The sequence below is a fragment of the Ammoniphilus sp. CFH 90114 genome (genome assembly GCF_004123195.1).
In the GTDB taxonomy this organism is placed as follows: Bacteria; Bacillota; Bacilli; order Aneurinibacillales; family RAOX-1; genus YIM-78166.
This window is the reverse complement of sequence record NZ_SDLI01000006.1, coordinates 170252-227409: the sequence shown is the minus strand read 5'-3', so window position 1 is coordinate 227409 and position 57158 is coordinate 170252. Positions and strand designations below refer to the sequence as shown.

At 40.6% G+C, this 57158-nt stretch carries 63 protein-coding genes (1 of these 63 cut by a window edge); 47 read left to right on the top strand and 16 right to left on the bottom strand.

What is annotated here, in order from left to right; genetic code table 11:
• The 3 genes in view from EIZ39_RS15420 to EIZ39_RS15410 are tightly spaced (at most 24 nt apart) and all read left to right on the top strand, a layout consistent with a single transcriptional unit that may run on beyond the window.
• Positions 1-655, top strand: the 3' portion of a protein-coding gene (locus EIZ39_RS15420) for an ABC transporter substrate-binding protein (protein ID WP_240675825.1). The gene continues 191 nt to the left of window position 1, outside the view; the window shows 655 of its 846 coding nt (coding positions 192-846); the start codon falls outside the window, past its left edge; the stop codon is at positions 653-655.
• Between the two features lie 24 nt (positions 656-679).
• Positions 680-1354 (top strand): ABC transporter permease, encoded by a 675-nt coding sequence (locus EIZ39_RS15415; protein WP_205668567.1) that lies wholly within the window; start codon positions 680-682, stop codon positions 1352-1354.
• An 8-nt stretch (positions 1355-1362) separates the two neighbouring features.
• Complete coding sequence (locus EIZ39_RS15410) at positions 1363-2100, top strand: ABC transporter ATP-binding protein (protein ID WP_164985119.1); 738 nt, start codon at positions 1363-1365, stop codon at positions 2098-2100.
• Positions 2101-2138: 38 nt separating this feature from the next.
• On the opposite strand, the gene EIZ39_RS15405 is transcribed toward EIZ39_RS15410, so the two are convergent.
• Positions 2139-2810: a deoxynucleoside kinase gene (locus tag EIZ39_RS15405; protein WP_129200873.1), complete on the bottom strand. Its 672-nt coding sequence runs from the start codon at positions 2808-2810 to the stop codon at positions 2139-2141.
• Positions 2810-3469, bottom strand: coding sequence for a deoxynucleoside kinase (locus EIZ39_RS15400; protein ID WP_129200872.1), 660 nt, complete (start codon positions 3467-3469; stop codon positions 2810-2812). Before EIZ39_RS15400 ends, EIZ39_RS15405 begins: the two co-directional genes overlap by 1 nt.
• 141 nt (positions 3470-3610) lie before the next feature.
• On the opposite strand from EIZ39_RS15400, the gene EIZ39_RS15395 reads away from it, so the two are divergent.
• Both EIZ39_RS15395 and EIZ39_RS15390 read left to right on the top strand, forming a co-directional pair.
• Positions 3611-4588 carry a glutaminase gene (locus EIZ39_RS15395; RefSeq protein WP_305014121.1) on the top strand — a complete coding sequence of 326 codons (978 nt, stop codon included), beginning with the start codon at positions 3611-3613 and terminating at the stop codon, positions 4586-4588.
• Positions 4589-4617: 29 nt separating this feature from the next.
• Positions 4618-5292 carry an NAD(P)H-binding protein gene (locus EIZ39_RS15390; protein WP_240675824.1) on the top strand — a complete coding sequence of 225 codons (675 nt, stop codon included), beginning with the start codon at positions 4618-4620 and terminating at the stop codon, positions 5290-5292.
• Between the two features lie 257 nt (positions 5293-5549).
• Here EIZ39_RS15390 and EIZ39_RS26695 read toward each other — a convergent pair whose 3' ends face one another.
• Positions 5550-6458, bottom strand: coding sequence for an NlpC/P60 family protein (locus EIZ39_RS26695; protein WP_240675823.1), 909 nt, complete (start codon positions 6456-6458; stop codon positions 5550-5552).
• A gap of 230 nt (positions 6459-6688) precedes the next feature.
• On the opposite strand from EIZ39_RS26695, the gene EIZ39_RS15380 reads away from it, so the two are divergent.
• Positions 6689-7126, top strand: a complete 438-nt coding sequence (locus tag EIZ39_RS15380) for a hypothetical protein (RefSeq protein ID WP_129200868.1) — start codon at positions 6689-6691, stop codon at positions 7124-7126.
• Between the two features lie 47 nt (positions 7127-7173).
• On the opposite strand, the gene EIZ39_RS15375 is transcribed toward EIZ39_RS15380, so the two are convergent.
• Entirely contained in the window at positions 7174-7515 is a 342-nt protein-coding gene (locus tag EIZ39_RS15375; protein WP_129200867.1) for a hypothetical protein, read from the bottom strand.
• 215 nt (positions 7516-7730) lie between these two features.
• On the opposite strand from EIZ39_RS15375, the gene EIZ39_RS15370 reads away from it, so the two are divergent.
• From EIZ39_RS15370 to EIZ39_RS15345, 6 genes are all read left to right on the top strand, one after another.
• The gene (locus tag EIZ39_RS15370; protein WP_129200866.1) at positions 7731-7973 is read left to right on the top strand and encodes a hypothetical protein; all 243 of its coding nucleotides are present in this window, start codon (positions 7731-7733) and stop codon (positions 7971-7973) included.
• A gap of 183 nt (positions 7974-8156) precedes the next feature.
• Positions 8157-8990, top strand: coding sequence for a histidinol-phosphatase (locus EIZ39_RS15365; protein WP_129200865.1), 834 nt, complete (start codon positions 8157-8159; stop codon positions 8988-8990).
• A gap of 393 nt (positions 8991-9383) precedes the next feature.
• A complete protein-coding gene (locus EIZ39_RS15360; RefSeq protein ID WP_129200864.1) occupies positions 9384-9746 on the top strand; it encodes a Na-translocating system protein MpsC family protein in 363 nt (120 codons plus the stop codon).
• 158 nt (positions 9747-9904) lie between these two features.
• Entirely contained in the window at positions 9905-12262 is a 2358-nt protein-coding gene (locus EIZ39_RS15355; RefSeq protein ID WP_129200863.1) for an FdhF/YdeP family oxidoreductase, read from the top strand.
• A gap of 20 nt (positions 12263-12282) precedes the next feature.
• Positions 12283-13083, top strand: coding sequence for a formate dehydrogenase accessory sulfurtransferase FdhD (gene fdhD, locus EIZ39_RS15350; RefSeq protein WP_129200862.1), 801 nt, complete (start codon positions 12283-12285; stop codon positions 13081-13083).
• A gap of 151 nt (positions 13084-13234) precedes the next feature.
• Complete coding sequence (locus tag EIZ39_RS15345; RefSeq protein WP_129200861.1) at positions 13235-13501, top strand: hypothetical protein; 267 nt, start codon at positions 13235-13237, stop codon at positions 13499-13501.
• A 39-nt stretch (positions 13502-13540) separates the two neighbouring features.
• Here EIZ39_RS15345 and qoxD read toward each other — a convergent pair whose 3' ends face one another.
• From qoxD to qoxA, 4 genes are read right to left on the bottom strand one after another with little or no spacing between them, the layout of a single operon-like run.
• Complete coding sequence (gene qoxD / locus EIZ39_RS15340) at positions 13541-13840, bottom strand: cytochrome aa3 quinol oxidase subunit IV (RefSeq protein WP_129200860.1); 300 nt, start codon at positions 13838-13840, stop codon at positions 13541-13543.
• Positions 13841-14446: a cytochrome aa3 quinol oxidase subunit III gene (gene qoxC / locus EIZ39_RS15335; RefSeq protein ID WP_129200859.1), complete on the bottom strand. Its 606-nt coding sequence runs from the start codon at positions 14444-14446 to the stop codon at positions 13841-13843. It abuts the gene before it with no gap.
• Positions 14436-16421 (bottom strand): cytochrome aa3 quinol oxidase subunit I, encoded by a 1986-nt coding sequence (gene qoxB / locus EIZ39_RS15330; RefSeq protein ID WP_129200858.1) that lies wholly within the window; start codon positions 16419-16421, stop codon positions 14436-14438. Before qoxB ends, qoxC begins: the two co-directional genes overlap by 11 nt.
• Positions 16411-17367, bottom strand: a complete 957-nt coding sequence (gene qoxA / locus EIZ39_RS15325; protein WP_129200857.1) for a cytochrome aa3 quinol oxidase subunit II — start codon at positions 17365-17367, stop codon at positions 16411-16413. The genes qoxB and qoxA overlap by 11 nt, the downstream gene beginning before the upstream one ends.
• A gap of 361 nt (positions 17368-17728) precedes the next feature.
• Here qoxA and EIZ39_RS15320 point away from each other — a divergent pair, with 361 nt between their 5' ends.
• The 3 genes from EIZ39_RS15320 (at position 17729) to EIZ39_RS15310 (ending at position 19712) form a co-directional block, all read left to right on the top strand.
• On the top strand, positions 17729-18022 hold the full coding sequence (locus tag EIZ39_RS15320) for a hypothetical protein (RefSeq protein WP_129200856.1): 294 nt from the start codon (positions 17729-17731) through the stop codon (positions 18020-18022).
• 123 nt (positions 18023-18145) lie between these two features.
• A complete protein-coding gene (locus tag EIZ39_RS15315) occupies positions 18146-18589 on the top strand; it encodes an HAD domain-containing protein (protein WP_129200855.1) in 444 nt (147 codons plus the stop codon).
• A 676-nt stretch (positions 18590-19265) separates the two neighbouring features.
• Positions 19266-19712: a thiol-disulfide oxidoreductase DCC family protein gene (locus EIZ39_RS15310; RefSeq protein ID WP_129200854.1), complete on the top strand. Its 447-nt coding sequence runs from the start codon at positions 19266-19268 to the stop codon at positions 19710-19712.
• A 162-nt stretch (positions 19713-19874) separates the two neighbouring features.
• Here EIZ39_RS15310 and EIZ39_RS26690 read toward each other — a convergent pair whose 3' ends face one another.
• Positions 19875-20021 (bottom strand): hypothetical protein, encoded by a 147-nt coding sequence (locus EIZ39_RS26690; RefSeq protein WP_164985118.1) that lies wholly within the window; start codon positions 20019-20021, stop codon positions 19875-19877.
• Positions 20022-20235: 214 nt separating this feature from the next.
• Here EIZ39_RS26690 and EIZ39_RS15305 point away from each other — a divergent pair, with 214 nt between their 5' ends.
• Positions 20236-21402 carry a DUF2157 domain-containing protein gene (locus EIZ39_RS15305; RefSeq protein WP_164985117.1) on the top strand — a complete coding sequence of 389 codons (1167 nt, stop codon included), beginning with the start codon at positions 20236-20238 and terminating at the stop codon, positions 21400-21402.
• Positions 21399-22166, top strand: coding sequence for a GDYXXLXY domain-containing protein (locus EIZ39_RS15300; protein ID WP_129200852.1), 768 nt, complete (start codon positions 21399-21401; stop codon positions 22164-22166). Before EIZ39_RS15305 ends, EIZ39_RS15300 begins: the two co-directional genes overlap by 4 nt.
• Positions 22167-22200: 34 nt before the next feature.
• On the opposite strand, the gene EIZ39_RS15295 is transcribed toward EIZ39_RS15300, so the two are convergent.
• Positions 22201-22656 (bottom strand): DUF441 domain-containing protein, encoded by a 456-nt coding sequence (locus tag EIZ39_RS15295; RefSeq protein WP_129200851.1) that lies wholly within the window; start codon positions 22654-22656, stop codon positions 22201-22203.
• Positions 22657-22800: 144 nt separating this feature from the next.
• On the opposite strand from EIZ39_RS15295, the gene EIZ39_RS15290 reads away from it, so the two are divergent.
• Positions 22801-23376 (top strand): hypothetical protein, encoded by a 576-nt coding sequence (locus EIZ39_RS15290; protein ID WP_129200850.1) that lies wholly within the window; start codon positions 22801-22803, stop codon positions 23374-23376.
• Positions 23377-23392: 16 nt separating this feature from the next.
• On the opposite strand, the gene EIZ39_RS15285 is transcribed toward EIZ39_RS15290, so the two are convergent.
• Entirely contained in the window at positions 23393-23716 is a 324-nt protein-coding gene (locus EIZ39_RS15285; RefSeq protein ID WP_129200849.1) for a hypothetical protein, read from the bottom strand.
• Between the two features lie 226 nt (positions 23717-23942).
• A complete protein-coding gene (locus tag EIZ39_RS15280; RefSeq protein ID WP_129200848.1) occupies positions 23943-24185 on the bottom strand; it encodes a hypothetical protein in 243 nt (80 codons plus the stop codon).
• A gap of 142 nt (positions 24186-24327) precedes the next feature.
• Here EIZ39_RS15280 and EIZ39_RS15275 point away from each other — a divergent pair, with 142 nt between their 5' ends.
• From EIZ39_RS15275 to EIZ39_RS15240, 8 genes are all read left to right on the top strand, one after another.
• Positions 24328-25311: a Gfo/Idh/MocA family protein gene (locus EIZ39_RS15275; RefSeq protein WP_129200847.1), complete on the top strand. Its 984-nt coding sequence runs from the start codon at positions 24328-24330 to the stop codon at positions 25309-25311.
• 157 nt (positions 25312-25468) lie between these two features.
• Positions 25469-26527 carry a phosphodiester glycosidase family protein gene (locus EIZ39_RS15270; RefSeq protein WP_129200846.1) on the top strand — a complete coding sequence of 353 codons (1059 nt, stop codon included), beginning with the start codon at positions 25469-25471 and terminating at the stop codon, positions 26525-26527.
• 118 nt (positions 26528-26645) lie between these two features.
• Positions 26646-27722 carry a rod shape-determining protein gene (mreB, locus tag EIZ39_RS15265; RefSeq protein ID WP_129200845.1) on the top strand — a complete coding sequence of 359 codons (1077 nt, stop codon included), beginning with the start codon at positions 26646-26648 and terminating at the stop codon, positions 27720-27722.
• A gap of 152 nt (positions 27723-27874) precedes the next feature.
• The gene (locus tag EIZ39_RS15260; protein WP_129200844.1) at positions 27875-29566 is read left to right on the top strand and encodes a formate--tetrahydrofolate ligase; all 1692 of its coding nucleotides are present in this window, start codon (positions 27875-27877) and stop codon (positions 29564-29566) included.
• 147 nt (positions 29567-29713) lie between these two features.
• Entirely contained in the window at positions 29714-30151 is a 438-nt protein-coding gene (locus EIZ39_RS15255; RefSeq protein ID WP_129200843.1) for a YueI family protein, read from the top strand.
• A gap of 97 nt (positions 30152-30248) precedes the next feature.
• The gene (locus EIZ39_RS15250; RefSeq protein WP_129200842.1) at positions 30249-30959 is read left to right on the top strand and encodes a sporulation protein; all 711 of its coding nucleotides are present in this window, start codon (positions 30249-30251) and stop codon (positions 30957-30959) included.
• A gap of 285 nt (positions 30960-31244) precedes the next feature.
• Complete coding sequence (kynA, locus tag EIZ39_RS15245; protein ID WP_240675837.1) at positions 31245-32042, top strand: tryptophan 2,3-dioxygenase; 798 nt, start codon at positions 31245-31247, stop codon at positions 32040-32042.
• A 188-nt stretch (positions 32043-32230) separates the two neighbouring features.
• On the top strand, positions 32231-33541 hold the full coding sequence (locus tag EIZ39_RS15240; RefSeq protein WP_129200840.1) for an aminotransferase class I/II-fold pyridoxal phosphate-dependent enzyme: 1311 nt from the start codon (positions 32231-32233) through the stop codon (positions 33539-33541).
• Between the two features lie 53 nt (positions 33542-33594).
• On the opposite strand, the gene pflA is transcribed toward EIZ39_RS15240, so the two are convergent.
• Positions 33595-34335 carry a pyruvate formate-lyase-activating protein gene (pflA, locus tag EIZ39_RS15235; RefSeq protein ID WP_129200839.1) on the bottom strand — a complete coding sequence of 247 codons (741 nt, stop codon included), beginning with the start codon at positions 34333-34335 and terminating at the stop codon, positions 33595-33597.
• Positions 34336-34571: 236 nt separating this feature from the next.
• Here pflA and pdaA point away from each other — a divergent pair, with 236 nt between their 5' ends.
• The 21 genes from pdaA to EIZ39_RS15125 all read left to right on the top strand — a co-directional run bounded on the left by pdaA (position 34572) and on the right by EIZ39_RS15125 (position 55283).
• Entirely contained in the window at positions 34572-35327 is a 756-nt protein-coding gene (pdaA, locus tag EIZ39_RS15230; RefSeq protein WP_240675836.1) for a delta-lactam-biosynthetic de-N-acetylase, read from the top strand.
• 188 nt (positions 35328-35515) lie between these two features.
• Positions 35516-35968, top strand: a complete 453-nt coding sequence (locus EIZ39_RS15225) for an SRPBCC family protein (protein WP_129200837.1) — start codon at positions 35516-35518, stop codon at positions 35966-35968.
• A gap of 16 nt (positions 35969-35984) precedes the next feature.
• On the top strand, positions 35985-36503 hold the full coding sequence (locus EIZ39_RS15220) for a (2Fe-2S)-binding protein (RefSeq protein ID WP_129200836.1): 519 nt from the start codon (positions 35985-35987) through the stop codon (positions 36501-36503).
• A gap of 2 nt (positions 36504-36505) precedes the next feature.
• On the top strand, positions 36506-38860 hold the full coding sequence (locus tag EIZ39_RS15215; RefSeq protein ID WP_129200835.1) for a xanthine dehydrogenase family protein molybdopterin-binding subunit: 2355 nt from the start codon (positions 36506-36508) through the stop codon (positions 38858-38860).
• Positions 38850-39707: an FAD binding domain-containing protein gene (locus EIZ39_RS15210; RefSeq protein ID WP_129200834.1), complete on the top strand. Its 858-nt coding sequence runs from the start codon at positions 38850-38852 to the stop codon at positions 39705-39707. The genes EIZ39_RS15215 and EIZ39_RS15210 overlap by 11 nt, the downstream gene beginning before the upstream one ends.
• Before the next feature lie 72 nt (positions 39708-39779).
• A complete protein-coding gene (locus EIZ39_RS15205; RefSeq protein WP_129200833.1) occupies positions 39780-40913 on the top strand; it encodes an XdhC family protein in 1134 nt (377 codons plus the stop codon).
• On the top strand, positions 40910-41533 hold the full coding sequence (locus tag EIZ39_RS15200; RefSeq protein ID WP_129200832.1) for a nucleotidyltransferase family protein: 624 nt from the start codon (positions 40910-40912) through the stop codon (positions 41531-41533). The genes EIZ39_RS15205 and EIZ39_RS15200 overlap by 4 nt, the downstream gene beginning before the upstream one ends.
• Positions 41520-42389: a 5-oxoprolinase subunit B family protein gene (locus EIZ39_RS15195; protein WP_129200831.1), complete on the top strand. Its 870-nt coding sequence runs from the start codon at positions 41520-41522 to the stop codon at positions 42387-42389. Before EIZ39_RS15200 ends, EIZ39_RS15195 begins: the two co-directional genes overlap by 14 nt.
• Positions 42386-43360, top strand: a complete 975-nt coding sequence (locus EIZ39_RS15190; RefSeq protein WP_129200830.1) for a 5-oxoprolinase subunit C family protein — start codon at positions 42386-42388, stop codon at positions 43358-43360. Before EIZ39_RS15195 ends, EIZ39_RS15190 begins: the two co-directional genes overlap by 4 nt.
• Positions 43361-43374: 14 nt before the next feature.
• Entirely contained in the window at positions 43375-43620 is a 246-nt protein-coding gene (locus tag EIZ39_RS15185) for an acetyl-CoA carboxylase (RefSeq protein WP_129200829.1), read from the top strand.
• A gap of 21 nt (positions 43621-43641) precedes the next feature.
• Positions 43642-44994, top strand: coding sequence for an acetyl-CoA carboxylase biotin carboxylase subunit (locus tag EIZ39_RS15180; RefSeq protein WP_129200828.1), 1353 nt, complete (start codon positions 43642-43644; stop codon positions 44992-44994).
• Between the two features lie 2 nt (positions 44995-44996).
• Positions 44997-45770 (top strand): LamB/YcsF family protein, encoded by a 774-nt coding sequence (locus EIZ39_RS15175; protein WP_129200827.1) that lies wholly within the window; start codon positions 44997-44999, stop codon positions 45768-45770.
• A gap of 114 nt (positions 45771-45884) precedes the next feature.
• On the top strand, positions 45885-47951 hold the full coding sequence (locus EIZ39_RS15170) for a sigma 54-interacting transcriptional regulator (protein WP_129200826.1): 2067 nt from the start codon (positions 45885-45887) through the stop codon (positions 47949-47951).
• A gap of 22 nt (positions 47952-47973) precedes the next feature.
• Positions 47974-48858 (top strand): 5-oxoprolinase subunit B family protein, encoded by an 885-nt coding sequence (locus tag EIZ39_RS15165; RefSeq protein WP_129200825.1) that lies wholly within the window; start codon positions 47974-47976, stop codon positions 48856-48858.
• Position 48859: 1 nt separating this feature from the next.
• The gene (locus EIZ39_RS15160; RefSeq protein WP_129200824.1) at positions 48860-49837 is read left to right on the top strand and encodes a 5-oxoprolinase subunit C family protein; all 978 of its coding nucleotides are present in this window, start codon (positions 48860-48862) and stop codon (positions 49835-49837) included.
• A 175-nt stretch (positions 49838-50012) separates the two neighbouring features.
• Complete coding sequence (locus tag EIZ39_RS15155; RefSeq protein ID WP_164985116.1) at positions 50013-51128, top strand: glycosyltransferase family 4 protein; 1116 nt, start codon at positions 50013-50015, stop codon at positions 51126-51128.
• Positions 51129-51146: 18 nt separating this feature from the next.
• Positions 51147-52223, top strand: coding sequence for a glycosyltransferase (locus tag EIZ39_RS15150; protein ID WP_129200822.1), 1077 nt, complete (start codon positions 51147-51149; stop codon positions 52221-52223).
• 102 nt (positions 52224-52325) lie between these two features.
• Positions 52326-53693 carry a sensor histidine kinase gene (locus tag EIZ39_RS15145; RefSeq protein WP_129200821.1) on the top strand — a complete coding sequence of 456 codons (1368 nt, stop codon included), beginning with the start codon at positions 52326-52328 and terminating at the stop codon, positions 53691-53693.
• 23 nt (positions 53694-53716) lie between these two features.
• Complete coding sequence (locus tag EIZ39_RS15140) at positions 53717-54355, top strand: response regulator (RefSeq protein WP_129200820.1); 639 nt, start codon at positions 53717-53719, stop codon at positions 54353-54355.
• Between the two features lie 126 nt (positions 54356-54481).
• Positions 54482-55108 (top strand): peroxiredoxin, encoded by a 627-nt coding sequence (locus EIZ39_RS15130; RefSeq protein ID WP_255433971.1) that lies wholly within the window; start codon positions 54482-54484, stop codon positions 55106-55108.
• A complete protein-coding gene (locus EIZ39_RS15125) occupies positions 55098-55283 on the top strand; it encodes a hypothetical protein (RefSeq protein ID WP_129200817.1) in 186 nt (61 codons plus the stop codon). The genes EIZ39_RS15130 and EIZ39_RS15125 overlap by 11 nt, the downstream gene beginning before the upstream one ends.
• A 55-nt stretch (positions 55284-55338) precedes the next feature.
• Here EIZ39_RS15125 and EIZ39_RS15120 read toward each other — a convergent pair whose 3' ends face one another.
• The 3 genes from EIZ39_RS15120 to EIZ39_RS15115 form a co-directional block, all read right to left on the bottom strand.
• Positions 55339-55926, bottom strand: a complete 588-nt coding sequence (locus EIZ39_RS15120) for a YitT family protein (protein WP_129200816.1) — start codon at positions 55924-55926, stop codon at positions 55339-55341.
• 439 nt (positions 55927-56365) lie between these two features.
• Entirely contained in the window at positions 56366-56539 is a 174-nt protein-coding gene (locus tag EIZ39_RS26685; protein WP_164985115.1) for a hypothetical protein, read from the bottom strand.
• 36 nt (positions 56540-56575) lie between these two features.
• A complete protein-coding gene (locus EIZ39_RS15115; RefSeq protein WP_129200815.1) occupies positions 56576-56791 on the bottom strand; it encodes a YozQ family protein in 216 nt (71 codons plus the stop codon).
• Between the last annotated feature and the right edge of the window lie 367 nt (positions 56792-57158).

Here is a 57158-nt window from a genome sequence, read left to right as displayed (position 1 = left end):
GAAGAGATTCAATGTCAAAGTAAAAGTAATCGCTGTTGGTACAGGACAAGCTATTCAACTAGGTAAAGATAAGAACGCGGATGTCGTTCTAGTGCATTCTCGTAAAGCCGAAGATGAATTTGTTCGAGATGGGTTCGGGCATAAAGCACATGATGTCATGTACAACCAATTTTTAATCGTAGGACCTAAGAACGACCCAGCTAATATCAAGAGCGCGAAGTCAGCCGCTGATGCCTTTAAGAAAATTGCAGGATCAAACAGTAAATTTATCTCTCGCGGAGATGATTCCGGCACTCATAAGAAGGAACTGAGCATTTTAAGCAAAGCAGGAATTAAACCAGAAGGAAAATGGTATGTTTCTGCTGGACAAGGTATGGGAGAAACTCTTCGTATGGGAGAAGAGATGGGGGCATATGTTCTTACGGATGAGGCCACTTACTTAACCAACAAAACAGGTTTAATTAATCTCAGCCCAACTGATAAAGATTTATTCAACCCTTATGGAATCATTCAGGTGACGGGTACAAAGAAACCACATACAGCTAACGAATTGATTTGGTTTTTTATCAGTCCAGAAGGTCAATCCATGATTAATCAATTTGGAAGAAATCAATATGGGAAGAATCTTTTCGTACCAGATGCGAAGCGTAGATAATTTGAGGTGTTTATGTGGAATAGTATGATAGAGGTTTTTCAGAATCCAGATGTAATGGCAGTCATCATGCTATCTTTACAAGTTTCTACTAGTGCTGTTCTTATCGGGATGCTCATAGGCATTCCGATTGGTGCTATGATAGGGCTATATTCGTTTCCTGGCAGGAAGTTAGTGATATCCTTGATCTATACGATGATGGGGTTTCCTCCCGTTCTCATAGGCGTAGTAGTATATTTACTTCTTTCCAGGCAAGGAATACTAGGGGAGTGGGAACTTTTATTTACTCCAACAGCGATGATTATAGCTCAGATTGTTTTAGTCACCCCTATTATTACCGGACTTACATTATCAGCTGTATATGCGAAGGAAAAAATATTCTCAGAAACCGTTCAAACTCTAGGAGGAAATCGTTTTCATATAATATGGGAGCTAATCAAGGAGTCAAGAAAAGGAATATGGGCTTCTGTTGCTACCGCTTATGGCCGTGCTATTTCTGAAGTAGGTGCAGTCATGCTCGTCGGAGGAAACATTGAAGGACATACAAGAGTAATGACAACAGCTATCATATTGGAAACAAGAAAAGGTAATTTTGAAATCGGCTTGGTATTGGGACTCGTTCTTCTTTTCATCAGTTTTGTCATGAATAGTTTTCTCATGCTAGGCATGCTGCGGGGAATGCAAAACGGTGGGAAAGGGTGAGTATTTAAGTGTTAGCACAATTTCACCATGTTAACGTTATAATGGACAAAAAAACGATTTTATTCATTGAGGAACTTGATATTGAGAAAGGAAAACGCTACGCAGTTGTCGGGCCAAGTGGTTCGGGAAAAAGCACATTCCTTCGCCTCATTAATTTACTTCAAAATCCATCAAGCGGTCAGATGACTTTGTTTAATGAAACCTTAACGAAAAAGGGATACACAAGGAATCAAATGATAAGCATTCAACGTCAAATGGTCTATGTATCTCAAAAACCGGTCATGTTTGATCAAACCGTTGCGGACAACATTGCAATGGGGCTAAAGTATCGTGGAATAAATAAAAGTGAGATTGAAGATAGAGTTCAAGTTGGGTTAGAACAGGTTGGTTTATCGAATTATGGCAAGAGACGAGCAGTGACCCTCTCCGGGGGAGAGGCGCAACGAATAGCATTAGCTCGAGCTCTAGTTATCGAACCTAAGTTGCTCTTGCTTGATGAACCAACATCAAACTTAGATCCCAGCAATATTGAGATTATTGAGAATGTCGTCAATACCATTCATGCTCAATCAGCTGTTACCGTTCTTATGGTAACGCATAGCTTGCAACAAGCCAAAAGAATGGGAGACGAGATCATCTTTATCCATCAAGGAAGTGTGCATATGAAGCAAGAGAAAGAGCATTTCTTCCATTCACCACCTATTCCTGAGATGGCAGACTTCATTTCGGGGAAAATGATCTATTAAAAGAAAAAAAAATCCCCATTTCAGGGGATTTTTCTTTTTCAACTACGTTCACTGAGTTGCAGTGATTTTCCTTCTAAAGTTTGTTCAATCTGATCGATTACTCGATAGATAGCTGTTTCATCCTTGTGCAAATCATATTCGGCTACGTTCAAACGGAGTACCGGACATGCCTCGAATGAATTAATCCATTGCTCATATCGGTTATATAAACCTGTCCAGAAGCTATTAGATGTATTGATCTCCATTTGCCGACCTCGATGATAGATGCGCTCCATCACTTGATCGAAAGAACCTTCGAGATAAATCAATAAGTGTGGACTTGGAAAGTAGGGAGTTAGAGTCATCGCCTCAAAGAGTGAGGAATAGGTTTCGTAGTCCCGACTTGTCATGTTCCCTTCCTCGTATTGCATTCTGGCAAAGATGCCCACGTCCTCATAAATGGAGCGATCCTGTACATATCCATCTCCGGATTCAAACATCATCTTCTGTTGTTTATACCGCTCTGCTAAAAAGTAGATCTGTAGATGAAAGCTCCATCTCTCAAAATCCGCATAATAGTCTTCCAGATAAGGATTACCATCCACTTTTTCCATCGAAATTTTAAAATTTAATGTTTCTGCCAGCTTCATAGCAAGTGTGGATTTGCCCACACCGACTGTTCCAGCGACTGTGATTAAGGCATTGGAAGGAATGATTGAATTATATTTCATTATCGTTTCAACTCCAGATTGAGGGCTTTATCTAGTTGTTCGATTATCAAGCACAGATCTTCTTTTCTGCTGACAAAGTCAAGTGCGTCCCCGTTAAAATGCAACACGGTTGTTTCAGGGTGTTCACGCTGAAATTGTTCCATAAACAACTCATAACGACTGCATAAAGCTATAAGATATTGCGGGTCTATATCTTGTTCAAAGGATCTACCTCGTTGTGATATTCGACGAAGTAGGGTGTCTACGCTAGCATGAAGGTATATAATAAGATTAGGCTGAGGTAAATCAGAGGTTAAGATTTGATAAACTTGATCATATTTTTCGTATTGTTTTGCTTGTAAGGTACTCTGGGCGAAGATCCGATTCTTGAAGATGTGGTAGTCTGCAACAGCTCTTTTGCCTTGAGAGAGGATGGTTTGATTTAAATCTTCCAACTGCTTAATCCTATGAAATAAAAAGAACATCTCCGTTTGAAGAGACCACTCCTCCATATTCTCATAAAATAAACTCAAGAACGGGTTGTCTTCCACAATTTCGTTAAGTAAATGAAATTGATAATGCTCGGATATGTAACGGGCTAAGGAAGACTTCCCGACTCCTATGGGTCCTTCTACCGCAATGAATACGGGTGAACATTGATTTTTTTGATCCTGGTACATCGTTTGTCGATCCCTCCCATGCTGTCCGTTCCAAGTATAAACGTCCAAACGGGTGACTGGCAAGTGGAAAAGCGTATTCTTTATTAATAAAATAACCCTCACTTGGATAGTCATTCATTAAGATGGGGACTCTATAAAAAAATTGTTATTAGGGTAGTGGTATTTATGGAGTATAAAGAACAATTGGATACATGGGTTAAAGAGTTTCGAACTTATACCAAGGAAGGAAAAGTTGCAGATTATATTCCTGCTTTGAAAAAAGCCGATCCTTCCCACTTTGGGATATGTATTTTGGGTCCAGATGGTGTAAAGTGGGAATCAGGTGAATATGCTGTTCCGTTTACCATGCAAAGTATTTCAAAGATTATTAGTTTTATTTCTGCATGCATTTCGCTTGGAATAGAGGATGTCTTGAGGAAAGTTGATGTAGAACCAACAGGCGATGCTTTTGATTCCATTATTCGTCTAGAAGTTCATCGACAGGGTAAACCATTTAATCCAATGATTAATGCTGGAGCACTAACTGTTGCATCTATTCTTCCAGGGGAAACTCCTGATGAAAAATTTCAAATCATCCAAAATCTTATGGTAGAGATGCTCAGTCGACAACCTGTGATTAATATGGGAGTGTTCGAATCAGAATGGCGTACAGCCAACCGAAATCGAGCCTTAGCTTATTATCTTATGGAAACCGGCTATTTAGAGGCAGAAGTTGATGAAGCATTGGAGGTTTATTTAAAGCATTGTTCGATTGAAGTGACATTAGAGGATTTAGCTACGATAGGTCTTATTCTAGCTTATGACGGCTATCATCCCTTGCAAGGTAAAAGGATCTTTTCTAAGGAAATTGCTAGGCTAACGAAAGCTATAATGGTCACTTGTGGCATGTACAATGCTTCAGGAAGGTTTGCTGCATTCGTTGGTCTACCTGCAAAAAGCGGGGTATCTGGAGGGATCATGTGCTCTATGCCACCACGTCTCCGATCTAAGGAAATGCCTTTTCGTAACGGATGTGGGATTGGAATATACGGACCTGCAATTGATGAGTATGGAAATAGTGCTGCAGGCGTACAATTACTGAGGCAATTATCTGAGGAATGGGATTTTAACATCTTTTAGATGTACATATAGAGGAGAGAATAAGAATCATGAAAAAAGCCCTTATTATAGGTGCCACTGGATTGGTTGGGAAAGAAGTGCTAAACATTCTTTTAGAAGGGGATACTTACGAATCAATTACTATTTTAGTAAGGAAAAAACCATCTATTAGCCATGGAAAACTCGTTTGTATCGTATTGGATGATTTCAGCAATATGGAGCAACATAGCAAGTTATTTCAAGTAGATGATGTATATTGTTGTTTAGGTACCACAATAAAAAAAGCCAAAACCAAAGAAAATTTCAAACAGGTAGATTTTACCTATCCACTTATGGCCGCTCAGCTTGCTAAAGAATACGGAGTAAAGAGATTTCTTCTTGTATCTGCCATGGGGGCTGACTCACGTTCTTCCATCTTTTATAATCGGGTCAAAGGAGAATTAGAACTTGCTGTTCAACAAATACATTTACCCTCCTTTTTGATCTTTCGTCCTTCACTCTTACTTGGAGAACGTGCAGAACTTCGAGTGGGGGAACGAATGGCCAGCTTGGTTTTCGCATTTCTTCCTTTTTTATTCAAAGGAGCATTAATTAAATATCGTCCTATAGAAGGTAGAGATGTTGCAAGCATGATGGTCCGTATGGCTGAAACCTACTTACCGGGTACGCATATCTTTGAGAATGATCAAATGTATAAAATCTTGTCAAAGGGAACAAACAAATGAAAACAAGCGTATTAGTTGGTCTTACAGGCTGGGGAGACCACGATGACCTGTATCGTGATGGTGTTCCCGTCCAGAAGAAATTAAAACGATAGTTCCTGATGAACCACAAGCAGGGGCTGGCTCTGTCACAATTGTATTAAAAACGACTTCAAACCAGCTTACGATTGTCCACCGTTCCCTCAACCTCCTGAACAGTTGAAATTGTTTTAAAGAAGAGGGGAAAACAAAAAGCTAGTCTTTATTTTCCCCTCATGATCTTATTTTTTCAATGGACTTCCGCCAGCAATAAATCGATATTCCCAATGCCTACCCGCAATTGAATCGACGCGCACCCCACCTGATTCCTTCGAATAAGTATGTAGAACCTTACCGTCCCCCATATAGATGCCGGAGTGCCCTATACTATCACGATCTTTGGAGTAGTTAGATTTGGCCGTTCCTCGATAAGGCATGAATATCATAATATCTCCTTTTTCTAGGTCTCGCCAGTTGGTCTTAATTTTTGCTCCGGAATTCTTTAAGTAATGATATTGAGAAGTGGCTCCTCCTCGTCCCATATCTAAACCTACAGCATCAATATAGACTTGGCGAACAAACGCCGAACAGTCAAATGTTTTGGTACTACTGCGACTAGATCCATATTCATATGGTGTTCCTAGATATCTTAATCCTGCTTTAATGATCGCTTCTTGTGTATTTTTGGTAGATTTTGTAGTATCCGTTTTATTAGTGGACTCTTTAGTCGTTGCATAGCTTCTGAGTCCAACGAAGTTATTTTTTACTACAGCATCATTAGTAGATAATAGTTTTACGCTTCCATAGGGTTTATAGGCTATAGCGATCTTGTTGTTGCCCAAATAAACACCAGACGCTATTAGATTAGAACTACTGGATCCAAAAAATGCAACGTCCCCTTTTTTTAAGTTTGAAAGAGAAACTGGTGTTCCCTGCTTGTATAAAGTTGAAAGGTTATTGGAGGATAAGACCCCTGCCCCTTTAAGAGTGTATTGAATGAAATCTCCTGCAGAGTAATTTTTTAGGGAGTGTCCTATGTACTTTTGAGCGGAATCGGCAATTTGGCTTGACGTGGCAGCGTAGGTCGGTGTGAAAGAGGAAAATACGATCCCCCCTGCTAGCAATAGACTGAGAATTTTCGATTTTTTCATCGTTGTCGCTCCTTGGTTGTGAATTGAAAGTGTGTCGTGCCTGGGCATGTCCAACTTGTCTATTTAACATATTTTCTAGGTTTTAACTTCTTTTCTATTTGTTTTACAGTCTACCAAAGTTCATATTATGGATCAATTAATATGAAAAATTACCACTATTTACTAGGATAAGCTCCTTCTACTGGTTTAACGCATATAGTGTGTACATAGTTAAGTAAGGAGGAGACAGGTTGAGTAAAGTGTTGAACTATGTCTTATACAAAAACAAAACCTATGGTTTTCTTCTGCAAATACCGACTTGGTGGAAGCGACATGTATTTGTTGTAGAAGAGCACTGTATGAAAGAAGCGCAATTATGTATTAATTTTCATCTGAAGTATCGTAGACCCATAAAAGGAATTACACATACAAATATCTTTCAAATTGTCGTCTTTCGTAATAGTAAGAAACAGTGGATGAAAGATTATGGAGATTCTCCATTTATTTTTTTAAGAGCAAGGAATGGGTTGGTTTTTGCGGCCATTCATCCTGGAGAACCTCCAGAAGAGTTTCTAAATCCGGATGGCATGGATTATAATCGCAAGCTTCTCGAATTCAAACGTTTATCCAGGATGATAAATAAGGATTTGCCTGTCTTGTTAAAGAGCTTTCGGTTCATTCCTAATTGAAAATGCAACAAAAGTAAGGCTGCCCACTAGGAGCAGCCATATTTTTGTTATCTTCTTCTAAGGCAGCGTCTTAACTGTCTCTGGCAACGGACTAGGCGTCGTTGTAGGTTAATAATTCGTCTCTGCAAGCGAATAATTTGTTGATCTCGATTTGAGAGCTGTCGACGGCATTCCGCTAGATCGTTTTGTGCTTGAGTCAATTGAGTTCGACATTGATTAAGTTCATTCGTACGCTGAGTAAGTTCATTTGTACGTTGAGCTAGATCAGTTCGGCATTGTGATAGCTCAGTTGTACGTTGTGCCAATTGATTTCGACAAGCACGAAGCAAAAACGGACACGGTAATATAGGTGGAATCAATTGTTTTTTCTTTGGTTTCCTATTAGCCATCTAGTATTCCCTCCTTTCCCCTGATATAGATTTAATATATTCAAGTGAAGGTAGAGGAGCATGGGTTCTTGTCGATAGATATTAGTAGATTTTCAAACCAATTTAGGCTCACCATCGGGTAATATGCCTAGCGCGAGCCCTTGATTAGTTGAATATCCTGGTCTTGAAAAATCGAAAATTCATCGGTTTTGTAGAAGGTTAAAAGGAGGAAAGCTATGAGTAACTGTAACAGAGAAGGTACAAGACAATTTGGGACATTCCCAGCCTGGGGAGGATTTCCACCGCCTGTTCCACCAGGTTGGGGCTATCCACCACCATGGGGAGCTTATCCACCACCAACTTGGGGAGGGGGATTTTACCCTCGTCCACCATGGGGACCTCCATGGGGATCACCATGGGGAGTTCATCCAAGACCGCCATGGGGTAGACCACGTCCACCTTGGGGGGTATATAGATAACTGATTCGACACAATAAAAAGACTTTGCTAAGGCCTGGCCTTAGTTGTTCGGGCTCCTCTTTGGAGCCCTTATTAAACAGCAGTAATATGTAGGTATTTCTTAAGATTTAACAGAACTTATACATAAGAAAATAGGCTTCATTGCTATAATAGAAAAAGAATAGAAAAAGAGGTGAAGAGGTAATGACACAGATCATTAATCATGACTTAAAATTTGACTTACATACCCATCATGATCGTTGTGGGCACGCACGGGGAACTATTCGTGATTATATTGAAGCAGGTTTAAAAAAGGGACTTAATGTAATCGGAATATCTGATCATACTCCCTATTTCACAAGTGAGGAAGAGCAGCCTTACCCCCATATAGCTATGGGGAAAAGTCAGTTCCCTGAATATGTAAAAGAAGTTCTACGTTTAAAAGACGAGTACAGAGGGAAAATTGATGTTCTTCTTGGTGTAGAGTCAGACTTCTTCCCAGAGCATGTAGAGGTCTATAAACTGTATTATGATCGTTACCCTTTTGATTACATTATTGGTTCGGTCCATCACGTTGAGGGTATTAACATATTTAAGAAGGAACGTTGGGAAGGTCTAACGGAACAAGACAAAGTCCGTACTAAAGAAGCTTATTTTAACCTAATCGAACATTCAGCCCGAAGTGGGATGTATCAGATCCTCGGACACATTGATGCCATGAAGGGGTATTATCCCGCTTTCTCTTCTATCCAAACTGCTGCAGTGGAACAAACGCTGAAAGTGATTGGGGAGAATGAAATGGCCATAGAAATTAATACTTCGGGAAAAACAAAGGATGTGGGAGGTTGGTATCCAGCCGATGATATCCTTGAAATGGCTTTGAGATACGGAGTGAAAGTGACTTTTGGCTCTGATGCGCATGATCCAGAACGTGTAGGGGATGACTGGGAGCAAGTAGTGCAATCTCTTAAAGAAATTGGGTTTAAGGAATGGGTATACTTCAAAGAACGTAAAAGAGTAGTCGTCCCTCTATACTAATTAGAACGTAATAATTTCTATTATATTTACCGTTTAAAAATTACTATTGTCCACTTCGCTTTGTCGTGCTAATATACTATTAAATATGTCAAAAATGTGAATATCCAATTAGAGTTAGGTGAGGGACAGCGTTCCTGCCGCCCATCTAACCCTAACGAGAATCGTGGATGGATGAGTAGTAGTTTTACACAGCGCACCTGTGATTGAGCTACCGGCGCAGATCTTTTTCCGTTTACTTAGACGGTTGAAGTGGAGTGTCGGTTTTTAATTTGCCATCCAGGTATAAGAGGAAAGATAGTAGCTCAGCCACGTTGTTTATTCTGATTCCATTGAAAAACAGGCATAATAATGGTAATATGTCCGAAAAACATACGGATGAAGAGGTTGAAACGAATGAACTATGAAGCTGAATTTAGCAATCTCGTGCGCTCCTTCCGCAAACGACACATGGGGAAAGGACCAAGCCAAGTCCGAACAACATTTTGCAAGCACTGGGCCATCTGTGAGATGGAAGGGAATTTATCTCCGGTAGAGAAGTTTATCGCAACCGCAGAAGACGGAAAGCAAATGTTACGATCTGCACGAACAGAAATGGTCAAGGAAATGTATCGTAAACATCATCCGATTGAGATGGAAGAACTCCTCGGTTCGAAGTTCTTGGATTTATACGTCGATATTGATATAGAAAAGGATTATGGCATCTCCATATTCGTATTTGACCAGAACCTTGAGGACAAATTTCTTAAAATAAAGTAATTCATTCTATTAAAATAATTAAATAATCTGGTTGGACCTGAAGCAGCGACCCTGTCCAAGACTAACCGCCATACCTCGTTCACTGGGGCTATGTGCGGTTTTTTGTTTTTTTGGCAACTGATAAGCCTGCAACTACACTATATAAGGAGCGATAGGTAATGGGTAAAACAAAACATCAAGGCCCGATAAAAAAATCGAGTTTACCATCTCCTAAACACTGGGTAAGTCCCATACCTTTTGGACTCGGGAAGGTAAAACCAAAACATATTCGTGATTCTGTTAAGATTTTATGGGAAAATAAAGATAATTTAAGTTATGCAACGAATATCATTACAAAAGGCGTTTGTGATGGGTGTGCCTTAGGAGTGGCAGGTCTTTATGACCAAACCTTAACAGGGCCGCATATATGTACGACTAGATTAAATGTTCTTCGCTTAAATACGATGCCTGCAATCAAATCTGAGTTCCTTCACGCTGATATTGATGAACTTAGAACATATTCAAGTACGGAGCTTCGTAAACTAGGGCGTATTCCTTATCCCATGATACGAAGAAAAGGAGAAAGAAAGTTCTCAAGATTGTCGTGGGATGAAGCCATGGAAATGATTGCTGGAAAGATGAAGAAGTTAGATCCAAAACAATATGCCTTCTACTTAACTTCTCGTGGTATTACAAATGAGTCCTATTACGTTGCTGGAAAAGTATCTCGATTCTTAGGCACAAATAATATAGATAACGCTTCACGGATTTGTCACTCCCCAAGTAAAACTGCACTCAAGCGTTCTATAGGCGTTGGCGCTTCAACCGTCAATTATCAGGACTGGATTGGAACGGACGTTTTACTTTTTTGGGGAAGCGTTGCTTCCAATAGCTCACCTGTATCAACTAAATATATGTTGGAAGCAAAGAAAAAAGGGACAAAAATTATCGTAGTTAATCCTTATAAAGAACCAGCCATGGATGAATATTGGATTCCTTCCAATGTTGAATCAGCTCTTTTCGGTACAAAATTAGCGGATGATTTTTACCAGGTTAATATCGGCGGTGATATCGCCTTTATGCATGGAATTATGAAGCACTGGTTTGAGATGGAGGAAAAGAAATATGGTTCGGCTATCAATCATGAATTCGTTCAAAAGCACGTGAATGGCTATGAAGAATTAAAAACAAAAGTTAAAAAACAATCTTGGAATGACATTGTAGCCTCATCTGGCATCACACAGGAAAGAATAGTCAAGTTAGCCGAATTACTAGCGAATAGTAAGAATGCTGTTTTTGCATGGGCATTAGGATTAACGATGCATTCATTTGCTACAGATAACATCTCGCAAGTAGCTAACCTCGCTCTATTGCGTGGCTTCTTAGGACGTAAACATAGTGGTTTAATGCCATTCCGTGGTCATTCATCCGTACAGGGTAGTGGAGAGATGGGAGCAGATCCATTCGTACTTCCTGGTGGTGATTTTCACGGTGAAAATATTGAACGTATAGAAAAGCTATGGGGATTTGATCTTCCTAAATGGCAAGGTGATATAGTAGGGGTAACACTTGAGAATATTTTACTCCCGGAGAACCATGAACGTAAGGTTAAACTTTATTATTTGTCTGGAGGAAATTTCTTAGAAACCATGCCAGACCCTCACTTCGTGGAAAAAGCATTATCCCAATTAGAAATTCGGGTTCATCAGGATATTATCTTAAATACTTCTACACTCGTTGATGCGAAAGAGGCCGTTATCGTATTACCCGCTAAAACCAGATATGAACAAGTAGGAGGAGGTACTTCCACCTCAACTGAACGTATGGTGTATTTCTCCCCAGAAATAGAGGGGAACAGAAATAAAATTGAGGAAGCACGTGAAGAATGGAAGATCTACGTTGATCTGGCTAAACGTGTGAAACCAGAAACAGCTGACCTTGTACATTTTGAAGATGCTGATTCAATACGCAATGAAATTGCAAAGGCAAATCCTAACTACGACGGAATTCAACACTTGAAAAAACAAGGTGACGTGTTCCAGTGGGGTGGAGCTTGGTTATGTGAAGACGGAATATGTCCTACGTTCGATGGAAAGGCGAGTTTAATTCCAGTTGACATTCCGGATTTAAATAAAACAAATGAACAATTTTATATTACGACAAGGAGAGGCAAGCAGTTCAACTCCATGGTTTATAGTGAAACCGACCCATTTAACGGCGCAGAAAGATATGATGTGCTCATCAATAAAGAAGACGCTAACGAACTTAGCATTCAAGAGGGAGAGGCTATTGTCTTATACAATAAATATGGTGTGTTCCAAGGTCGTGCGAAATTAGCAGACATTGCGAAAGGGAACCTTGGAATATTCTTTCCAGAAGGGAATTTCCTACTTCCAAAGGGACGATATGAGAAGTTTGCTGGGATTCCTGATTATAATGTAGGCTGCCACCTCGAGAAGGCAGAACGTTATGTAGCGAGGAAAGATGTTGATTACTTGGAAAAGAGAGTAGAAGAATTAGAACAAGAAGTGAGCTAATGGAAGGGGTAAGGCATACCATGAATGAGTCTATTGCAAATCAGCAAAAAATCATCCGTTTTTACAATGAGGGTTTACATGAAATAGATGACGAAATTGCTGTTGAATTCCCGCTAACTATTGTAGTTGACGGGGAGGAGCTGGCCACCATGGTTTGTACCCCCACTCAGATTGAAGAACTTGTAGTAGGGTTTCTTGCTTCCGAGGGGCTCATTCGAGTCACCGATGAGATTCTCTCGATGTCCATTGATCGTAATCGTGGATTCGCTTATGTAGAGTTAAAAAACAAAAAAACCATTAACAAAGACTTCTATTCCAAGCGTTTCATCGGATCATGTTGCGGAAAATCTCGGCAGTTTTATCTTCATAATGATGCAAGAACAGCTAAGACCGTTATGAGCAAAACCAATATCAGCGTAGAACAATGTTTTTCTCTTATGAAACAGATGCAAGAACGCTCACTCGATTTCCAAAGGACAGGGGGTGTGCACAACGCCGCACTCTGCACCCCAAACGAACTCCTTATTGAAAGGTCAGATATTGGTAGACACAACGCTTTAGATAAAATATACGGATATTGTCTGCAAGAAAGAATTTCCTCTAAGGATAAGATCATCGTCTTTAGTGGACGTATCTCTTCTGAGGTATTACTTAAAGTGGCTAAGATAGGGATTGGTATTATATTATCCAAGTCAGCTCCAACGACGCTAGCTATAGAGCTCGCACAGGATCTTGGAATAACCGCAGTTGGATTTATTCGTGGATCAGCTTTAAATATCTATAGTCATCCGCAACGGATTGTAGATGCGAATATTCAATAGAAAACCGGAAGGGTCAATGTTTGACCTTATCCGGTTTTCTTATTGGAGCCTTAGAAAAATAAGCGAACCCGTAGGAAAATCAAATAAAACCCTAAAAAAGTTTGACAAATTTGTGAACAAAGATAAAATAAAGAGAAAGGAGATGAAAACATTGCGTGAACAACTGTTGAAACCGGTTCTAACTATAAAATTGTGGATGAATATGGGGATACTCTTCGGTTTTATTCTTATTCTTTGCCACTTCTTTGTAAGCGCTACACTTGAGAAACATTTGTTATTTATAGGTCTCGCCATCATAGTATCTTCTATTACAATCTTTGGATCAGCTGTATTCTTAACTCTCATGCAGGAAGTAGAGCAGGGCCAAGATACAAGGAAAGTGAATAATAGACCACATCTTTATTTAGTAAAAAAATAACCGGAGCTCTCCTAATCAAGGAGAATTCCGGTTTTTGTCTTAATGGTTATGCAATCCAAACGACATGACCCATATGGTTCCCGCTACAATGACAATGGCACAGAAGACGGCGTACACAATATTAATAAGGTTAACTTTTGCATCTTCACCTTCAGTGACATGCATAAACATGTAAAGCTGCAGCCCAGCCTGAATAATGGCGAGCGTTCCAATGATCCACATTACCACCTGAAAGGATAAGGTCGTTTTCAGAGCTACAGCCGCTGCTACGAAGGTAAGAAGCAAGGACAGCAAGAATCCAAAGACATGGCTCATGGGAAAGTTCATTTTTTTATCCATTTAGCCCACCATCCCTTTTAGATAAACGAATGTGAAAATAAAGATCCAAATCACATCAAGAAAGTGCCAATACAGTCCAATTATAAACGTCTTTCGTGCTGTGTCAGGGGTTAAACCTCTTTTGATAAGTTGAATGATGACCATAATCGCCCAACCGATCCCTAAAGCAACGTGTGCACCGTGAGTTCCAAGTAGTACGAATAAGCTAGATAGCGCTGCACTTGTTTGCATGGTAGCACCAGCATGCACATAATGGATGAACTCCATCACTTCCATGTAGAGGAAGCCAGCCCCAAGCAACAAGGTGACACCTAACCAAATCAATAATCCCTTCAGGTTATTCCGGCGCATCTCGAAGATAGCAAGACCGCAAGTGAAGCTGCTTGTTAACAAGAGTACCGTTTGAATCATCACATCTTTCATTTGAATGATATCGGTGAGGGTAGGTCCGCCCGCATATCGTTCACCTAGTACGCCATAAACAGCAAAGAGGGTGGCGAAGAGAACAATCTCTGCGCCGAGAAAAATCCAGAACCCAAGGATATTCATGCGGTTTTGCTCGGTTTGATATTCTAAAGGCAACGACGTGTTCACATTAGCTGACATGGGTCTTCACCTCTCCTTCTTGACCTTTTGCCTTTCGCCATGCACGCTCGGTCTTTAAGATTTCATCCACTTTTATATGGTATCCGTGGTCGTAGTCGAAAGAACGAACAATGAGACCGGCAAGGATACCCACAGCAGCTACGGCAGCTGCAATATGCCACTCAAATACTAAGAAGAACCCAACAACTCCAAATACAATAGACATAATAATAGGTTGACCAGAATTGCTTGGCATGTGAATCTCTTCTACCGTCTTTTCATCCAATGCCAACCCTTCTTTGTTCTTCTTCATATGCCAGAAGGCATCTAGAGTTTTCACTTCTGGAAGCTGAGCAAAATTATAATATTGAACCGGAGAAGCTGTTGCCCATTCTAAAGTACGTGCATCCCAAGGATCACTAGAAATATTGCGGTCTGCGTATCTTGCACTCCAGTAAATGTTGTAGCAGAATACGGCAAAACCTAAGGCGAGTACAACAGACCCGATCCCGGATATCAAGAACAAACTTGAAAAGCCAGATTCGACCGAGTACGTGTAGGCACGACGTACCGCTCCTTGTAAACCTAGGAAGAACATCGGGAAGAATGTCACGTTGAATCCGATGACAAATAACCAGAAGTGCCACTTCCCAAGCTTTTCATTAAGCATATGACCGAACATCTTTGGCCACCAGTAGTATAATCCTGCAAACACGGCGAATACGACACCCGGTATGAGTACATAGTGGAAGTGAGCGACAAGGAACAGGGTATTATGGTATTGATAGTCTGCTGCACCCATAGCCAGCATGACGCCAGTTACGCCCCCAATCACAAAGCAAGGGATAAAAGCGAGAGCCCATAGCATGGCTGTCGTCATTTTAATACGTCCTTTGCGCATCGTGAACAACCAGTTAAACATCTTTACTCCAGTCGGTACGGCGATAAGCATCGTCGTAATAGAAAAGAATGAATTTACAGCAGGTCCTGCTCCCATAGTATAAAAGTGATGTACCCAAACCACCATACTTAGTAAGGCAATACCAACGATAGAATAAACCATGGATTTATAGCCGAATAATGATTTTCTTGAGAAGGTTGCAATCACTTCTGAAAATATACCGAATGCAGGAAGAGCTACGATATATACTTCTGGGTGACCCCATAACCAGAAGAGGTTAGCCCATAACATATCTAATCCTCCACCTGATAGGGTAAAGAAATGGGTTCCATATAAACGGTCAAACATCATAAGGGCCAACGCAACTGTAAAGATAGGAAACGCGGCAACAATAATCGCAGATGTAACAAGAGACGTCCAGGTGAACATAGGCATTCTCATCAGGGTCATGCCTTTGGTTCTCATCTTGAGAATGGTTACGATAAAGTTAATTCCCGTCATCAAGGTTCCAATACCAGCGATCTGTAGAGCTATTGCATAGTAGTTATTCCCAATCCCAGGGCTAAACTCTTTCCCCGCAAGAGGGAAGTAGGACGTCCATCCAGCATCTGGAGAACCACCAATAACAAACGAAATATTAAACAGCATCGCTCCAACAAAGAATAACCAGAAGCTCAAGGCATTCAATTGTGGAAACGCAACATCTCTTGCTCCAATTTGGAGAGGGATAATGATGTTCATAATCCCAATCAAGAAAGGCATAGCCATAAATAGAATCATGATAACACCATGCGTCGTAAAGATCTCGTTATAGTGCTGGGCACTAAGAAACTGCATATCAGGTCTTGACGTTTGAGCTTTCATCAATAGTCCATCCATTCCACCTCGGAAAAACATGAGCACGGCAGCAATGATATACATAATCCCAATCTTTTTATGATCAACCGTCGTTAACCATTCTGTCCAGAGCCATCCCCACTTCTTTAGATAGGTAACTAAACCAACAATACCTAAAGTGGTGAGAACAATGGCAATTTGTGATCCTAGGATAAGTGGGTCTCCAGTGATAAAGAATTCATCCCATTTAATGCCCATGGTGTTCACCTCCGTGTTCTTGATTGGATTTGTTTCTATAATTATCTTCTTGCTCAAAAATTTCCCCTTGGTAACCATGATATCTATACAATTCCGGATTCGTATAAGTTGGAGAATTCAGTTCCGCATGGTTTACCCATTCTAAGTGGGTATTGGAAAAAGTTAATCGACCGAGATGTGTAGGCAAGAGAAGTTCCTCGTATTTTTCCTCAGTCAATTTTGGTGCTGCAGCTTGAACATCCTTTACCCATTTGTCAAATTCTTGTTGGGTTTGGGCTAGGACCTCAAATTCCATCCCTGTATAACCTCTCCCGTTAAAGTTTGTATTCTTCCCCCAGTAGGAACCAGGGTTATCAGCAACCACATACATTTGTGTCTCCATTTTATTCATGGTATATTTTTGGCCAGCTAATTGCGGTACCCAGAAGGATTGCATAGTACTTGCCGATGTCAACTTGAAGTCAATCGGAGTTCCAACAGGTATATTTACATAATTGACGGTTTCAATACCTTGCTCAGGATAACTAAATATCCACTTCCAGTCAGCAGATGTAACGTGAATAGTAACTGGCTTCTGATCTTCATAACCTTTCGGGATCTCTTCTAGAGCATATAGAGTCTTAACTGTTGGGATCGTAAGGGCGATAACAATAAGAATCGGAATACCCGTCCAAACAATCTCAAGTACCGTACTCCCGTGTTCTTCCGGTGGCTCGTAGTCTTTATTCTTTTCAGTTTCACGATACTTCCACACAATGTAAGCAAACAATCCAAATACCACGACAATCACCAGAAGCATCCAGATGAGAGACCAGTTAATCAACTCCATAATGCTTCTTGCTACAGGACCTTGTGGATCAAAAACGACCATATTGGTTTCACATCCACTAAGAAAAACGACGAAAAATAGAGCAATAATGGGGACCAAACCTTTTTTATAGCGCATTTTTCTCATCTCCTTTTTTGTTTTATAAATAACATTATTTGATCAGTGTTTCACAAATAATGATGAAGAACATATTGTTCAATAATTCACATAGTCAAAATAAATGTAGACGTATATATCAGGGTATATACACATTCGATATAAAAAAGCTTATAAAACACTGTTATCACCGTGTAAATACATCATATCACATCCCGGCAGGAAAATTTGTTACGAATTAGAGGCTAATTTGTTACAAGGATGAGTCACAATTAGTCTAGAAAATACTTTGGGCAACATCTTTCTAGTCGATCGCATAATCAAAAAATAGATGAGAGTAATAGAATATAAGACATTAAATTGCAAAGGAGAGCAAAAACGAATGGCAGTGTCTTATGCTTATGCGAATCGATTCGTTGGTCAGGAAGTAATCGCACATTGTGTAGGGGGTAGAACCTATCGAGGAGTTGTGCAAAGAGTATCCAGTGATACAATGTATTTGCGAGTAATTGGAGGAGGAACAGCCCCCGTTGCAGGTAAGTCTAAAAAAGGAAATATCCTAACTGCTAATAAGCCCAGCAAAGTAGAAGGGCAGGAGGTATATTGGTGGGGACCAGGAGCCCTTGCGTTACCGCTCTTTGCTGTCCTAGCCCTGAGTCTCCCATTCTTATGGTAACAATGATACAATAGATGAAAATACAAAGTCCCTAAACTAATTGAGGGGCTTTTCTTTTTCCTGAAGAACTAAATTACATAATGATTATTATGTAAACTTAATATCGAAAAAAGGAGAATAATAATGAAGGTCATTTTTCTTGATATTGATGGTGTAATGATCACTGGTTCTTATCGCAAAATAAGTAGTCAATATGATGGATACGCTTTTGATCCTACTGCTGTTGAACATCTAAAAGAGATCATAGTAAAGACGGGGACATACATTGTTGTTAGCTCCACTTGGAGAAAAGCAGGATTCGCAAGATTAAAGACGATGTTCGAGGCAAATGGCATTTATGAAGGGTTAATCGGACAGACTCCTGTACTTGAATATAGTAGGCGGGGGGAAGAGATTAAAGAGTATCTAGCTGAGGCCCAATATGATCCAACCACCAAAGTGGAGAAATTCGTCATCCTTGATGATCTTAATGATATGGGGGAGTTATTGCCTTATCTCGTCCAGACGAATTGGATGGTCGGATTAAATCAGGAAGCGAAAGAGAAAGTTATTGAAATGCTAAAATAAGGTCATCAGTAAAGGATGACCTTATCGCAGTTGTAAGTTGTAAGCCAAGATTTCACTTGGTGTGGTAAGTTTAAACCCGTAGGAAGAGTAGTCAAGGGTCACATATTCCCCTAACTCGTCCCTAGAAGAGGCATCGATCATGATTATAATACCCTGATTATTGTAAATAATGTCTTGTTGAGTAAGCTCGTCCAGAGCTAAAGAGAGCCGCAGCCCGCCTCCTCATCCATGTGAGAACACGGCGGAAATCCGAATAGCAAACCCTGAGTTAGAAATATGGTGCCTTAACTTCAAAAGTGCTGCTTCTTTCACAATAAACTCCATATTAAGCTCTCCTTCATCTTGGTATCACTATCGTAACAAGAAAAAAGTAGGGGGTCAATGTCGTTAAATATAGTAAAGCCATGGGCAATGCCCACGGCTTCTACAAATATCTTATCGTCTTCCACATCTTAAGCAGTCCACATAGCATTGACGACTTCCTCCAAAAACAACGCGGCATACATTTCGACAGAAACGAGCACAGCTAGGGACCTGACGTCTAACCCCAGAAGTACGGTACATTGATCTCCCCCCTTTCACTAGTTTCCATAATATAGTATGCTTATTCTGTTAACCTGTACCGTTTAGGGTCAAAAATCCGCGTGTAGGTCATATCATTAAAGAGGTGCAATCAATGAGTGAACGATACAATGCCATTATTCTATTTGATGGAGTCTGCAATTTCTGCAACTTTTGGGTGAATCAACTTATCGCGTTAGATTACAAAGGAGTATTTAAGTTTGCGTCATTACAATCCCATGTGGGTGAAAGCCTTATTAAACATTATAATCTATCGGAGAATTTAGACTCAGTTATTTTGATTCATAAAAATAGGAGTTACAAGACTTCTACAGCTATTCTAAACATTTTAAGATTGTTGGGTGGATCGTGGCGTTTACTCTATTTCCTTATAATCGTACCAAGCCCCTTAAGGGATGGGGTTTATAAATGGGTAGCGAAAAATCGATATTCTTTCTTTGGAAAGTCGGATACTTGTGTCCTGCCTACACCAGAAATTAGAAGAAGATTTATTGAAGATATCAACAAGTTAAAGGAACTAGGCATAAACATAGACACCTAAGAGTTTGTGAAAAAAAAAAGAACCCTTAAAGGGTTCTTTTTCTCTATACGTCCGTTCAGGCTCCACAACCCGATTGCAACAGACGTAGCGCATATAAGTCGGCTCAGAAGTCAATTATAACTTATACTTTATGATAAAGCAATAACCATTACGATACTTATGTCAGTCTTCCAGAATTTCGTTGGTTTTCGGATTATACAGATTGATCCAGTTATTTACATTATGTATATAGACCTCAAGTCCATTTTCAACTCCAACATAAATCCATTCCTCACCAAGTATGTTGCGCTGGTGTGCGGTACCAGTCACGTTCAGTTCCTCCTTTTGACACAGGTATTAATCCTTTACTCATATATTATAAGATAAAATGTTGATTAATAGAAAGGCGTTCCGTTAAGGGTACCAAAAAAAGTTAGTACTTTTTATATTTACAGAAGAGAGTAGAATAATTGTAAGGATGATTATTAGAAAGGCAGTGATACCATTGTCACATAAATGGCTTTTGCGGGAAGGGAAGCTATGGGTGGAGAAAAGCATCATTACCCATGAACAGTATGAGGAGATTATAAAACTTTACCCTGAATCGCCTCGACGTATTTCACAGATCTTGCCTATATTGGCTTCCATTTTAATCGGATTAAGTTTACTGACTTTTGTTGCGTCCAATTGGGATGGGATACCTCAAATTACACGGCTAGCTATTCTGACAGTAACTATGATTAGCTTCTATACATCTGGATATACACTTTACAAAAAGGGACATCAGTGGCTTGGCCAAGGTCTCTTAAGTTTAGGAGTCGTTTCGTTTGGGGCCAGTATGATACTTGTTGGGCAGATGTTTCACTTAGTTGCCTATGATGCCCGTGTGTTTGTATTATGGGCGTTGGCAGGATTAGGCCTATTATATCTATATCGAAAGCCTGTCTTTTTCTTGTTGGCAAGTGTCCTGATCTTTTCAGGACAGATTTATTCTTTTTCTTCTTTCAGTACCATCAGTTGGACGCTTCTACTATTAACCGGTATTGGATTGGGCAAATTTGCTTATCAGGATGTGAATCCCTTATCAGGATGGGTGCTTTCCATTCTACTCCATATTCAAGCTGTGCTGCTTATCATCAGTAGAGATATAGCATGGTCTTGGGTAGCATTTGTCCCACTTGGGTTATATGCCATAGGTATGTTCCTCAGAAGAAAACCTATAGCTCAAGGATTTCTCGTGTTGCCAACCATCTTTAGTTTCTTTTTTTCTATGTTAATGGTTTTTATTCATGAACACGTCTATGATAGTGCTGAATTCATTACGAGTCCATTCGCTTACTTCATAGGGTTCATCGCTGTTTTGCTCGTGGTTCTTTGGCAGGGTCATGGTAATAAAGGAAAATGGCTTCCATTAATCTTATTTCTGCCGTTCTTTTTCTTGACGCACGGAGATGTAGCCTATCTTATTAGCATGTTTGTTTTTTCAGCTATCCTCATTTTCTATGGGGACCATCAATACGATGCCGTAACAGCAAGAATTGGTGTGTTTTTATTTATGCTAAGCAGCTTTATTGGTTATATTCAATTAGCATGGGATTTCCTAGATAAGTCATTCTTTTTTCTCATTGGTGGATTACTGTTATTCTCCATCCACTGGATCCTTAAGAAACGGCGTCTTTGGATGACGAAAGGGGAGGACAAAGACAAATGAGAAAGTTTATCATATTCTTATTTATACAAGTATTCATTTTAGTATATATAGCTATATCCCATTACTCTGTTGAATGGTATGGAGATGAAGTAAGGTTAAAAACAGCTCCTGTAGATCCAAGAGACATTTTTTATGGAGATTATGTGATCTTAAACTATGATATAAGCGAATTAAATATCGATAAATTTGTTGGTGATAAGCAACCAGAACGAGGAGATACCATCTATGTAGTACTTAGGAAAGAAGGAGAGTATCATGATGTCATATCAGCTCATCTAGGTAAACCTAGTACTTCAGCTGAAGAGCGAGTTTTAAAGGGGAGAGTAGAGTATGTTACTCGCCATTGGGATCCAACGAATCGGGAAAATCAAGAAATTCAATACATCAGAGTGGTTTATGGTTTCGAGCGATATTATGTTTCAGAAGGTACCGGAAAAGAGCTTGAGGATCGAAGGGGCCAGTTTGATGTCGTTGTGAAGGTTACCCCTTGGGGCCAAAGTTTAACCGAGATTCATTTTATCGCCAATGGGGTAATTACTCAATGGGAGGTACAAGAGAAAGTATACGAGTACTATAGTAGACAGGGCAAGGCTGTTCACATTACCAATTCCCAATTGACTGCAGAAGATGTAAAACATAATCGACCTGTATGGCTCGTAGAGATGATAAACTATCCGGAAAAAGGAAATGAACAACTTGCAAAAACCATGATTATTGTAGTGGATGCAATCACTGGCGACATCCTTGAAGAGAAGGCAAAGTAGTACCAATGGGCTGTCCTATTTAACTAGGATAGCCTTATTTTGTACCCAAACGGTAAAAAAAGCTTAGTATCGCAGTTACTCCAGCCGCTGTTAAGGGACCCACAGGTATTCCACCAAGAAATACGATCCCTAGGATAGATCCGATTACTAAACCGACAAGAAATTCAGGTTGATTTTGCAAGATTCTTAACCCATACCGATTTAAGTAAACAGCTAGGGCTCCACCTAAAAAAGCCAGCCAACCATAAGTTGACAAAAATAAGGGATAGATGTCTGTAAGATTAATTTTTCCGTTAGCAAAAGGTACAAGGATGACCAATGTTAAAAAAAGAATACCCAATTCGAGTCCTCTGCGTTCCACAGTAGGAAAAAACCTATCTAGTGAACATAATTTCATTACAAGAAGAAAACTTGCTGCAATGGCAATAATACTAGACTTGGAAAATAAGCCCGTAATGATTAACAATACCAGTAACAGTTCTCCGTTCATAAGTCCCCTTTTTTCAACATACTTAGTTTAAAATCTTAATAGTAGATTTTATGATCAGTAGGACAAAATATCCTTCTTATTTTTGGCGTAGACTTGATTGTTACGGGAATACTTAAAAATAAAATCAAAATATGGGGGGAAAGTATGATTCAGTGGAGTGAGTATAGTAGCCCGATCAGCAGTATCAACGTAAATGGAAAACAAATCCCTGTAGAAGATAATAGTTGCATTATAGAATTAGGAGACCTCAATGGAGTACATATACAAGATCTTCCTTTAAAACTGCAGTTTATTCTGCACAAAAGATTGGATGATCCCATAACCGTAAACTTTGCAAGACTTACTCCGGATGAGCTAACGATCCTCGTTGTTGAAGTTATCTCATTAGATAGACCAACACCTGATCATGAAACGTTAAAAGGAATTTGGTCATTGGATGCTTCTTTGCAACATATGAGAAGCACTGCATTATTTGATAATAAAAGATGGATTATAGAAGATGATGAGAACGTAAAACTACAGGACTGGTACGACAATGAAAGCATCATAGGAATTGAGTACTCTCTTTGTTATAGGGAAGGGGATCTTGTAACCATTCTTAAGGAAACATGGGATAAAATTGGGGAAATTGAACAACTTGCTGAATTAAGATTAATACAAAGCATGAAACAGAGTAAAAAGGCGCTTAACTTAAGCGCCTTGGAAAAAGAAGAGCAGTGAGCTGCCCTCCTTAACCTTAAACCGTGCTAGTCTGGAGTAACTCCGACCAAGATTCTGAAGCCCGATCAAGCAGTGCTAAATGAGAAATACGAGTGCCTTCCTTTATTAGCTCACCTTTTTGCTGATCTAAAGAATAACCATTTTGTAAGGCAATATCCATTGCATCACGGTAATTCATTGCGGCTGTTACAGCTTGATGTTCCGTATGAAATGTCTGTAGTGGAGTTCCATAGTTAATATAACTAAAGTTTGGGAAAAGAATTACACGATAATCCTGGTCACTTACTCTCTCACAAATTACTTTAAAGAAATCATCATTAGTACGAAATACGTTAGACATCTTCATTCCTCCGAACATTGTTATCATGTTTCATCCACATCATTGCTTTTATGTAGTAAAGTTATTATTAAAATAGTAATAAAATTCCTTCTCTTTATCCAGTAGTTATTACCTATTCCAGCTATAGGTTATACCTATAGGCTCTAAAAAACAACTCTCTTTGCAGATGAAGGATTGGATACACGAGAAAAAGGGGCTATGTGCCCCTTAGTTAGTTTCACTATGTTTATGAGTAGAGCTTCTCTTCATACCTAGCTAAAAAGCGTACCGCAAGTGACCATAACAGAAGGTCTCTCTTCTCGTCTGCAGTTTGGGCGCTTAATATAAATTGGGGTAAACTGCAACCATAGCGACTTTCCATATTCATTACGGTATTACGAGAAAGTTTGGCTGACTCTTGTCGTCTATATTCTTCATATTCTTCATCGTCAAAGTAGTCAATTTCAACATATTCATCTTCGTAGTTCATTCATGTTCCCTCCCTCTCAAGGAGATTTTCGTATTTTCTTAATTAATGATTATTTTACAATAACGGGACCGAAAATGCAATTATGGACACTAAAAGTCCCGGCGGTAAAGAAAGATTATTACACAATAGGGAGGAAGCTCTTATGGTACGATTTGGCGTGATAGGAACCAATTGGATTTCAGAGCACTTTATTCAAGCAGCTAGGGATATTGATGAATTTTCTTTAACGGCCGTATATTCCCGAACAAAACAACGCGCAATGGAATTTGGAGCATTAAACAATATTCCACATACTTTTACGGATGTGAAAGAACTAGCGAAATCCAATGTTATAGATGCTGTTTACATTGCAAGCCCCAATTCATTTCATATGAACCATGCTCTACAATGCATGGAGCAAGGAAAGCACGTCCTATGTGAAAAGCCTCTTGCATCTAATACACTCGAAGTCAAACAGATGATAAAATCGGCACAAGACAACGGTGTCATGCTAATGGAAGCAGTGAAATCCAGCTTCTTACCGAGCTTCCAAGCTATTCAAGAAAACTTGCATAAGATTGGAAAAGTACGGAGGATCGTAGCTAATTACTGTCAATATTCTTCTCGATATGATGCTTATAAACAGGGGCATATCTTAAACGCGTTCAATCCAGAATTTTCGAATGGCTCTTTAATGGATATTGGAATCTATTGTATTTATCCTACTGTCATTTTGTTCGGGAAACCAGAGAGTATACAAGCCAGCAGCGTAATGTTAGATTCAGGCGTGGATGGTTCAGGCAGTATCCTATTAAAGTACGAGGAGATGGATGCGGTAATCATGTATTCCAAGATTTCTGACTCTTATCTCCCCTCGGAGATTCAAGGGGAAAATGGATGTATAATCATTGATAAAATCAATCAGCCAAGAAAAGTGGAAATACGATATCGAGATGGTCGTATCGAAGATATCTCACAACCTCAAGTGGATAAGAGTATGTATTATGAAGTGAAGGCTTTTATAAACCTTGTGAAAAAAGGCCAACTAGAATCAAGTTTGAATTCACATCAACGTTCGATAACAGTAATGGAGATCATGGATGAAGTCAGGACCCAAATAGGATTGGTGTACCCTGCAGATAAATAAGATCATTTTTTAGAAAATGCTGTCCCTTCAATTTTACTAGGGGCAGCTTTTTTTTGACAGGAATTTTACTAGGAAAGTCGAATTATGAAACTTTTTCGCAGGTGCGAACGTCTTATTCATAGTAGGTGTCATTATCTGTTTCAAAGGAGTTTTCTCAATGGAGTTGTCAAGAGTTGATCGAAGGAAAAATAGAAAAAAACGAAAAAGGATAATACGTATCACTTTAATGGTTAGTTGCCTCATAATCGGCTTAGTGGGGTTTACAGCGACTTATGAATTCAGACTTTGGTTGGCTGGTAGTTTACTTGTAACCCAACATCATCATTGGGCGAAATATACATTAGTTGGCGAGAAGAAGCTTAATGAACTTCGAAAGGAGCTAGCAACCCCTGAAATCGTAAATAGCGGCCTTTTGACGATTTCGGATCGAGTAGTCGAAGCTTCTGAGAAAAAGGAAGAAACAGAAAAAAAAGAACTTCTGCAAGTTATCCCTATTGAAAAGAAAATGAGCAATTATCATTACTTTAAAGGATATTTATTAAAGGTAAGCGATCCAAACCGAATTCATTTAGTAGAGACATCCGGTGAGCGACGCTCTGGAAAGGGCCTGCCACGAGGAGAATTCATCTCTGAGTTTGTCGAGCGCAAGCAAGCTCTAGCTGGAGTGAACGCTAGTGGTTTTTATGATCCCAATTGGATGGGCTATGGAGAAAAACCATCAGGACTGGTGATATCAGACGGAAAGATCATCCAGAGTAATCTTGGTGGAGGGGAAAGTGCAGTTGCTCTTACTTACGACGGAAAACTAATTACAGGAAACTATACAGCTAAACAATTAGTAAGTGAAATGAATGTAAGAGATGCTGTCTCCTTTAAGCCTCAGTTGATCGTAAATGGAAAAAATTTATTTACAGGAAAAGAGGCAACAAGCTGGGGGATCGCGCCGAGAACGGCTATGGGTCAAACTGCAGACGGCACTATTCTATTTGTTGTCATCGATGGTCGCAGACCAACACATAGTCTAGGGGCATCTATGACTGACATGGCTATGTTAATGGAAGAATACGGGGCCATTAATGCAATGGCATTAGATGGGGGCACTTCTTCCATGCTGGTCACTCGTGATCCTGATACAACGGAATTAAAAATCCTGACAACAGCACCTAACGATGATGAAAGAGGTCGATGGTTACCTAACGCTTGGTTAATTTATTAGAAAGGACGGAATATCAAGGGGCTTTTTCATATATAAGTCACATCAAGGACACAGAATGAACATAATTACCCTTTATAATTGACGAATCATGTTGAAAACAGAAGTAAAGGAGAAAATTATGTTCAATTGGTTTGACCACAAGCTTGGTATCGACTTAGGTACTTCAAATATACGAATCTATCAGAAAGGAAGAGGAATTGTACTAAACGAACCATCTGTTGTTGTTCAACGGAAGGATAATGGAAGTACCGAAGCAGTTGGAAAAGACGCAAAGGAAATGATTGGCCGCATGCCTACTCATCTAGATATCTTGCACCCAATAGAAGACGGGGTTATTGCAAATTATGATGTGACAACTCTCATGCTCAAGTATTTTCTAAGAGAGATAAGAGGTGGACAGAGGTGGCTTAAGGGAACTCATGTTGCTGTATCTGTACCAACTGGTATCACAGAGGTAAAAAAAAGAGCCATACAGGATGCCGTGCAGCAAGCCGGAGCGTCCAAGATCACTTTAATTGAAGAACCACTTGCCGCGGCGATGGGGGCTAACCTAGCAGTAAATGAACCTTGCGGTCATCTTGTGGTAAATATCGGGGGAGCAACAACACAAGCTGCAATTATTTCCCTAGGTGGGATCGTAATTAGCAATTCTATCCCGAAAGGTGGTATGACGGTCGATCGTTCCATCGTAGAGTGGATGAAGAAAAGGCACGGATTGGCTATTGGGCTCCCTACCGCTGAAGATCTGAAAATACAGCTAGGCTTAGCTGTTATGACGGGGGCGGAAGAATATATTGAGGTAAAAGGCCGCAACCTGGCCCATGGATTACCGCAGAAGATAAACCTTCAAAGCATGGAACTTCAATCTTTATTTGATGAATATATTCATTCCATTGTTGAAGTTATCCGACTTACAATAGAAAAATGTCCGCCTGAACTTGCTGGGGACGTGATGCAATGTGGGATTGTTTTATGTGGAGGTGGGGCATTGGTTGGTGGCCTTGAGCATCGTCTGCAAGCAGAATTAGGTATTCCTGTTTGTATAGCTGAGAATCCTGAGCAATGTGTAGTCCTTGGTACAGGCAAACTTCTATATTCACTACCTGAAAAAGGCTTCTTTAAAAAGAACCAAGTCAGTAATACAACAAAAGATAGAAACACAATTGCTGATCAACTAGGAGAAAGTGCAGGTTAATATAGAAGGATGCTATAGGGGTGCCTCAAAACAGGCATCTTTTTTGCGTTCTTTTAACAAATCGTAAGAATGGTTGATTCCTATTTAAAAAGTGGGAAATAGTGTATAATTTAGTTGAAGACGTCCATAGTTAACTTACAGGAGGAGAACTTATGTTAAACCGCTCTTTAGTCCCATCGGATATTGAAATAGCATCAAACGCAAAAATGAAACCGATTTCAGAACTTGTCCAAGACTTAGGCGTAGAGGATCATCATTGGGAGCCCTACGGAAAATATAAAGCAAAGCTGTCCTTATCCGTTCTGGATAAATTAGAGCAAAAACCCGAGGGACACCTCATTCTGGTGACAGCGATTAATCCAACAGCTGCAGGAGAGGGGAAAACAACAGTCACTGTTGGCTTAGGGCAAGCTCTAGCAAAAATCGGAAAGAAATCTGTTATTGCCTTGAGAGAACCCTCTCTTGGTCCAGTATTTGGAATGAAAGGGGGAGCTGCTGGAGGCGGCTATTCCCAAGTTGTACCGATGGAAGATATCAACCTCCATTTTACCGGAGATTTTCATGCTATCACTTCTGCTCATAACTTGCTGGCTGCTCTTATTGATAATCACATCCATCAAGGTAATGCCTTAAACTTAGATCCCCGGAGCATAATATGGAAAAGAGTTCTTGACATGAACGACCGTTCTCTAAGGGATATCGTCATAGGACTAGGTGGAAAGCCAAATGGAATACCTCGTGAAGACGGGTTTGACATTACTGTCGCATCCGAAATCATGGCCATTCTGTGTCTTGTGGAGAGTATAACTGACCTTAAGGAAGCTCTTTCCCGTATGTTAGTAGGGTTCACTTACGATAAGCAACCCATCTATGTTCGTGACCTGGATGCAGCTGGTGCATTGACTGTGTTGCTTAAAGAAGCCATTAAGCCGAACCTCGTTCAAACACTCGAAAATACACCAGCTATTTTACACGGAGGCCCTTTTGCCAATATAGCTCATGGTTGTAATAGCTTATTAGCCACAAAAATGGCAATGAAGCTAGGGGAGTACACGGTGACAGAAGCAGGCTTTGGTGCTGACCTCGGTGCAGAAAAGTTCTTACATATTAAAGCGAGAAAAGGAAAACTAAGACCTTCCGTTGTTGTGATCGTTGCAACAATTCGAGCGCTAAAATGGCATGGTAGAGCGGCTAAAGATCAGTTGAATGAAGAAAATTTAGAAGCTCTAAGAGAGGGTTTCCAAAACCTGACTAAACATGCGGAAACGATAAGAGGTTTTGGACTACCATTTGTTGTGGCTATTAATGAGTTTCCACAAGATACGAAGGGAGAAGTAGAGCTACTCCTTGAACTCTGTAAGGAAGCAGGCTTTCCAGTCAGCCTGACCAAGGTCTGGGAAAAAGGGGGAGATGGCGGAATTGACTTGGCTAGTAAAATAGTAGATTTAGCCGAAAATCCACCATCAAAAGAGTTTCATTACCTATATGAACTTAATGATAGTATTGAAGGGAAAATAACAGCCATCGCAAAGCAGGTGTATGGTGCTTCAAACATTGTCTTTACGGATAAAGCGTTAAACCAGATTAAAGAGTTTACGAAGCAAGGGTGGAGCGGGTTGCCTATTTGCATGGCTAAAACTCAATACTCTTTATCGGATGACCCCAAACAAATCGGAAGCCCCTCTGGATTCGACATTACGATTCGTGAATTTAAGTTATCTCTAGGAGCAGGTTTTATTGTTGCCTTAACGGGAAGTATTTTAACCATGCCTGGTTTGCCAAAACAGCCTGCAGCTCTAAGCATGGATGTAGATTCAAAAGGGTTCATAAAAGGATTATTCTAAAGTGCGTTAGGGTGTCCCAAAAGGTCGGTAAAACCGACTTCTAGGGGCACCCTCACGTACTTTTTTAACTCTATTAACCGATCTTTTGAGACAGCCTCATATTTTGATACTTAGTTAGGGAAAGATGAAGGAAAAGGAGGGATTATCATGACAAAGTCTGATATCGATGATTATCTACAACAAGGTATTCATGGAGCTAGAGAAATTAAACCTGATGAACGCAGAAAATTCTTAGGTACATTAAGAGAACGAGTGGTAGTGGCTTTAACAGAGCGCCAGGTAAAAAGAAAAGGAATCCATCAGAAAGTCGAAGAGCTGATGACTCAACATCCAAAGGCTAAGTTACTCTTGAATGGAACAATAGACTATACCTATTTCTCAGAGTATATGGAGTTAGCTGAAGAGCTGGGAATGCAGTATCGATTTGTTTCCAATCAGGCAAGTGATACGGAAATGGGTCTGATTTTAGCTTATGAACATGCCATTGAACGTGAAGAAATTTTTTTAGAAGATGAAGATGAAAAAGAGATCTCTGAAGCATCTGAGGGAAGAATAAGTTTATTCATTAAGAGACTTTTTCATTGAACACTGTGACAAATTGGAAGAAATAGTGTAAAATTATGTGATTTCAGGTAACACATCGAGGGAATTGAAGTGTATAATAACTGTGAGGGGGGAAAGTATGCTTACATTTAAAAAAATATTATCGACTATTGGTATAGGCTGTGCTAAGGTCCACACTGTTATTTTACAAAAGGCCGTACAGCCAGGACAATCCCTGAAGGGTGAAGTGCATATTTATGGAGGAGCTGTGGAGCAAGACATCCATGGAGTCGACATAGATATTATTGTAGAATACTATAAGGATGAGGATGACTCTGAGACTCATCACCTTGAGTATGTTTTAGGGAGTGCACAAATAAAAGGTTTAGACTCCATTAAAATAGATGAAGAAAAGATATACCCATTTGAAATTGAGATTCCTTACCATGCGCCTCTAACCAATGCGAATCAAGAAATTTCACTGCGCACCTATGTTCATATCCCATTTGCTCCGGACCCTGTAGAAATTCAACCTTTAGCCGTTCATGAGCCAATTGTAGAGACTTGTTTTAATTTGTTTGCACAAGAGGGATATGAATTTGGGATGGGCAGTGGTATGTTACGCTTCCGAACTCATGAACCGGATGATATTCCCTTCACCCAGGGTTTTATTCTGCATAAGTGGACAGGTAACGATGTCTTGGAAATAAAGTTCAGCTTTTCGTTTGAAGAAGAATCCGTCGTATTAAACATCTCGGATCATTCTCCTTTCATTTTCTCAAGGACAAACGAAAAAGATAAAGGGGAACAATTAAAGGAATTAGCCAAATGGATACAGGCAGCAACTTAGTGAGTTGCCTGTATCTATTTTTTACAAATCAGTTTAGTTCTATTATTCCGAAAAATAGTAGAATGAAAAATAATTGTTTTTCAAAACTATATTATAATATAAAATAATAAAAGAAGAGCTATAAAGTAACTGCCTGATTGTTATTGTAAAATTCATTTTGAAAACGGTTGCAACAAGGCGGTTATCAGCTACGTTTACAATTACGTTTCCATTGGGAGGATGAGAAGGTTGTCTGAGGAGAAAAAGGGTCTTCATGAAAATTCAAGTCTAGAAAAAGGAATACATATGGATTTTAGAAAGGATTTAACCTACGGTGATTATCTTCATCTTGAACCAGTATTAAATAGTCAACATCGATTATCAGATCATCATGATGAGATGCTCTTTATTATTATTCATCAAACATCAGAACTCTGGATGAAATTAATCCTCCACGAGATGCAAGCCGCAATCGATTGTATTCGAAATAATCAATTAGATCCATCGTTTAAGATGTTATCTAGAGTTTCTAGGATACAGCAGCAGTTAATTCAATCATGGGATGTTCTATCAACCTTGACCCCATCAGAATACATGGAATTTAGGGACAAGCTAGGTTATTCATCAGGATTCCAATCTTATCAAAATCGATTAATCGAATTCAGTTTGGGTCATAAGAACGCGGATTTATTAAAAGTATTCAGCCATCAACCAGATGTCTTTAATCGATTGCAATACGCAATCCAGCAGCCAAGTATCTATGATATGGCTATTCGTGCATTGGCCGCACGAGGACTATCCATCGACCATGATTACTTAGAACGTGACTGGACTCAAGATTATCAGGCTAACTCAAGCGTAGAGGCGGCATGGCTAACGGTATATAGAGATACGGAAAAGTATTGGGATTTATATGAATTGGCAGAAAAGCTTGTAGATATAGAGGACCGCCAACAACAATGGCGCTATAACCATATGAAAACGGTAGAAAGAATCATTGGGTATAAGCGTGGAACAGGGGGATCATCAGGAGTTCACTATTTGAGACAAAGGTTAGAGCATCGTTTCTTCCCTGAATTGTGGAGTATCCGTACCTTATTATAATTATTCTATAGTTAGCCGTTACTTTGCGGCTAACTTTTTTAAGTTTGCATAAATTGTAACAAAAAGTTTTAGGATATATTGGATTGTCCTCAAAATGATATGATAAAATAACCAAGAAATAGAGTAGCAATTATTGTTATAATAGGAAATACATAAACCCATTTTGACAAAGAAGGTAGTGTGGACTGATGAATAAACTTGTTCAGCAATTAAATGAAACCATCCAAACAGAAAATCCAGCCATTTTTGATATGCTCTCCTCTCTAGGGAAAGCTATCTATTTCCCTAAAGAAGGAATATTAAGTCAATCTGCTGAAGCGAAGGCAAAGGCCAATAAGTATAACGCTACAATTGGAATAGCTATTGAAAACAAGCAACCTATGCATTTTCAATTAATTCAAGAGACCTTGTCGGCCTACCAACCAAAAGATCTATACGAATATGCACCACCTGCTGGAAAACCGGAACTACGCTCTGCATGGAAGAAGAAGATATTGAGTAATAACCCAACCCTAGAAAGTAAGAACCTAGGCAACCCTATTATAACGAATGCCCTTACCCATGGTCTTAGTGTAGTTGCCGATCTTTTTGTAGACAGCGAAGACGTTGTCATTATCCCTGACAAAAATTGGGAGAACTACGAATTAACCTTCGGAATTCGAAGAGGGGCAACATTTAGTTATTACCCTTTATATAACGAAGAAAGAAAGTTTAACTCCCAAGGCTTAAAGAAGGCTATTTTAGAACAGAAGGGAAAAGGAAAAGCGATCGTTCTTCTAAACTTTCCAAATAATCCTACGGGATACACACCTACACAAGATGAGGGTAAAGAGATTGTTCAAGCTCTTCTTGCTGGTGCAGAAGAAGGTATTAATATAGTAGCAGTAACTGACGATGCATACTATGGACTTTTCTTCGAAGATTCCCTTCGCGAATCCCTATTTAGCCAATTAGCACATCTTCACCCTAGAATTCTACCAATTAAGGTGGATGGGGCTACGAAGGAAGAATATGTTTGGGGATTCCGAGTTGGCTTTGTAACCTATGCATCCGAGAGTGATGCACTACTAGCTGCATTAGAGCAAAAGACAATGGGCATTATTCGTTCTACAATCTCAAGTGGTCCTCATCCATCCCAGACGTTTGTTCTTCATGCCTTAACCCATCCGGATTATGAACAACAGAAGCAAGAAAAGTATGAGATCATGAAGGGAAGAGCGAATCGCGTTAAGCAGGTTCTGAAAAATGAAAAGTATGCCGATGCTTGGGATTACTATCCATTTAATTCTGGATACTTTATGTGCTTAGAATTAAAGACGGTACCGGCAGAAGAAGTGCGAGTACACTTGTTAAATCAATACGGCATCGGTGCTATTGCACTAGGTCAAACAGATCTTCGTGTTGCTTTCTCGTGTGTAGAAGAAGAAAATATCGAAGAGATTTTTGAACTTATTTACCAAAGTGTTAAGGACATTGAGGCCCCCACAAGCGCAAGATAGAGAGGCTTTAGCCAATAAGTAAGAGGGGTTGCTAGAAAGGAATATTGGGTAGCTCAGGGTAATGAGCTACCCAATATTTGTTGTGCTTTTTTAACAGCTTCCTCTGTTGGAGGAGAGATATCCTTTAGAGTGTAAGGAAGACCTAAGTGTTCCCATTTATGCACTCCCATTTCATGGTACGGAAGAACTTCCACGCGTTCTACGTTATTTAACGTACCAATAAAAGCTGACAATGCCTTTAGATCCTCTTCAGCATCTGTAATACCAGGTACAAGAACATGACGAATCCATACAGGTATTTCCTTATTGGATAAATACCGTGCAAATTCTAGAATATGCTCATTTGGCAGTCCAGTGAGTTGCTTGTGTTTGTCAGAATAAATATGTTTAATGTCTAGGAGCACAAGATCTGTATGAAGAAGTAGGCTATCTAAGGCATCCAAAAAACTTAAACTGTGACTAAAACATCCACCGGAAGAATCTATACAGGTATGAATCCCAAGTTTTTTACATTCCTTGAATAGTTTGGCTAGGAAAGCCGCTTGAAGTAAAGGTTCACCACCACTGACCGTAATGCCTCCTCCAGATGCCTTCATAAAGGGGAAATAAGCCTTAATATCCGAAACTAACTCTTCTACGGTTATCGTTCGTCCTTTTCCAATATCCCACGTATCTGGATTGTGGCAGTATTGACAGCGCAACAAACAACCTTGCATAAATACGATATACCGAATACCCGGACCATCCACCATCCCCATGGTTTCAATCGAATGAATATGCCCAATTTCGTGCATGTTTTCCTCCTATGTAAAACTTTTTTATTATGAATAAAACTTATCACAGGCACATGATTTAATCGAGTGTCTTTAGTGTGAACAGTTTGACCATAGAATCATTGTGGATATGTTTAACAGCAGCTTGTTGGTATAGGCGCTGATTGTTCGTGGAATATTAGCCTTGATGCATAAAAGGTATCAAGGGAGTGAACCATAAGATGAAATACAATCGTTTAATTATTTTTACCCTGATTATGGTACTTAGCTTTTTCCTGCCGAATGTACTATCCCATGCAGAGGGCTTAAGCGACACACCATACCACTTTGGATTTAAAAAGAGTAAGAATGGACAGCTTGCCTCTATTAATCAAGAAGGCTTTAAGAGCATTGTTGAAAAGCATGGCGCTATTTTTCTAGGAGATACAACAAAAAAAGAACTGTACTTAACTTTTGACAATGGGTATGAGAATGGGTATACCCCAAAGATTCTAGATGTTCTTAAAGAGAAGAAAGTACCCGCTATCTTTTTCGTAACCGGACATTATATTAAAGATCAACCTGAGTTACTAAAGAGAATGGTTAGCGAAGGGCATCTAATAGGGAACCATTCTTGGAGCCATCCTGATATGAGTCGCATCCCAACGGACAAAATGAAGACGGAATTAAATCGAGTAAGAGATGAGGTCATTCAATTAACTGGGCAACCAGAAATGAAATATCTTCGAACACCCCGAGGAATCTTTAGTGAGAGAACATTGGCAGTCAGTAAAGAGTTAGGGTTCACAAACGTGTTTTGGTCAGTGGCTTATAAAGACTGGGATACAAAGGTGCATATGGGACCCCGTTATGCTTACGAAAAAGTAATGGGTCAACTTCATCCCGGTGCGGTCATCCTGCTTCACTCTGTTTCCAAAGACAATGCGCAAGCCCTAGGACAAATTATTGATGATGCAAGAAAACAGGGGTATGAATTTAAAAGCTTAGATCAACTACAAACCAAAAATTATTAATTTTATTAACCCTCATTTTCCCCTGTTCAGGAAGATGGGGGTTTTTTATCTTTCAAAATTGAAAGCAAACTTTTCATTTTTGAAAGAATGATTTACCCATTATCCGTTAAGTGCGAATCTTCGCAATGGCATGAAATTTGCATTACCTATAAGAGACAGATGTTGTCATGGTAAGGAGGCGAAGAAAAATGAATATCGAGTACAAACATACCTTTCCTTTTTCGCAAGATATCGTATGGATGCTCATCCAAGATGAAAGGATACTCCGAAATTCAATCCCAGGCTGTCAAAGCTTTATAAAAGGAGATGGAGACCTTTATTTAGTAGAAATGGGGTTGAGTGTAGGTCCTGTTAAAGGAGCTTTCACCGGGGAAGTACAGCAAGTAGATCAAGTTGCCCCCTCATCCTATAGGCTTCTGCTGAAGGGGAAAGGTAAGCCAGGGGAAATTGATGCTATTGCAAATATGAAACTTGAAGAAGTAGAGAATGGCACACAGGTCGTATGCACAGCAGATGTCCGTGTAACAGGTATGTTAGCTTCAATTGGTCAAAGGATTATGAACGGATTCGCTAAGCTCATACTAGGTCAATTCTTTAAGTCTGTTGAAAAAGAAATGAGTGAGTTAGAAGCGCATTCTTAAAGGGGGGGAAAGAACCGTGGCAGTTGAAAATGTAAACGTTTCGTTTTCCGTTAATGGAGTCCAAAAATGTTCTTCGGTTGAACCGAGGAAGTTGTTGGTGCATCACTTACGCGATGATTTAGGCTTAACAGGAACCCATATTGGCTGTGATACTAGTCAGTGCGGAGCCTGCACTGTAATGGTCAATGGAGAAGCAGTCAAGTCATGCACGGTTTTAACGGTACAAGTAGAAGGATCCCAAGTCCTTACAGTCGAAGGTCTTGGAACGATGCAGCAGCTGCACCCCATTCAAAAAGGATTCTGGGAAGAGCACGGACTACAATGCGGTTTCTGTACTCCAGGTGTTATGATCGCCATGGTTAACCTCTTAGATAGTAATCCTAACCCAACCGATGAAGAGATTCGCGATGGATTAGAAGGTGTCATTTGCCGATGTACGGGTTACCAGCATATCGTTAATGCTGTAAAACATGCCGCACAACTGATAGCCGAATCCAAAAAGCTAGAAATCATGCCAATTGGGGAGGGGAGTTAACGATGAATGGAATGGTTGGGACAAGAACCAAGAGAAAAGAAGATCCCCGTTTCATAACTGGAAACGGCCACTTCACGGATGATATTCATCTCCCAGGAATGACCTACGCTGCTATGCTTCGAAGTCCTCATGCACATGCACGTATAGTCAGTATTGATGTAAGTGAAGCATTGCAACACCCCCAAGTATTAGCTGTTTATACAGGGCAAGATCTATTAAACAAGATGAAATCGGTTCCTACCTACTGGTATGTACCGGGGTGCAATTTAATTGCGAAAGATCGGAACCCTCTAGCCATAGATAAAACACATTATGTTGGAGAAGGCGTAGCTTTTGTCATTGCGAAGGATCGCTATTCCGCCCGCGATGCTATAGAGCTGATCGAGGTGATTTACGAGGAACTACCAGTTGTAGTTAATCACGAGGACGCAATGGAAGAAGGAACCGTATTAGTTCATGAAGATGTCCCTAATAATATCGCCTTTCATTGGAAGCCCACTAGCGTGCCGGACGAAGTGTTTGAACAAGCAGAGGTGGTTGTAAAACAACGTTTTATAGAACAGCGACTCATCCCCAATCCAATGGAAACAAGAGCTGCAGTGGCCCAATATAACGCAGGCAGTGGGGATATGACATTATGGTGTACATCGCAAAATCCACACATTCACCGGAATGTATATGCCGACGTTTTAGGAATCTCTGAGGCTAAGTTACGTGTGATTTCTCCAGACATCGGCGGCGGGTTTGGGGCGAAAATTGGAGTATATACAGAAGAAGCGCTGACCGCCTATGCGGCTAGAGATTTGAACTGTCCAGTGAAATGGATTGAAGACCGCCATGAACATTTTATGGCAACGAATCATGCCAGGGACGAGATTATCGATGTCGAACTTGCCGGACAAAAGGATGGAACCATGACGGCAATACGGGTGAGAAACATCGCCAACTTGGGTGCCTATGTATCAACCATGGGGGCTGCCGTACCGACACTTTGCTTTGGTTTAATGGCTCCTGGCGCTTACGATATTTCCTTAGCTGGAGTAGAGGTCATTGGCGTTTACACCAACACTACGCCCACAGATGCCTACAGAGGAGCAGGCAAGCCTGAGGCTGCTTATCAAATTGAAAGAATCGTAGATTTATTTGCTGATAGCATTGGCATGGATCCTGTGGAGGTTCGGAAAAAGAACCTTATTTCGAAAGAAAAATTCCCTTATAACAGTGCTATGGGTTGTGTCTATGACAGCGGTAATTACCACGAAGCATTAGATATTGCACTCCAGATGGTACAGTATGAGGAATTTTTAAAACAACAGGAAGAACTCCGTAAGAAAGGTCGCTATCTAGGGATTGGATTCTCAACTTATGTGGAATTGTGTGGGCTTGGACCTTCTAAGGTAGCCGGCGCCACCGGATTCCAAGGTGGATTATGGGAGAATGCAACCGTCCGAGTTCATCCAACCGGAGCAGTCACGGTCTTTACCGGTACTTGTCCACATGGACAGGGGGAGGAAACAACATTCGCTCAAATTATTGTTGATAAATTTGGTGTGCCTTTAGAAAGCATAGAAGTCATCTACGGAGATACACAGATTATTGCTCAAGGTTGGGGTACCTATGGGTCCCGAACAACGGCAGTAGGTGGAGCTGCATTAGCTATTGCTGCAGATCGGGTGTTTGCAAAAGCCAAGAAAATAGCCGCTCATGAACTAGAGGTCTCTGAAGATGAGCTCAACTTTGAACGCGGAGTCTTTTCCCGTAAGGATTTGCCTGAATCCAAAAGAACATTCATTGAAATCGCCAAGTCGGCTAATATGTCTTGGAATTTACCTGAGGGAATGGAACCTGGATTAGAAGCTCAGGCGTTCTTTGACCCCGAAAATTTTGTTTTCCCGTTCGGAACACATATTTGTATTGTAGAAGTTGACGTAAAGACAGGCACAATCAACTTGCAACGTTATATCGCGGTTGATGATGTAGGCAACCTTATTAACCCGATGGTCGCGGAAGGGCAGGTACATGGCGGGATTGCCCAAGGTATCGGTCAAGCTCTATGGGAGTCTGCAGTATATAACGAACAAGGTCAGCTTGTAAGCGGTACTTTTATGGATTACACAATGCCTAAAGCCAGATTTTTACCTAAGATTGAAACTGCCTTTACCCAAACACCTTCCCCCGTTAACCCCTTAGGAGTTAAAGGAGTCGGTGAAACAGGAACTACAGCAGCTCCTCCAGCCGTGGTGAATGCCGTCATGAATGCTTTACAACCCTTTGGAATAAAAGCACTTGATATGCCTTTAACACCCGAAAAAGTATGGAAAGCCTTACAAAAGGAGGGGACAAAAGTTGATTCCTAACTCATTTGGATATATTAGAGCAAATACGGTCGAAGAAGCCATAAACTTGCTTAAGGAAGAGGGTGGCCAAGGAAAATTGCTTGCTGGTGGGCATAGTCTAGTTCCTTTGATGAAGTTCCGGCTAACCACTCCAACTAAACTCATTGATATCAGTAGAATTGCTGAACTGCGTGGGGTAAAAAAGCAAGGGGAAAGATTGGTCATTGGAGCTCTAACCACTTATAAACAAATACAAAACGATCAACTTGTCTTAGATCACCTTCCGGTCTTGGCGGAAACTGTCCGGCAAATTGGTGACATTCAAGTAAGGAATCGAGGAACCATTGGAGGAAACCTCTCGCATGCAGACCCAGCTGCAGATTTGCCAGCGTTAGCTTTAGCATTGGATGGATTAATTGAGCTCCAAGAAGAAGACGGTGCTCAGCTCATTGAAGCCGCTGACTTTTTCTTAGGACCTCTCGTAACCGCTATGTCGGACACAAGTATCTTAACCTCTGTAACACTAGCCATTCCGCCCGAACAGGCGAAGGGGACTTACCTCAAATATCCCCACCCGGCTTCAGGTTACGCTGTAGTAGGGGTTTGTGTTATCGCCAGAAAAAATGAACAAGGTGTCATAGATTATGCACGGGTAGCAATAAACGGTGCAAGTGACGTCGCATATCGTGCGACAAGTGTAGAAACTGCACTTGTGGGTGAACAGGCGACTCTTGAGACCATCAAAAAGGCTGCGGCATTCGCGGCAAACGATGCGGAAATGGGAGAGGATCATTTTGCTTCTTCGGAATACCGCAAGCAGCTATGTCAGGTATATACGGAACGCGCATTAAATAAAATACTGCTCTAGCATATTAGGAAAAGACAGGGGCATATTTTTACCCCTGTCCCCTTATATAAGAAAGGGGAGGTGAAAGGGACGTTGATAGAAAATCGTGAAGTGGCTAAGGCCGTCTACACCTCTCTTCGGGAGGGGCGTGGTGGAGCACTAGTTACCCTTATTCAAGTTCGTGGATCCGCCTACAAACGTGCTGGCGCTATGATGTTCGTTGATGCAGAAGGAAAAACCACTGGTTTGATTTCTGGGGGATGTCTTGAGAACGATGTAGCAGAAGTTGCTATGCAAGTTTTGGCTGATGGAATTCCTGTCATTCGACAATATGCAATGGATGAAGATGTTGTATGGGGGTTGGGGTTGGGTTGTCCAGGCACAATAGAGCTCTATATTCAGCCCGTTACGACAGATTCATCAAGAGTAATCTATTCCTGGGCAGAAAGTATGTTAGAGAATCGGGCATCTGTAATGTTTACTCTAATAAGTGAAGGGAAAGAGTTTGGGCAACAGATTCTCATTCATCAAGACAAGGAACCTACGGGAACTACTCAATACTTATTAAAAAAAGAGAGTTTGATGAAGTGGGCTTATCACAAGTTATCAGAACAAAATCCTAAATCAGAGTGCGATTCCATAAGATTGGGGAAGGGGCAGATCGTAAGCACGTTTGCCAATGTGTATGTCCCACCTATTGAACTCATCATCTTTGGTGCAGGGCATGATGCCATCCCTTTAGCCCAATTAGGGCATATCACCGGGTTTAAAACAGTTATTGTTGATCCCCGTGAGGCATTCAACCATGTGGAACGATTCCCCTATGCTGAGCGGAAGCTAATACACGGCGATTCTCTTAATACAGAACTGTTACCCATTAGTAATCGTTCCTATTGTGTCATCATGAATCATCATATTATTCGAGACGAGCAAGCGCTAAGCTTTCTATTGGAATCAGAAGCTGCCTATATTGGAGTACTAGGACCACTAGTGCGTAAGAACCGAATACTCGATAACATTAAAGGCCAAGGAAAACGGGTTCCAAAGCCAAAGATCTCTCGAATTCATGGACCTGTTGGCTTAGATATTGGAGCCTATACGCCAGAAGAAATTGCTATAAGTATCGTAGCGGAAATCTTAGCTGTACGTAATGATCACACCGGAGGATTCTTGAGAGAAAAATCACAGATCCACCAACATAGCTGTAACACGGTCCTTCAAGCATGATGAACTCCATTTCTGCCGTTATCTTAGCAGCTGGAATGTCTACCCGAATGGGGGAATGCAAACCGTTAATCAAGCATAAGGGTAAGACTTTCCTAGAACATGCGATAGAGCTAGCCCGAAGTGTCGAAGTATTCCAAATTGCAATCGTTGTCGGACACGAAAAAGAACGAATACAAGAACAAATTCAAATTCAGGATTCCCGCCTGCGCTGGATTTACAATCCAGACTACATCAAAGGACAATCCTATTCCCTCAAGGCAGGTTGGCATTCTTTAGGCTCTTCTCCAGGCGTTATGGTTTTCCTTGCCGATATGCCTTTGATAGAGAAAAGGACAGTTAACATGATTTTCGAAGAAGGAAGAAAGAAGTTGCATCAAAAATCATCCTTTGTTGTTCAGCCTTGCCATTATGGAACAAAAGGACATCCTGTCTTTTTTGGTCATATAGGATTAGATGCACTTGAGTTATTAGAAGGGGATACTGGAGGCAAATCTCTTATCTCTTCGGTTCCTAATTACTATGGGATAAATATAGATGATAAAGGGATCTATCGGGATTTCGATACCCCTGAAGAGTTAAATCAACTTAATAGTGAGGTGAATGTTCATGACGCGTTATGAGCACGGTGGAGATGAATTTATCTTTGTCGAATTAGCAGAAGAGATGAGCCTAGAAGCAAATTTTAAAGCTATGGCCATCACCAATAAGGTAAGAGAGAAGCAATATCCAGGTATCATTGATATTTGTCCTTCTAATGCGTCTTATATGGTCCGAGTTAATCCTGACCTTTTTCACCCTGAACAATTGATTCAGGAATTAAGAACTCTTGAACAACAAGTCACAATTGATGATTTTGAAATCTCAGCTCGAATTGTGGATGTACCCATCCTATTTGAAGATCCTTGGACGCATGAGGCTGTAATGAGATTTAGAGATCGACATCAAGATCCGAATTCGACCGACTTGGAGTATGCTGCTCGAATTAATGGTTATCAATCAAAAGAAGCCCTCATTCAAGCTATTACCGATTTCCCTTACCTCGTTTCTATGGTTGGCTTTGTTCCGGGACTGCCTTGGTGCTACCAAATGGTACCAAGAGAACAGCAAATTGAGGTGCCGAAATATGTTCGTCCACGTACCTTTACTCCAGAACGAGCGTTTGGCTTCGGTGGTGCATTTGCCGTGATATATCCTGTACAGGGGGCAGGTGGTTATCAATTGTTTGGAGTGGCTGCTGCTCCAATTTATCAAAAGGAACCTACTCTTCCCGATTTCCAGGACAGCATGACGTTCCCTCGTCAGGGTGATATCTTTCGATATCGTAAGATTGATCGTGATGAGTTTGATACCATTCGTATGCAAGTGGAACAAGGAACCTTCCGTTACCTAACCAAGGAGATAACCTTTACACCTCATGATGTAATACAAAATCCAAAGCAATTTTCAGAGAATGTGTTGGGGAGGTTGTACAGATGATCAAAGTTATCAACCCCGGTTTGCAGACGACCGTACAAGATTTAGGACGTATGGGATACTACGAAATTGGTATGCCACCTTCTGGTGCGATGGATAAGTATTCCCATCGGGCAGCAAATCTGTTAGTTGGTAACGATGAATTTGCAGCCACACTTGAAATCACCTATATGGGACCAACATTAGAATTTCAACAAGATGCTGTCATCGCCCTAACTGGTGGAGACATTCCACCGCGAGTTAATAACACTCCTGTTTCCATGTGGGAAACCATTCAGGTGAAGTCGGGCGATCAATTATCATTTGATTTCGTCAAACAGGGAGCAAGGGTCTATCTTGCTATTGCGGGAGGCTTTGAAGTCCCGACCGTTTTGGGTTCAAAATCTACTTATACCTTGTGCGGAATTGGTGGGTATGAAGGGCGAGCCTTACAAACAGGAGATCTACTAAAAGTAGGAGATGGGATGCAACGACCTGTACGAGTGGGGACTTGTGTGCCAAAGGGTCTTATTCCTGAGTTTAGCAGAACGCATGAGATTCGCGTGATCATGGGGCTATGCAGTTACAGACTTACGGACGAAAGTAAAGATCGCTTTCTCTCCCTTGAATGGACAGTTACCCCTGAAGCGAATCGAGTGGGGTACCGGTTTAAAGGAGAAAGACTAAATTTTGTACCTAGAGAACAACCGTTTGGTGCGGGGAGCAATCCTTCTAATGTCGTTGATCTAGGATATCCTATCGGATCTATACAAGTTCCTGATGGTGTGGAGCCAATCTGTCTATTAAACGACGCCGTGACAGGCGGAGGGTATGCAACCATTGCTACTGTTATCAGTACGGATCTCAATCGTATGGCCCAGATCAAGACCAATGAAAAAGTACGCTTTCTTCCTGTGACACTAGATGAAGCTTTGGAGGCAAGAAGGGTGCTAAATGATAGGCTCAATCAAATTAAACAAATAACAAATAAGTAGGAGGTTTGGTGTTCATGAGTGATCACACTGTTATGTCTCCGATTCCTGGAGTTTTTTACCGAAAGCCCTCTCCAGACCAAGAAGACTATGTGAAAGAAGGACAGCATGTGAATGCTGGGGATATCCTGTGCCTGATAGAAGTAATGAAAAACTTCTACGAGGTTAAGGCTGAAACGAACGGCGTTATCGAGCGATTTTGCGTTGAGAATGAAGATGTTGTAGATGCAGGACAGCAAATCGCCATTCTTCGAGTAGAATAATACAGCGAAGTGGAGGACTCTATGGCAACTTTTGAGAAGATTATGATCGCCAACAGGGGAGAAATTGCGCGAAGAATTATTCGCACATGCCGTAAGATGGGAATCAAAACGGTTGCCGTCTATTCTGAAGCAGATCTCGAAGCCCCATATGTAGAGGAAGCAGATGAAGCGGTTTGTATCGGACCAGCACAAGCAAAAAAAAGTTATTTGGACATAGAAAAAATCATTCAAGCAGCTAGGGAAAGTGAAGCGGATGCGATTCATCCAGGATATGGTTTTCTATCGGAGAATCCTCAACTCGTTCGCCGGTGTGAAGAAGAAAACATCGTTTTTATTGGACCGGATGCCCTGCAAATTGAACGCATGGGAAGCAAGATCGAAGCAAGACTTCATATGAAACAAGCGGGTGTACCAGTAGTACCTGGATGGGATGGAAAATTAGATCGTGTAGAAGACGCCCTAAGCATTGCAGAACAAGTAGGTTATCCTATTATGCTTAAAGCTAGTGCTGGTGGTGGCGGGATAGGAATGCAATTAATTCATTCCGAAGCAGATCTACGTAAATCCTTTGCTTCTACTATGCAACGAGCGTCGTCTTCCTTCGGTGATGGAACGTTATTCATCGAAAAATGGATTGAAAACCCTCATCATATCGAAGTTCAAGTCGCTTGTGACGCATATGGAAATGCTGTTCATTTATTTGAACGAGAGTGCTCCGTTCAGAGAAGAAATCAAAAGATTATAGAAGAAACACCCTCGCCTTTTCTCGATCCATTGACGAAGAAGCGTTTGCTTGAAACCGCATTAGCTGGTGTGAAGCACATAGGGTACAAGAATGTAGGAACGATGGAATTCATTATGGATGAGCATAAAAACTTTTACTTCCTTGAAATGAATACGCGGCTCCAAGTGGAGCATCCCATTACGGAAGAAACAACAGGAATCGATCTGGTTGAACTGCAAATCCGTCTGGCGGAAGGCGAGAAGCTACCATTTGTGCAAAGCGATATCCAACAGACTGGTCATTCCATAGAGTGCAGACTATATGCAGAGGATCCAAAGACCTTCTTTCCATCTCCTGGTACTATTCAAGAGCTTCACCTTCCGGACCAAGACGTTCGGTTGGATTTCGCTGTTAAACAAGGAACGAAGGTCAGTCCTTTCTATGATCCAATGATTGGCAAGATCATTACTCATGCTTCAACTCGCGAACTAGCCATCGAAAAAATGAAGGACTGTTTGAAGCAGGTAGAGGTCCATGGAATAACAACCAACCTTCTATTATTAGAACAAGTGATGGGCGATAGAGGATTTATCGAAGGGAACTATACGACTAGACTAGTAGAGTCTGTGTGGGATGAGGGAGGATCATAAGCGTGTTTAAAGTAGACCTTAATTGTGATATGGGAGAGAGCTTCGGCAATTATGTATTAGGAAATGATGAAGAAATGATGCAATATATTTCATCTGCGAATATTGCTTGTGGGTATCACGGGGGAGATCCCCATGTCATAAGAAGGACAGTCGAATTAGCGAAAAAGTACGGTGTAGGCATCGGAGCGCATCCCGGCTTTCCCGACTTAATGGGTTTCGGACGACGCTATATGACGTGTACAGCTGTGGAAATAAAAGACTACGTTACTTATCAGGTAGGTGCCCTGCGAGAATTTGCTCGTGCCAATAGGGTGAGGATTCAGCATGTGAAACCTCACGGCGCCCTATATATGAAGGCGATGGAGGACAAGACGATAGCTCGTGCCATCCTTGAAGCCATTGCTGAAGTGGACCCCGAAACCATTGTATTTGCACTGAATGGGTCGGAGGTCTATGAAGAAGCGAAAATCATGGGGATTCCCGTTGCAAGAGAAATGTATTCTGACCGACAACATACGGTAACAGGATCGATTGTGTTAACACGAAGTGGTCCGTTAATTCAGGATGTTCAAGCCATGGCAGAGCGAGTCGTAAAGATGGTCAAGGAAGGGAAGGTCATCGCCCACACAGGCGAAGAAGTCGATATGGTGGCTGACACCATTTGCATTCATGGTGATACACCCAGAGCACCTGAATTGGCGTCAGTTATTGTTAAAGAACTCAAAAAGAACGGGATTGGGATTTCTCCCGTGACAAAATTACTAGGAGTGGGCTAGAGAATGCCCCTCCTTCTTTTTGTATTAGATCAAAATCTAAAAAGAATGTCCATTACCTTTAATGTTTGGTATAATTTGGTTTGTAGGAATTACGGTTGATAAGGAGGACCTGTTGTGATTCTTTGGAAAGAGATTCTACAACCTATCCAAGTGATCATCTCACCTGAAGATACGTTGCTTGAAGTCCTTATTGCCCTGGAGCAAAATGAAGCCGAGATTGCCTTCGTTCATAAAGCGAAGAGGTGGCTAGGATACATTGATCGAGATCACTTGTTGAAGCAACTTACTACTCATTCGAATCTACACCAACCCATCCAGTACAGAATAGACGTTCTGAAAGTACCCGAACATGTACATGTAGAATCATACCATAATATTTCTGTTGTCCTCGGCATGGATGTGGAAGGTGCGGTCACGGGCTACAGTACGGTAAAACAGGCAAAGAGTCGAATAAACCAGATCCAACTTGAACACATGAATGGGATCCTTAACGGTGCAGGAGTAGGTGTCATCACGACAAATGAGAACCTTGAGATTCAATTTATAAATGAAACAGCGGAAAAAATATTGGGGCTTTCAAGGTCTTTCTTGCTTTACAGAAACTATAAGACACTCCTCACAGTGGACCGAGATTTAGAGGAAGTCCTTCAAGGCGAAAGGTTTGTAAGTGTGAACAGCTCCCTTAACTTTAAGCAGATCAGCGGGAATTTCACTCCCCTCTTCTTAGATGGAAAGATTACGGGACTTGTTCATATTTTCTTCCTCCGAGAAGAATTTGAAGAAGCTGTACAAGAACTGGAATTTGTAAGAAATCTCTATTCCGACCTACAGGCTGTTTACTCTTCCTCACACGAACAAATTCTTGTAGTGAATCCTGAAGGGAAAATCATCCGTTTAGCTGGTTCTTTCTTAAAGGAATTCTGGATGCTAGATTCATCGGATGATGTCATTGGACAAACAGTCAAACAATTCGAGAGCAGAGGTATATTCCAGCCTAATATTGTAGAGTTATGTCTGAAGAAGAAACAGAAACTAACCAGTATCCAAGAAACCATCTATGGAAGGAAAATCTGGTCTGTTGCAACTCCTATCTATCATAAGGATAAACTTGAAAAAATCGTGATTGTCTCTCGAGATATCACGAAAACGAATCAATTAAAAGAGAAGTTAAAGCTGGCTCGAAAAGCTAACGACGCGTACAAACAGGAGATAGACGAGCTACAAGCTAAGAATCAATTTTCACGTTCCCTTATCTATCGCTCACGGATTATGGAAGATCTAGTAGACGAAATGAAATTAATTGCCCAGGTTGATTCTACTGTACTACTAACAGGAGAATCTGGAGTAGGCAAGGAGGTCTTTGCTAGAGCGATTCACGAAACCAGCAGAAGAAGAGATCAACCACTAATACGAGTCAACTGTGGAGCGATTCCAGATAACTTAATAGAAAGCGAACTATTCGGTTATGAGAGAGGAGCTTTCACGGGTGCAGACCAAAAGGGGAAACCTGGATTTTTCGAACTAGCGAACGGCGGAACCATATTTTTAGATGAAATAGCCGAATTGCCTTTAAGTATGCAAGTCAAGCTGCTACGAGTATTACAAGAACGAGAAGTGACACGGGTAGGAGGTACGCGCACCATTCAAATGGATGTTCGTGTGATTGCTGCCACAAATCAAAATATAAAGGAATTAGTAAATGAGGGTCGGTTTAGAGAGGACTTATATTATCGATTAAATGTCATACCTTTACGAATTCCGCCTCTCCGGGAAAGAACGGAAGATGTCGTTTCCCTGTGCCTTCATTTTTTACAGCAGTTCAACCGCACGTACGAAAAGGACAAAAATTTGTCTAGGGAAGCTTTAGAGGTACTGGAAAGCTACGATTGGCCAGGAAATGTAAGAGAATTACAAAATATAATTGAAAGACTATTAGTGACTAGTAGAAAAGAATTCATCCAACAACAAGATGTGTTGAGCGTATTATATGGAGATTCAAAAGCAACACGCTCAAAACCTATGGTATACGAAATCATGCCACTTAAGGAAGCGGTTAAAGAGCTTGAGAATCAGTTAATTGAACTTGGGCTCAAGAAGTACGGAACCGCATCTAAAGTTTCGGAAGTACTTGGAGTTAGTCAGGCTACCATCAGTCGGCGTATACAAAAGATGATTAGGTAAATAGGGAAAGTGAGGACAAGTCATGTTTACCTTACCAGAGACACGATTTGAGTTTGGCGGTGACGAATACATATATGCTGAGATCTCTCGTGATATGAGTGCAGAAAGTAACTTCAAGGCCTTAGCCATAACAAAAGAGCTTCAGCGTAGAAACATACCAGGTATCGTCGATATTTGCCCCTCGAATGCTTCTTATCTTGTAAGATTCAACCCTGAATTGATATCACCACATGACTTACTAGATTATTTAAAGGATATTGATATAACGAAGAGTAATCCTGCTGAACTTAATCTTAGCATTCGAATGGTGGAGATCCCTACATGGTATGATGATCCTATATCTAAAGAATATTCTATGAGATCTAGGTCTCGACACCAAGAACCAGATCTATCTAACTTTGAGTTTGTCATGAAAGTAAACGGTTACAAAGATAAACATAGTTTCGTTAACGCCCATTCAAGTATGCCATACCTCATTACCATGGTCGGCTTCATCCCTGGTACAGCTTGGGAGTTCCCTCTCGGTTTAAGCCCTGAAGAAGTGATACAGTCACCCAAGTACCTGAGCCCTCGTACGGAAACTCCAAAGCAGGGTGTAGGAGTCGGCGGGGCTTTTACCGTCGTATATCCAGCTGAGGGTCCAGGAAGTTATCAATTAATCGGCATGTCAGCTGTTCCAGTGTTTGACCCGCATAAACGGCTCATCGACATGGGGGATTCCTACTTTTTAGCCCGCCCAGGGGACCTATGGAAGCATCGCGCTATTGAAGAGCAAGAATATAATCAAATAGTGAAACAAGTGGAGGACGGCACCTACCGTTACAGAATGAAACACATCGAATTTTCCCCTGAAGAGTATTTTGCTAAAGGGAAGATGTATATTGAGTGGTTAATGGAGGGTTTCTAGCATGTTAAAGATACTAGAGCCCGGTTTACACACAACGGTACAGGATATGGGGCGCTATGGTCATTACCACTTGGGAATGCCACCATCTGGTGCTGCAGATAAGTATTCATTCATGATAGGAAATTTATTATTAGGCAATCCCATTGATTATGCTGGACTTGAGATGACCCTACTAGGTCCAAAAATTCAATTTCAAAAGAGAACCGTGTTCGCTCTTACCGGTGCCCCAATGGAGGCTTTCTTAAATAACAAGAACGTTCCTTACTGGGAAGCTATTCAAGCGGAAGAGGGAGATATATTGTCTTTTAAATTTTCAAAGCAAGGTATTAAAACCTATCTCTGCATATCAGGTGGCATTCAAGTTCCAGTCGTCATGGGGAGTCGATCTACGTATATCTTAAGCCAATTAGGTGGTTTTGCCGGAAGAAAGCTTGAAGCTGAGGATATTCTCGAGGCAGGGGAGACACTTCCAGGAGTATTTAAGCAGGTTGGAAAACAAGTTCCCCAAGATTTTCTTCCTCTCTTTAAGAATAGTCAAGAGCTACGTGTTGTTATGGGGCTATCTAGTTATAGAATAAGCGATGAAGGAATCAAGGCCTTCCTAAATTCGGAATGGACAGTATCTACGGAATCAAACCGTGTAGCTTATCGGTATACTGGTGCTACGCTAGCCTTTAAAGGGGTTGATCCACCCTTTGGTGCAGGTAATAATTCTTCCAATGTAGTCGACATTGCCTATCCGATTGGAGCCGTCATGGCACCTAACCAGGATGAAATCATTGTCTTACTCAATGATGCCACATCTGGAGGAGGCTTTGTTACAATAGGAACCGTTATTAGCACAGATTTAGACCTAATTGCACAATCCCGGCCACAAACGAAAGCCAAATTTATCGCACTAACTGTAGATCAAGCGATGGAAGTAAGAAGGAATCAGCAAAAGAAAATGGCGGCTTTAACGGAAATTTTAAAGGTGTAAAACTTCTAAGGGAATAAAAGTACGCAAAAGCTTTCTCTGTGACTAGAGAAAGCTTTTTTAACTATTTATACGAAAATATAGACAAACGCTTTATTCCACTAGTCCATCCTGTGAATAGAGTAATATAGAATCTTCTTGTTTGTGATTAAACACAATCAGAAAGGATATGTGCCGGATGAAAATTGCCTATGTTGCACCTGAGACGCGTCCTGTACCTCCCGTTAAAGGGGGGGCCGTTCAGCTTTATATGGATGAGGTCCTTCGCAGAATGGCTAAGAAGCACCGTATCACATTGTTTTCACCTGGCGGGAAAAGGGTTCCTAATCCCTACAGGAAGAAAAAGGTTAAAGTTTATAGAATGAGTAGGAAAAATTACCTTTCCTCTGTTGCAAGACAAATAAAGAGATCTTCTTTTCATATCGTACACACGTTTAATCGTCCTCACTTTGTTTCCAAGCTTCGAAAGGCGGCACCAAAGGCCAAACATGTCCTAAACCTGCATAACCTCGTTAAAAAGAAAAAGAAAGGGACGAAGTTAGGAATAAAAAAGACTCATTTCTTCATCGCGAACAGTCACTTTACACGCCGAGATACCCTTCGTCGCTTTCGTATAAAAGGCAGCAGAATAAGAACTGTTCATCTTGGAGTGAACCCTAACAAGTATATCAATAAGTGGAGAAGCGAAGGGCGAGTCGCTCGCTTAAGGAGAAAATGGGGGGTAAATGGAAAAAAGGTCGTCTTATTCGTAGGTAAAATTACGAGAAAAAAAGGAATACACAGTTTAATTCGAGCGGCAAAGATTCTAAAGAAGAAACAAAAGAATCTCTTGATATTGGTCGTTGGAGGGCCGGATCATGGGGTCAACAAAAAAAATTCTTACTTCCGTAGAATAGAGCGACTCGCGTACAAAAAGCTAGGTAAAAATCGAGTTCGATTTACTGGATTCTTATCTTCGAGGAAAGTGGCAGAATGCTATGCTATTGCGGATGTCTTCGTATGTCCATCGATCTGGAAGGAACCTTTCGGAAGAGTGAATATTGAAGCAATGGCTTCTGGATTACCTGTAGTGGCATCAAACCGAGGAGGAATTAAAGAATCTGTTCGGCATGGGAAAACAGGTTATCTAGTTAACCCAAGAAATATAAAGAAGATGGCAAAATATATAAATCGTCTTCTCAGCAACAAATCCCGTCGCAGAAAAATGGGGTTGGCCGGCTACCGACTTGTCGCTAAAAAGTTTTCATGGCACTCCGTGGTAAGTAAACTAAATAAAGTTTATCAATCTGTTTAATAGGAGAGTGGTATACAGATGGCTAGACGAAGAAAAGTGGTAGCTTTTGTAAAAACCACTTATCTCAATCCTACAGAAACATTTATTTACGAGCGTATTAAAAATATAAGGCGTTTTAAGGGATACTTTTTAACAGATAAGATAAAGAATCGTAAGAAGTTTCCCTATCCACGAATCTACAAGATGAGAAAAATACGGAATATTCCTCGCTTTATGAAACAAAAAAGAACAGCTGTTATTCAAGCCTTTTTTGGACCTTCTGCTATTCGAATCCTTCCTTACAAACGAAAAACTTCCATTCCTCTGGTCAGTTCCTTCCACGGCAAGGACGTATCCGCTCGTTTGAGAGAAAGAGGTTATAAGCGCAAACTAAGATCCGTGTTTAGGCATAGCTCCCGTGTACTCGTAGTTTCAAGGGAAATGAAAAGAAAGCTTATACGTTTACAATGTCCCAAACGAAAAATTAGAGTAATAAAAACGGGCATCGACCTAAAAAAATTTCCCTTTAAGTTACGTAGGCCCCCAAGAAAAAATAACATTACTTTCCTAAGTATTGGACGATTAGTCCCGAAAAAAGGGATGGATATCTTAGTTCAAGCCTTTGCCCGAGTGCACCGCAAATATCCTAAAACCCGGCTCATCATCGTCGGTGATGGTAGTATGCGTTCTAAACTTAGAAGGATGATTAGAAAGAGAGGGCTAAAATCATGCGTAACCCTAAAAGGGAAGCTCTCTCATAAGGAAGTCCGTAAAGAGTTGAAGAAGGCTCATGTTTTTGTCCTAGCAAGTCGAACAGCTCGAAATGGCGATAAAGAGGGAATCCCTAATTCTCTAGTCGAGGCTATGGCTTCTGGCCTACCGGCCATATCTACGAACCACTCAGGCATTCCCGAACTCATTAAAGATGGAAAAACAGGATTTCTCGCGAAGCAAGGCAGCATTCGCAGCCTAACAAAGCAGATGATAAGGATGATTAAACAAAAGAAAAAGTGGAGAAAACTGACTCGATCCGCTCGCGCTTTCATAGAGAAAGAACACAATATCAAGAAGCAAGTGAGAAAACTAGAGAGGATCTACCAAAAAGTTGCAAAATAACTCCTTTTACCCTCATGGACATCCGTGAGGGATTGTTTTTTCCCTCTTCACACAAAAATCAATTATAATGAGAGATGAAATTAGAAGAGGAGTTTTCATATCATGGCTATCGTACTTCTGGCTGTCTGGATACTAGGTGGTGTCATTTGGTTTACGGATGGTAAGCGAATATCGACTAGGTGGGCAAGCGCCACAGCGTTTATTGGAGGATTTGGATTCCTTGCTGGGGTTATAGATGAGATCTGGCTTCCTTACTTTATGCAATCAAACTATCAAACGAACACACTGCTTCAGACTTTAGACTATCTAAGTAATATTTCTTCCTACATTTGTCAAGCGGGACTTCCTTATGCTTTTTTGATGTTTGCCGTCTATTCTCAGCCTGAAGGAGCAAAAAGGTTAAAAAAACATCTCTCGCTGTTATTATTCATTCCTATCTTGATCACGTGGTATGTAACGCCGATCATCCCGGAGCTTCAATTCCACTATGGTTGGATGGTTCTTTGGGTTGTTCCCTATATTTTAGTTGGTTCCTATCTAATTGTCATGCAGTTCGTAAAAGAACGAGATCCTATCATGAAAAGAAGTCATGTAATCACAATCATCCTTTGTGTGATCCCTGTTCTATTTGTCATGGTAACCATCTATATCTTCCGTACCATGGGATTATATGATGCATGGAAGTATAATCTTTGGATTATTGCAGCACAGTTCATCCTCTTTCTTATATTCTCATTGAAATATGGGGTCTTAGGGGTCAAGATTAGAGTTGAACGACATCGATTAGACACGACGTTTCGGGCGATGACCTCTGGAGCGGAAATTCTAAACCATTCTGTAAAAAATGAAGTTGGCAAGGTTCAATTGTATGCACATCGTATAGAGAACTATGCGGAGCAAACGCATAACGAAGCCCTACAGAAGGATGTAAGGGTGATCATGCAATCAACGGAACACTTACTTGCCATGGTGCAACGAATACGATCCAAGATGCAGGACATTACCTTACAAGAGAATTCACATGACTTAGTAACTGTTATTAAGCAGGCCGTCTCACAAGCTCAGCCCATCATGGCTTCTAAACAAGCGAACGTTATCATACCACCTCATGTAAGCATCAGGCTACAATGTGATGCCGTCCATTTACATGAAGTATTCACGAACTTGGTAGTCAATGCCGTAGAGGCACTCAGAGAAGACGGTGTAATTAAATTTAACCTCTATACGAGTAAGAGATATCTAGTCGTCTCTGTTGAGGATAATGGTTCTGGTATATCTAAGGAAAATCTTCCCTTTATATTAGATCCTTTCTTCTCTACGAAGAAAAATAGTTCTACTAATTTCGGTTTAGGTTTATCATATTGTTATAATGTTATGCGAAAGCATGGAGGACTACTAGAAGTTCATAGTGAAAAGAACCAAGGAACAACGGTGTTCTTATACTTCCCATTAGATAGACTGGTCAATTAAACACGAAGGAGGGTGAGCGAGTAATGAAGCCAATACGAGTTATGCTCGTGGAGGATGATCCCGTATGGTTAACTGGAATTCAGGATTTAATTAATCAAGAAGAGGACATGGAGGTTGTAGGTACGGCTGCAACCAAGACACATGCCCTTCATCAATTTGAATCATGTCATAGTGACGTCGTGATTCTAGACATTAATCTAACAGAGAACAATTTAGATGGGATTGAATTAGCGCTAGATTTAATGGATAGAAAGGAATCAACTAAAATTATCATGATGACATCCCTTACCCGAGAAGAAGTGATCGTAGACTCTTTTTCAGCCGGTGTTGTCAATTATCTAAACAAATTACATTTTAAAGAGATTGTTCCCGCGATTCGTGATGCATACCATAATCGATCCAACATCCACCCTTCAGCCGCTTTGGCCTTGCGACAAGAATTTCTTCGCTTGAAGCGAGAAGAGGATCAAAATCTCTTGACTACATCAGAAAAAGAAATTCTACAGCGAATCCACAAAGGTGAAACCCAATCAGAAATGGAAAAAAGCTTGTTTATTTCCAAACGAACAATCAAGAATCACATTAATCGAATCTTAAAGAAGATGGGGCTAAAGTCGAGTAAGGATGCAGCCGCTATCGCAAAGAAGAAAAAAATGATTTAAATTTTTGTGGGCCCTCACTGAATGGGTCCTTTTTTTGGGCAGAAAAACGTACTCTAGGGATTACATAGGTTATCCTAATCAGGACAACCTAACCATATATTCTTTAGTTGTGAAAGGAGAAAGAGAATGATCGTTGGAGGCCAAGCTCCATTATTCACAGCGGACGCATACTACCAGGGTAGAAAAATGAAGATAGATCTCCAAGATTATCAAGGGAAGTGGGTTTTTCTCTTCTTTTATTCTTCTGATTTTAGCTTTGTTTGACCTACCGAATGCGCTTGCATAGCGGTTCGTTATGCTGAATTTCAAAGTTTAAATTGCGAAGTCTTGTCCATCAGTGTAGATAGTATCTTAGCCCATAAAGTTTGGGATGAGACTGAATTGTCGAAGATGGTGGAGGGCGGGATACCTTATCCGATGCTCTCAGATCAAAATGGTCAAATTGGAAAAATGTACGATATATACGAAACGGATACAGGGAAAACCAAGCGAGCAACTTTTCTTATAGATCCAAATGGAGTTGTTCAATCAGGAGAAGTAATGAATGGAGCAGTAGGTCGAAATGCAGATGAAATCCTTCGTCAACTAAAAGCTTATCAGCATTACCAAGCTACGAAAGAAGGAACGCCATGCGGTTGGCAGGTAGGTGACCCCACTGTAAAACCTTCTATGGATCTAGCCGGAGAAGTATGGAAGGAATGGAGACCTGAAATTCCGAAAGTTGAAAGGGGACAAAACATCAATGTCCAATAAAGAGTTTTATATGCAAATGTTCCAAGACTCAGGATATAACGATATGACCTATAAAGTGATATCCCAATCTATCCTTGGAGACCCTGGCTTAAACGAACAGCAGAAGATAGAACAACTAGAACAAATGAACGAAGCGTATGAGCAAGGAACAAACGTGGAAAATACCTATAGCTAAAATATAAACTAAGGCTCTGGACACTAATGTTTAGAGCCTTAGTTTTTTTATTCCTCTATGTCGGTATTTCCCTACTTTTAAATAGGTTAAACATAATGATGGCACAAACATGGGCACATATCGCAATAAGGGATAGAAGAATCTGTTGGTGATTGACGATGATAAATGCTGTTCCAATAACGAAGGCATCAAGGATAAATACCATCAAACCGATATTAATTTTAAACTTGTCTGATAAGAAGAGAGCAAATAAATCCAGACTATCTGTACTCACATCAAATAAAAACATGAATCCAACCCCGCTTCCTAGAAGGAATCCGCCTAACAGGGCGGAATAGAGCGGATCAAATAAAGGAACTATCGATATGGTACTGAAAAGGTGAACAATAAATGAAGTAACACCAATTCCTAAGAACCCACGATAAACAAAAGATTTTTTATAAAACCAAACCAGGATAAAGATAGGTATACTTAATATAAAAAGAGCAATCCCCACATTCAAGTTCCAAACATAATTAAGAAGGAGTGCTATGCCAATCATACCGCCGTCTACTAAGTTAGTCGGAATGATAAAAACATTAATCCCTAAACCGATTAATATACTTCCTATCATGACTACAAATATTTCTTTAAGCATTTTCATAAAGACCTCAGCTTTTTGATTTGGACAATGTCCTATCTATTCCTATGTAAACGAGTCATTCGATATGTATAAAAAAAAGCGTCCAAAGACGCTGATAACTCAATTTCGAATAGGTGGGATCGATATATGGGGTATGGGACTAATAACTTGAGGAACTTGTGGCAGAATCCCTCCTGTAAGCGGTACAAACGGCTGTGTAGGTACATAAGGTTGTTGTGGATTGAATACAGGTATGGCATAGCCAGGGATATAAGGGGAAGTGTAATACATGTAAGGGTACTGCCTATACGCCGAAAAGTATGGGGGAAAACAGTGGCAGTTACTCATTCCTATCACCTCTAATGTAGAATGTTCAACCCCTACTATCGTATTCACACTTACTTATCTGGTATATTGTCCGAAAACAAAGGTGCCCCTTCTTAGGAACACCTTTGAAAAATTATGGATTTCCGTTTATGGTTGGGGGAGACTCTTCTGGTATTTCGACTGCATCATCAATTTCACCATTATGTTCAAATTCACCGCTTCGACCACCAGCTAAGCCTTCATTAGTAAAACGATCAATATCATCTAAGTTGTTTTTCTTTTTTAAGTTTGCATCTTTTGGATTCATGTTTCTACTCCTTTGTTGATGATGGTAGTGACTTTCTTATTGCTCAAATCCTTCCCTTGGTATCTGAGCATCTTCACCAGTACCTTGCGCGTTCTCAATAACGGCATCAATACTGCCCTCCATATAAGCGTCAGATACTTGTTCATGCGTAATTGCTAGTCCTTTATTAAGTGTGGAATTGGATTGATAATCCTTGGGTTCATACATTTTTTCAGCTAATTTGTCATCAGTAGAAAATCTGGATTGGTCCATATAGTTGATCTCCCTTCAAGTTCACTCTTTACATAATGTTTGTTTTTCATCCTTAAACTATGCTTTATAGACATAAAATACGAGAGAACGGTAGCCCAAACCGTTCTCTCGTAAAAATAGGGAAACATCTTGTTGGCTTCCCCAATTTGAATTGTATGTTCAATATGTCGTTTTATGTGATTTTATTTTTTCTTCTTTTAGCACTCGAAGAGACACCTATAATGATGGTAACAACAGCACCCAAAACCCCGGAAGCAAGTAAAGTAATCATTTAGGGACACCCCTATAAAACAATATGGATAATCCATTGAGACCTTCGTTACCCAGCTTATGTCGATTCATCAAGTATCGTGACAATAGACTTGAA

Bases quoted from the DNA above. Each gene is read 5' to 3' on its own strand.
- EIZ39_RS15295 (WP_129200851.1), bottom strand. From the start codon at position 22,656: ATGAACGGAGAACTGTTACTGGTATTGTTAATCATTACGGGCTTATTT.
- EIZ39_RS15360 (WP_129200864.1), top strand. From the start codon at position 9,384: ATGAACTATGAAGCTGAATTTAGCAATCTCGTGCGCTCCTTCCGCAAA.
- EIZ39_RS15260 (WP_129200844.1), top strand. From the start codon at position 27,875: ATGTTAAACCGCTCTTTAGTCCCATCGGATATTGAAATAGCATCAAAC.
- EIZ39_RS15200 (WP_129200832.1), top strand. From the start codon at position 40,910: ATGATGAACTCCATTTCTGCCGTTATCTTAGCAGCTGGAATGTCTACC.
- qoxB (WP_129200858.1), bottom strand. From the start codon at position 16,421: ATGGGCATTAAATGGGATGAATTCTTTATCACTGGAGACCCACTTATC.
- EIZ39_RS15405 (WP_129200873.1), bottom strand. From the start codon at position 2,810: ATGAAATATAATTCAATCATTCCTTCCAATGCCTTAATCACAGTCGCT.
- EIZ39_RS15150 (WP_129200822.1), top strand. From the start codon at position 51,147: ATGGCTAGACGAAGAAAAGTGGTAGCTTTTGTAAAAACCACTTATCTC.
- kynA (WP_240675837.1), top strand. From the start codon at position 31,245: ATGGATTTTAGAAAGGATTTAACCTACGGTGATTATCTTCATCTTGAA.
- qoxC (WP_129200859.1), bottom strand. From the start codon at position 14,446: ATGTCAGCTAATGTGAACACGTCGTTGCCTTTAGAATATCAAACCGAG.
- EIZ39_RS15280 (WP_129200848.1), bottom strand. From the start codon at position 24,185: ATGAACTACGAAGATGAATATGTTGAAATTGACTACTTTGACGATGAA.
- EIZ39_RS15390 (WP_240675824.1), top strand. From the start codon at position 4,618: ATGAAAAAAGCCCTTATTATAGGTGCCACTGGATTGGTTGGGAAAGAA.
- EIZ39_RS15415 (WP_205668567.1), top strand. From the start codon at position 680: ATGATAGAGGTTTTTCAGAATCCAGATGTAATGGCAGTCATCATGCTA.
- EIZ39_RS15250 (WP_129200842.1), top strand. From the start codon at position 30,249: ATGCTTACATTTAAAAAAATATTATCGACTATTGGTATAGGCTGTGCT.
- EIZ39_RS15195 (WP_129200831.1), top strand. From the start codon at position 41,520: ATGACGCGTTATGAGCACGGTGGAGATGAATTTATCTTTGTCGAATTA.
- EIZ39_RS15160 (WP_129200824.1), top strand. From the start codon at position 48,860: ATGTTAAAGATACTAGAGCCCGGTTTACACACAACGGTACAGGATATG.
- EIZ39_RS15400 (WP_129200872.1), bottom strand. From the start codon at position 3,469: ATGTACCAGGATCAAAAAAATCAATGTTCACCCGTATTCATTGCGGTA.
- EIZ39_RS15285 (WP_129200849.1), bottom strand. From the start codon at position 23,716: ATGTCTAACGTATTTCGTACTAATGATGATTTCTTTAAAGTAATTTGT.
- pdaA (WP_240675836.1), top strand. From the start codon at position 34,572: ATGGTACTTAGCTTTTTCCTGCCGAATGTACTATCCCATGCAGAGGGC.
- EIZ39_RS15300 (WP_129200852.1), top strand. From the start codon at position 21,399: ATGAGAAAGTTTATCATATTCTTATTTATACAAGTATTCATTTTAGTA.
- qoxA (WP_129200857.1), bottom strand. From the start codon at position 17,367: ATGCGCTATAAAAAAGGTTTGGTCCCCATTATTGCTCTATTTTTCGTC.
- qoxD (WP_129200860.1), bottom strand. From the start codon at position 13,840: ATGGATAAAAAAATGAACTTTCCCATGAGCCATGTCTTTGGATTCTTG.
- EIZ39_RS15115 (WP_129200815.1), bottom strand. From the start codon at position 56,791: ATGGACCAATCCAGATTTTCTACTGATGACAAATTAGCTGAAAAAATG.
- pflA (WP_129200839.1), bottom strand. From the start codon at position 34,335: ATGCACGAAATTGGGCATATTCATTCGATTGAAACCATGGGGATGGTG.
- EIZ39_RS15120 (WP_129200816.1), bottom strand. From the start codon at position 55,926: ATGAAAATGCTTAAAGAAATATTTGTAGTCATGATAGGAAGTATATTA.
- EIZ39_RS15165 (WP_129200825.1), top strand. From the start codon at position 47,974: ATGTTTACCTTACCAGAGACACGATTTGAGTTTGGCGGTGACGAATAC.
- EIZ39_RS15320 (WP_129200856.1), top strand. From the start codon at position 17,729: ATGGCAGTGTCTTATGCTTATGCGAATCGATTCGTTGGTCAGGAAGTA.
- EIZ39_RS15365 (WP_129200865.1), top strand. From the start codon at position 8,157: ATGACACAGATCATTAATCATGACTTAAAATTTGACTTACATACCCAT.
- EIZ39_RS26695 (WP_240675823.1), bottom strand. From the start codon at position 6,458: ATGAAAAAATCGAAAATTCTCAGTCTATTGCTAGCAGGGGGGATCGTA.
- EIZ39_RS15190 (WP_129200830.1), top strand. From the start codon at position 42,386: ATGATCAAAGTTATCAACCCCGGTTTGCAGACGACCGTACAAGATTTA.
- EIZ39_RS15215 (WP_129200835.1), top strand. From the start codon at position 36,506: ATGAATGGAATGGTTGGGACAAGAACCAAGAGAAAAGAAGATCCCCGT.
- EIZ39_RS15155 (WP_164985116.1), top strand. From the start codon at position 50,013: ATGAAAATTGCCTATGTTGCACCTGAGACGCGTCCTGTACCTCCCGTT.
- EIZ39_RS15370 (WP_129200866.1), top strand. From the start codon at position 7,731: ATGAGTAACTGTAACAGAGAAGGTACAAGACAATTTGGGACATTCCCA.
- EIZ39_RS15185 (WP_129200829.1), top strand. From the start codon at position 43,375: ATGAGTGATCACACTGTTATGTCTCCGATTCCTGGAGTTTTTTACCGA.
- EIZ39_RS15275 (WP_129200847.1), top strand. From the start codon at position 24,328: ATGGTACGATTTGGCGTGATAGGAACCAATTGGATTTCAGAGCACTTT.
- mreB (WP_129200845.1), top strand. From the start codon at position 26,646: ATGTTCAATTGGTTTGACCACAAGCTTGGTATCGACTTAGGTACTTCA.
- EIZ39_RS15375 (WP_129200867.1), bottom strand. From the start codon at position 7,515: ATGGCTAATAGGAAACCAAAGAAAAAACAATTGATTCCACCTATATTA.
- EIZ39_RS15310 (WP_129200854.1), top strand. From the start codon at position 19,266: ATGAGTGAACGATACAATGCCATTATTCTATTTGATGGAGTCTGCAAT.
- EIZ39_RS15355 (WP_129200863.1), top strand. From the start codon at position 9,905: ATGGGTAAAACAAAACATCAAGGCCCGATAAAAAAATCGAGTTTACCA.
- EIZ39_RS15315 (WP_129200855.1), top strand. From the start codon at position 18,146: ATGAAGGTCATTTTTCTTGATATTGATGGTGTAATGATCACTGGTTCT.
- EIZ39_RS15125 (WP_129200817.1), top strand. From the start codon at position 55,098: ATGTCCAATAAAGAGTTTTATATGCAAATGTTCCAAGACTCAGGATAT.
- EIZ39_RS15225 (WP_129200837.1), top strand. From the start codon at position 35,516: ATGAATATCGAGTACAAACATACCTTTCCTTTTTCGCAAGATATCGTA.
- EIZ39_RS15180 (WP_129200828.1), top strand. From the start codon at position 43,642: ATGGCAACTTTTGAGAAGATTATGATCGCCAACAGGGGAGAAATTGCG.
- EIZ39_RS26685 (WP_164985115.1), bottom strand. From the start codon at position 56,539: ATGAATCCAAAAGATGCAAACTTAAAAAAGAAAAACAACTTAGATGAT.
- EIZ39_RS15270 (WP_129200846.1), top strand. From the start codon at position 25,469: ATGGAGTTGTCAAGAGTTGATCGAAGGAAAAATAGAAAAAAACGAAAA.
- EIZ39_RS15140 (WP_129200820.1), top strand. From the start codon at position 53,717: ATGAAGCCAATACGAGTTATGCTCGTGGAGGATGATCCCGTATGGTTA.
- EIZ39_RS15240 (WP_129200840.1), top strand. From the start codon at position 32,231: ATGAATAAACTTGTTCAGCAATTAAATGAAACCATCCAAACAGAAAAT.
- fdhD (WP_129200862.1), top strand. From the start codon at position 12,283: ATGAATGAGTCTATTGCAAATCAGCAAAAAATCATCCGTTTTTACAAT.
- EIZ39_RS15145 (WP_129200821.1), top strand. From the start codon at position 52,326: ATGGCTATCGTACTTCTGGCTGTCTGGATACTAGGTGGTGTCATTTGG.
- EIZ39_RS15255 (WP_129200843.1), top strand. From the start codon at position 29,714: ATGACAAAGTCTGATATCGATGATTATCTACAACAAGGTATTCATGGA.
- EIZ39_RS15290 (WP_129200850.1), top strand. From the start codon at position 22,801: ATGATTCAGTGGAGTGAGTATAGTAGCCCGATCAGCAGTATCAACGTA.